We start from the raw sequence: 56150 nt of genomic DNA, 5'->3' as shown, positions 1-56150 counted from the left end.
TCGCAGGAAAGGATTGGTGGCCACTTCCTGAGCCAGCGTGGAAGGGAGGGTAGGGCGACCGGCGTTGAGCATGGCTTGGGCTTCCTCGGTACGGCGACGCCGGGCGTCGTTGGCGGGATCGGCGACGCGCGCGAAGGCCGCATTGGCCAGGGTGTATTCATGACCGCAGCACACTGCGGTCTGGCCGGGCAGGGCAGCCAAGCGGTCCAGCGACGCCAACATCTGTGAGGCGGTACCTTCGAACATCCGCCCACAGCCCAGGCTGAATAGCGTATCGCCGCAGAACAGGTGCGGCTGACCGTCTCCGCCACCACCAAGAAAGGCCACGTGGCTGCGGGTGTGGCCGGGCACGGCCAGTACCGAAAACCGCCAGTTCTTCAACGATATCTCTGCGCCGTCGCCAACCCGCTCGGTCGCCTGGGGAATGCGCGCATCTTCCGGCGCGAAGACCGGCAGCGTGGGCCAGCGCTGGCGCAGTGCCTCCACGCCCCCGCAATGATCGTGATGGTGATGGGTGAGCAGCACCGCCGCCGGCCAAAGGCCGTGTTCAGCAGCGGCCAATACGGGAGCAGCATCACCCGGGTCCACGATCAGCGCGTCGCCTTCGTCGTCCACCAGGGCCCAGATGTAGTTGTCTTCGAATGCAGGAAGGGCTAGCAGACGCATGCCGGGCGTGCTCGCAGGAGACGGGGAAGGACGCTCGGGGGCGGTGTCCTCTACAATCGCGAACATGCCTGCCTTTATGTTCAGCCGTCAACCCGATGCCCTGACGTGGTTCGGGAACGGCCCCGGTGGGCGGTTGCTCGCCGTGGAGCGGCCTTGGGTGGCGGCTGCGCTGAAGGCACGTGCGCCACAGCCTTGGCTGTGGCTTGGTCCTGCTGCCCAGGAACTGTCCCCCGGCCCTTCGCCAAGGGGCATCCAGCTACACCGGCAGGCACATGGCTTTACCGGCAGCGTGCGCTGCGATCTTCCTTTGCCGTTGCCGACCGAGGCCATCTGTGCGGTGGTACTACAGCACGCACTTGAGACCGGCCACGATGATCTGCTGGCGGAATGTGCACGTGTCCTGGAACCCGGAGGGCACCTGTGGCTGTTCACCCTGAATCCCTGGAGCCCATACCGTGCCCGCTGGCGGGGCCTGGATATGGTCATCCACGACGCCGTGGGCTGGCGCGAGCGACTCCGGGGCGCAGGCCTGCAGCCGGCGGGTCGCGAAATCCGCTATCTGGGCCCGGTCTGGCGAACCAAAAGCGACGGCATGGGGCCGGCCCCCAGCCGTCTGCGCGCCATTTGCCTGCTGGAAGCTGAAAAACGCGTCGCTGCCCTGATCCCCCCATCGCCGGCCCAACGTCCCTGGAGGACGGATGCCGCACCTGCATGAACAAGAAGAATCCCTGCATGAAGCATCCCTGCATGAAGCCGCACCGCATGAAGTACCCCGCATGAAGCAAGTGAGTATCCATACCGACGGCTCCTGCCTTGGCAATCCCGGGCCGGGTGGCTGGGCAGCGTTGCTGCGCTATCAGGAGCGCGAACGCGAGCTGGCCGGAGGCGAGGCACTGACCACCAACAATCGCATGGAGCTGATGGCGGCAATTGCCGCCCTGGAAGCTCTGACCGAGCCCTGCAGCATCGCGCTGTACATCGACTCGCAATACGTGCGCCAAGGCATTACCGAATGGATGCCCAACTGGGTCCGCCGGAACTGGAAAACCGCCGCCGGCGAGCCTGTGAAGAATCGTGACCTGTGGGAGCGCCTATATGCGGCTACGCTGCGCCACCAGATCGAGTGGCATTGGGTGCGGGGTCACTCCGGCGATCCGGACAACGAGCGGGTGGACGTGCTGGCCCGCAATGAAGCACTGAAGTTCCGTGCGGCCGCGGCCATAGGCTGAAGCATGCAGTCGCCTGTGCAATTGGAAACCGACCGCTTGCGGTTGCGGGAACTATCCGCATCTTCCGTCGAAGATGCCGCCTTCATATTGCGTTTGTTGAACGAGCCTTCGTTCATCCGCAACATCGGCGATCGCGGTGTCCGCAGTCTTGACGACGCGCATCACTACATGGCCAACGGCCCGGTCAGCAGCTATCGCGCCTATGGCTACGGCTTGTATCGGGTCGAAATAAAAACCAGCGGTGCGATTGCCGGTCTGTGCGGGCTGGTTCGACGCGAAGGCCTGAACGGACCGGACCTGGGTTACGCGTTTCTGCCGGAATTCTGGTCCCAGGGATACGCTTTGGAATCGGCGCGAGCCGTGTTGGCGCATGCCCGTCGTTCATTGGCGTTGGAGCGCATTATGGCCATCGTCAACCCGGACAACGAGGATTCCATTCGGTTGTTGCAGAAACTGGGATTCGGGTTTGAGAGAATGATGCAGCTGTCGGAAGACGACAGCCCTGTGAATTTGTTCGTTCTTGAGAAGTAGAGAGGTAACCCGCCCCACATGCGCCAGATCGTTCTCGATACCGAAACCACCGGATTGGAATGGAAGAAGGGCAACCGCGTCGTCGAGATCGGTTGCGTCGAATTGCTGGAACGTCGGCCGACCGGGCGTACGTACCACCAGTACCTCAATCCCAAGCGGGAGTTCGAACAGGGCGCCGCCGAAGTGACGGGCCTGAGCCTTGAGTTCCTGGCCGACAAGCCGCTGTTCGCCGAGGTGGCCGATGAATTCCTCGCGTTCATCGATGGCGCCGAACTCATCATTCACAACGCCGCGTTCGATATAGGTTTCTTGAATTACGAGCTATCGCTATTGGGCGATCACTACGGCCGCATGCAGGATCGGGTGCGCGTGGAGGATTCGCTGCTGCTGGCGCGGCAGCGCTTTCCAGGGCAAAGAAATTCATTGGATGCGCTGTGCAAGCGTTTGGGCGTGGACAACACCCACCGGCAGTTGCACGGCGCATTGCTCGATGCGCAACTGCTGTGCGATGTGTATCTGAACCTGACCGCGGGCCAGAGTGAGATAGGTTTTGGAGGATTGGACGAACCTGGACAGACGACCGTCGTGGTGACCCAAGCATTCGCCATTGCCGCGGCCGGCCCGCGCCCACGCGTGCAACCGTCTGCCGAAGAACTCGCCGCGCACGAAGCACGCCTGGCCAAGCTGCGCAAAAAAGCTGGCGGCACCTGCCTGTGGGATGAGCCGGAGTTTATCGCCGCCGCAGTAGGCATGTAGGACTGGCAACAGAATGCGGGCGCTGCAAGCCGCGGATCCGAATCCGTAGGGGCGCCGCCCCGGCGCGAGCTTTTTCAGTCAGATCACGGCAAGAGCGAAAAGCTCGCGCCGGGACGGCGCTCCTACAAAGGAAAGGACGAGAAATCAGTGGCAACGCACCAGGATCGCGGTGACGTTGTCGGAGCCGCCGCCGTCCAGGGCAGCGGCCACCAGCGTGTCCACGCATTCCTGTGCGCTGCAATCGTCGTGACGCAGCGTGTCGGCGATACCACTGTCATCGACTTCTTCCGTCAGTCCGTCGCTGCACAACAGCAATTGCATGCCGGGTTTCAACTCGCCCGTCATGGTTGCCACGTTCAGATGATTAGGGTCGGTGACACCCAGCGCCTGCGTAACCACATTGCGGTGAGGATGCGAACGCGCTTGTTCGCTGGTCAGCGCGCCTTGGGCGATCAGTTCCTGTACGTAGCTATGGTCCTGGCTGAGTTGGGCCAGCTGGCCGTCGCGCCATAAATAGGCGCGGCTGTCGCCCACCCAGGCCACTTCGAAGCGATTGCCCTGTACTCGCGCCGCCACCACGGTCGTACCCATTGGCAGGGTATCGTTGCGGCGACGGGAGGTGCGGATGATTTCTTCGTCCGCGATCCGAATGGCTTGTGTCAGGGGGGTGCCTTCGCGGATTTCACGCACGATGGTCTCGCGCGCCAGCGCGCTGGCGACCTCGCCGCAAGCATGCCCGCCCATTCCATCGGCCACCAGCCACAGCCCCAGTTCGCTGTCGCCGTAGTAGGTGTCCTCGTTTAATTCCCGTCTTAGGCCTACGTGGGTGATATGCCCGAACTCGATCATGGTGCCCTGTGGTGTTGGACGGGATTTTCCCTACCCATTCATACGGAATGATCCGGGGGAAGCGGACACCAGGCAAGGAAAAAGCGCGCCGCTGGGCAGGCGGTGTTCAGCAGATTCAGGTAGGAGCATGTCTGCTCCGCTTGTCCGGATGCGGGGCGCCCCGTATCATGCACGGCCCCGGTTCGCGCCGGGAAACCACCCGGAGAGGTGGCAGAGTGGTTGAATGTACCTGACTCGAAATCAGGCATGCGTTTATAGCGCATCGGGGGTTCGAATCCCCCCCTCTCCGCCAGATACGAAAAAAGCCCCGCGAGGGGCTTTTTTCATATCTGGCGGAGAGGGGGATTTTGGAAGAGAACCCGTGGGTTCGACAGAACGGCAGGATTGCCGTTCTGCACGGCGCAGCCGCCCGAAAGGCGAGGCACATGGATGTTGTAGGAGCGCCGTCCCGGCGCGAGCTTTTGCTTCTCGTATCTGACAGCAAGAGCTCGCGGCGAGGCGCCGCTCCCACAGGTTCGCCGGGGCCGTGGAACCAGAAAACGAGTACGCCACGTTCAGCCATCTCGACTAAACTGACCCGATTCACGCACCGGCGCAGTCCTATGTCAGAAATTCTGGTTCCTGTTTCCTTTGGCGAATTGCTCGACAAGATCGCCATTCTGCAAATCAAGTCCGAGCGAATGAGCGACCCAGCCAAGCTGGCGAATGTGCGCAACGAACTGTCGGCGTTGGAAAAGACCTGGATGGCGCACCCGGCCGCAGGCGGCAATATCGCGGAACTGCGTGCGCAACTGAAGGCGGTCAACGAACGCCTGTGGGTGATCGAGGACGACATTCGCATCAAGGAAAAGGCGCAGGTCTTCGACGACGAATTCATCCGCCTGGCCCGCAGCGTCTACTTCGAGAACGACGAACGTGCCCGCATCAAGAAAGATATCAACCTGGCGCTGGGTTCCAGCTATGTGGAAGAAAAGTCCTACCAGGACTATAAAACTGGCGCTGCGCCGTAACTCGGCCTAAACGATGCAAGGCGGCTCCTGTCGACCGAATCCCATCGCCAGTTCCCAGGTCAGTTGCGCGGCTGGGATGTCCTTGCATCCGGTGACGTTCTGGCCCGCCCATAGCGGCGAATAGTCGCCACGGCCTTTCGCTTCGGCAGCATGACGCAATGGCGCCACTGCGCTGGTCGCCAGCGGAAATGCCGGCACGTCGCTACTGATGGGACCCCATGAGCGGACCGCATGATTGACGATGCCACGCGCGGGACGGCCGGTGAAAACATTGGTCAGTGCCGTGTGGTGAGCGGTGAGGCTTTGCAGCGCATCCCGATGAACTTGACGGGTTTCGGTTTCCGGGCACAGCAGGTAGGCAGTACCGATCTGCACTCCTGCCGCGCCCAACGCCATGGCGGCGGCCACGCCCTGGGCGTCGGCAATGCCGCCCGCCGCAATCACGGGCAGATCAACGGCCGCGATGATCTGTGGCAGCAATGCGAACGTGCCCATCTGCAACGTCAGGTCATCCGACAGGAACATGCCGCGATGGCCGCCCGCTTCCAGGCCTTGTGCAATAACGGCATCCACGCCGTGCGCCTGAAGCCAGCGCGCTTCATCGACCGTTGTCGCGGAACCCAATATCCGGCAGCCCCAGTCGCGCAGTGGCGCCAACCAATCGGAAGGCGGCAGGCCGAAATGGAAACTGACCACGGGTGGCTGGAACTCACGCAGGAATTCCGCCATCGCCGCATCGAAAGGATTACGCCCAGGGCCTGCTGGCAGCGTGGTCGGATCGATGCCCCAGGCGCGATAGTCGTCCGCCAAACGCGAGCGCCATGCCGCGTCGCGTACCGGGTCGGCGGGCGGCGGTGCATGGCAGAAGAAATTGAGGTTGTAAGGATGTGCCGTCTGCGCGCGTATCGCGGCGATTTCCTCTCGCATGATCTCTTGCGACAGCATGGCGCAGGGCAATGCGCCCAGCCCCCCGGCAGTACTGACGGCAATCGCCAGCCGACTGCCTTGCACCCCGGCCATGGGTGCTTGCAGAAGAGGAAGTTCTGTTCCCAGCAGCGTTTGCAGCGACATCGAAATATCCTGCCGTGATGACGAAACGGATTATGCGCTTAGGGCCTGGGTACCTCGGTGACCCCGAACCGCTACCTTGACAATCCACCCTGCCGGGAGCGATTCCAGCGTCAGGTTTTGGCGGCGTCGGCGACGAACCGCTCGAAAGCATCCACGGCATCCTGCACGGAAATAAGCGCCATCACGTCCTCGAACTCGATCTTGGTGCCCCATTTGAGTTCGCTCGCAGGCCTACCCATGAACTTCCGCGCCGCGGCGTCGTACATGTCCACGCAGTAGCGCACATCCGAATAGGGCCCGCTGCGCAGCGGATTGCTGGCCGCATGCAGGCCCAGCACTTTGGTACCCATCGCGTTGGCGATATGCATGGGGCCCGAATCCGGCGTCACGACCAAGTCAGCGCGCTCAAGCAAGGCCGGCAGTTGCTTCAATGTGTCCTTTCCCACCAGATCCAGCGCCGGTGCGCGCATCGCGGCCAGGATGGCATCGGTGGTGCTGCGTTCCAGTTCGCTGCGCCCGCCGCACAGCACCACTCGCCAGCCGCGGTTGGCGGCATGGTCGGCGACCGCGGCGTAGCGATCGGGGTACCAGTTGCGGCGGACGTGGCTGGAGCAAGGCGAGATCATCAGCACCGGCACGCCATCGTTTTCCCACTGCGCCGCCGCCCACTCGCGCGCTTCCACGGGTATCGGCAGGTCCCAGACGACCTCGGTCTGTCGCAGGCCCAGGGGTTCGCAGAAGCTGCCCATCGCATCCAGCACATGGATGCCCGGCCGGTCGGGAATGCGCTCGTTGATGAAAAGCCCATGCAGGTCCTTGGAGCGGGAACGGTCGTAGCCAATACGGCGACGTGCGGGTACGAAACCCGACAGCACGTTGGCGCGGAATGCGACCTGCATCTGCAGCAGCGCGTCGAAACCCTCTGTCGGCAACTCGCGGCGTAACGCCCGCATGCCGGCCAGACCGGATTTCTTGTCGTAAACGTGGAATGTCACTCCCTCCAGCCCCTCGAGCAGCTTGTGACCAGCCTTGTCGATAATCCAATGCAATCGGTTTTCCGGCTGCGGCCAACGCTTTTGCAGCGTGCGGACCAACGGTACGACATGGGTAACGTCGCCCAGTGCGGACAGGCGAAGCAGGCAAAACGAGGAAGGAATCGTAGGCAAAGTAGGGATTGTCAGAGGGAAGGCGTCCACGCCGAAGCGCATGCGCGAGAGGAAAGGTGAGCAAGTGTATGTCGATAAACACTGGACCACGACAGCGTAACGGACTGTCTTGAATATGGCTTATCGCGTGCGATTCCCTCCAAGACCTGCCGCAGGGCGGGCATGCACCACCGCCCAAGCTATCCAAACGGCGCTGACACGCTCTAGACTCGCCGAATGGTCAGCTTCGACGCCTCGGAATCCTTGACGCCGTTCCGCGAAGGCGACGCGTACGGCGCGATTTTGTTCGATCGCAAGCATATGCGGCAGGCCGATCCGGATTGGTTCGTTCCGGAAAAATGGGGCGACCGCGCACAGCCTGTGGATAGCGGTGGACGCGGCGGCGCCTGGTTCATCGATGCGCCATCCAGCCGTTGCGTATTGCGGATATATCGGCGTGGCGGGCTGGCGGCGCGTCTGAGCCGTGATCGCTATGTTTGGCGAGGCCCCAACCGCACGCGCAGTTTCGCCGAATTCCGGCTGACCCGGGCGCTGCTGGAGCGCGGCCTGCCGGTGCCACGGCCGGTAGCGGCCAGTTACGTGCGAGAAGGCATGTTCTACCGCGCCGCGCTGCTGATGGAGCGTTTGTTGGATGTGCGCCCGTTGGCCGACCTGGCTCACTCGCAGGCGGGCGACGCGCCATGGGACGCCAGCGGCCGATTGATCGCGCGCTTCCATCGGGCGGGTCTGGACCATGCCGACCTCAACGCTCACAACATCCTGTTCGACGAAAAAGGCCATGGCTGGCTGATCGACTTCGACCGCGGCGCTCTCCGGATTCCCGCCACCGGCTGGCGGGAGGCGAATCTTTCCCGCCTCAAGCGTTCTCTCTTGAAGACGCGCGGCGAACGGTCGGTGGATGAAGTGAACTACGACTATGCGCGTTTGCGCAAAGCCTACGATATCGCCTGGTCTCGGGGGTTCTGATGCCCTGGCGGTTGCGCTTTCATGGTGTTGGCAATGCGTCGGCGGTCGACCTGGGTTCGGCCATGGCCACGGTGGAGCGCGATGGCGCTCCCTGGCTGACGATCGATTGCGGCGCGGAAGGACTGACGGCGTATTCAGCGCAATACGACCAGCTGCCGACGGCTTTGTTCGTCACGCACGTGCACTTGGATCATGTGGCGGGATTCGAGCGGCTGTTCGTCAGCAGCTATTTCGACCCCGCACGGCACGGCAAAACCAGGTTGTACGTACCGGCGCCGGTGGTGCCGCTGTTGCACCAGCGAGTGGGCGAATATCCGAACGTCCTGGCCGAAGGCGGCGCCAATTTCTGGGATGCCTTCCAGCTGATCCCCGTCGGCAGTGCGTTCTGGCACGACGGCATCCGGCTGGAAGTGTTTCCGGTGCGCCATCATTGGCCGGACACCGCTTTCGGCCTGCGTCTACCCGGCAGCATGGTATGGACCGGCGATACCCGGCCTATTCCGGAGATGCTGGCGCGCTATGCCGACGCGGACGAGCTGATCGCTCACGACTGCGCACTGCACGGCAATCCGTCGCATAGCGGCATCGACGACCTGGAACGGGAATACACCCCGGAACTGCTCCAGCGATGCGTGCTGTATCACTACGCCAGCGCGGCCGACGCTCGGCTACTGGAAGCGCGTGGCCATCGCGTCGCGGGGCCGGGAGAGACGCTGGCATTGAACGAACCCGTCATAATGCGGGTCCAAACCGCATGAACAGCACCGTGCCGACACCTGAATTGACTGCCACGCCGCGCGACGTCCGTGGGCGTCCGCTTCGCGACCTGCGGCTGTCGGTGATCGAAGCCTGCAACTATCGCTGCGGCTACTGCATGCCGGCCGATCAAGTGCCCGACGACTACGGCCTGGATGCCGCGTCGCGCCTGTCGTTTGATGAGATCGAAACGCTGGTCAGGGGCTTTGTGCGCGTTGGCGTACGCAAGTTGCGCCTGACCGGCGGAGAGCCGCTGCTGCGCAAGCGCTTGCCGGAGCTGGTCCGGCGACTGGCGGCCATCGACGGATTGGACGACCTGGCGCTGACCACCAACGGCTCACTGCTCGCCGCGCACGCACGTCCGCTCCACGATGCCGGTTTGCGCCGGATTACCGTCAGTCTCGATGCTTTGGAACCGCACGTATTCGGCGTCATGTCGGGTGGACGCGGGCGGGTGGAAGACGTGCTGGCCGGCATCGATGCAGCCGTGGACGCCGGTTTTCGCCGCCTGAAGATCAACAGCGTGGTCCAGCGCGGTGTCAATGAGGATCAGGTGCTGCCCTTGGTCGAACACTTCCGCGGCAGCGGACACGTCCTCCGATTCATCGAATACATGGACGTAGGCACCTGCAATGGCTGGAAGCGCGAACAAATGGTGCCTTCGGCCGAACTGCGCGACCGCATTGCCGCACGCTGGCCTCTGCGTCCGCTGGATGCCAATTATCGCGGCGAAGTAGCGACGCGCTACGGCTTCGAGGATGGCGGCGGCGAGATAGGTTTCGTCAGCTCGATCAGCGAACCGTTCTGCGGCGATTGCCATCGTTCGCGCGTATCTGCGGATGGCCATTTGTATACCTGCTTGTTCGCCGCTGCGGGCACGGACCTGCGCGCGGCGCTGGCGCAGGGCGAGGACGCGCTGGTCGCCCGTGTCTCTGCGCTGTGGGCGCGACGCGCCGACCGCTATAGCGAAATGCGCGGCTTGCCGTCGGCGCGCAATCGCAAGCACGTCGAAATGTTCCTCATCGGCGGGTAAGCTCTACCCGCTCCGCCATGATGGCGGCGAACCTCCTTTCGAACCGATCATGGCCACAGGCAAGAAATCACTGACGCACCTGGATGCCGCCGGAAGACCGGCCATGGTGGACGTATCCGCAAAGGCGGTCACCGCCCGTGAAGCCCGCGCGGAATGCCGCGTGCGTTTCCCCAAGGATGTGGCGCAGCAATTGCGGAAGAATGGTTTGCGCAGCGCCAAAGGCGGCATTGTCGATACCGCGGTCATCGCCGGAACGATGGCCGTCAAGCGTACGCACGAGCTGATCCCGTTCTGCCATCCATTGCCGATCGACAGTTGCCGGATCGCGATCGACTGGGACGGTGAACAATCGCTGCGGATCGAATGCCAGGTCAAGACCACACACCGCACCGGCGTGGAGATGGAGGCGCTGACTGGCGCCACCGTGGCGGCGTTGACGGTCTATGACATGTGCAAGGCGCTGTCGCACAGCATCGTGATTGGCCCTGCAAAACTAGCGGCCAAGCGCGGCGGCAAACGCGACTTCGGTGAGACCTCATGACGAAGGTGACGCTGCTCTATTTCGCCAGCTTGCGCGATGCCGCTGGCACGGGTTTGGAAACGGTGGAGACTTCGGCGCACGACTTGTCGATGCTTTATGCAGAAGTCAGTGCGCGACACGGGATCGGTTGGAAGACAGATGCACTGCGGGTCGCCGTGAATGGCGAGTTCGCGCGCTGGAGCGATCCGTTGCCCGACGGCGGCGAAGTGGCGTTCATCCCACCCGTGAGCGGAGGCTGAAATGAACCGCTTTCGATTGGCCGATATACCGTTCGAGATAGACGAGCTTCGTGCGCGATTGCTGGATGAGCGCGCGGGTGCCTACGCGTCCTTTGAAGGCTGGGTGCGCGACCATAACGATGGCCGCAAAGTCGATGGCTTGCGTTATGAGGCTTATGCCGCGCTGGCAGAAGCCGAGGGCGAACGCATCTTGAGTGAAGCCATGGAGCGTTTCGAAATCGTGGAAGCTTGCTGCGTGCACCGCATCGGTGACTTGGCCATCGGGGATCTGGCGGTATGGGTCGGTGTGAGTGCAGGGCACCGCGGCGCGGCCTTCGACGCCTGCCGCTTCATCATCGATGAGGTCAAAGCGAGAGTGCCGATCTGGAAACACGAACACTATCGGGATGGCGACGCGGGTTGGCTGCATCCGCAGAATGACGCGCGGCAAGACGGCTGAAAGGGGTTAGGGGATGAGGGGCGCTACATTAACGCTGGGCTGGCTGCTCTGGTTGTCGGCGGCGGTTTCGCACGCCTCCGAATTGCTGGTAGCCAATAAGTCGGCCGACACCGTGTGGCGGTTGTCGCTGAAGGACGGGCGCAGGATCGGTGAATTCCGCACCGGCGATGCGCCGCATGAAATATCGGTGTCGCCGGACGGGCGCACCGCCGTGGTCAGCAACTATGGCGGAGTCCGTTCCGGCAATACTTTGTCGGTGCTCGATCTAGCCACGGGCAAGCCGAGCCGCCAGATCGATCTCGGCCAGCATGGTGCCCCCCACGGACTGCGTTTCCTGGCGGACGGCCGGCGCGTGGTGGTCACTACCGAGGCCTCGGCGCGCCTGCTCGTGGTCGATATCGCAGCAGACCGGATCGACAAGGAGATCGATATTGGCGATGGCGTCGGTCACATGGTGGCGTTGTCGCCGGACGAGCGTTTCGCTTATGTCGCCAAGATTGGTAAGGGCGCGGTCAGTCGCGTCGACCTGAACGTGGGCGTGGAAACCCATGAGCGGCCAGCAGGCAAAGGCGCCGAAGGCATCGCGGTGCGCCCGGATGGCCGGGAAGTCTGGGTCACCAATCGCGAGGAAGGCACCATCACCGTGCACGACCCGAAAACGCTGGCAATTCGCCGACGCATGACCAGCCAGGGGTTTCCTATCCGCGTGACGTTTTCGCCCGATGGCCGGATGGCTTTCGTGACTAAGGCCCGGTCCGCCGCCTTGGAAGTCTTTGATGCGCGTACCAAGCTATCGTTGGCCACCGTGGCACTGTCCCGCGAGGACACCGAATACCAGGACACCATGCTAGGTAAAGCCGCCCTGCCGATCGGGGTAATCGTCGATCCAGACACCCCGCGCGCTTACGTGGCCATCAGCGGCGGCGATCGCATCGCGGTGATCGACACCGAACGCTGGCAGGTAATCGATTATTGGGTGACCGGGCGCGAGCCTGATGCCTTGGCTATCGTCGCGCGCCCGCGCGCCCCGCTCTTGCCGTAGTGAATAGCCGGCGTAGAGCGGAGCTTGCTCCGCTGCTTCTGCGGCTGGCACGCGGCACCACGGAGAGCAGCCGAGCAAGCTCGGCTCTACCAGGTAATCGACGCCCGAAAAGGTGGCGGCCCCGCCGGCTGACCTCGGCGCCCGCATCAGTCGATACCGTTGCTGCCTTCCGGCCCTGGCGGGATTTTCAACCTAGCGTCGCGAGGGGCCGACGGGGCCACCATAGGACTGAATGCGCGTTGCGACGCATCGAAACTACAAAACTGGCGGAGAGAGGGGGATTCGAACCCCCGAAGCGCGGTTTAGACGCTTACACACTTTCCAGGCGTGCTCCTTCAACCACTCGGACACCTCTCCGGACCTGCCCGCCGCCTTCCGGCTGCTTTCAGGGCCGCAAATTCTAGCTGTCGCGGGGATTTATTGCGAGTACCTGTTGAATCGCCTCGCTTTCACGACGGATCGCAGGGCCGGCGACCCGCCGTGGCACAATGTCGGCATGTCCTATCTCGTCCTTGCCCGTAAGTGGCGTCCGAAGCGTTTTGCCGAGCTGGTGGGCCAGGAACACGTGGTCCGGGCGCTGACCAATGCGCTGGATAGCGGCCGCGTTCACCATGCTTTCCTGTTCACCGGCACCCGTGGCGTGGGCAAGACCACCATCGCCCGCATCTTCGCCAAATCGCTGAATTGCGAACACGGCACCAGTGCAGATCCCTGCGGCCAGTGCGCGGCCTGCCTGGACATCGATGTTGGCCGTTATATCGATTTGCTGGAGATCGACGCCGCATCCAACACCGGCGTAGATGACGTTCGCGAAGTGATCGAGAACGCGCAGTACATGCCTTCGCGCGGCAAGTTCAAGGTCTATCTGATCGACGAAGTGCACATGCTGTCGAAGGCGGCGTTCAACGCGTTGCTGAAGACGCTGGAAGAACCGCCGGAACACGTCAAGTTCCTGCTGGCTACCACCGATCCGCAGAAACTCCCGGTCACCGTGCTGTCGCGTTGCCTGCAGTTCAACCTCAAGCGTCTGGATGAAGGCCAGATTTCCGGCCAGATCACCAAGATACTGAACGCTGAACAGATCGAAGCCGACGACAGCGCCATCCGCCAGATCGCCAAGGCCGCCGATGGCAGCCTGCGTGACGGTTTGTCGCTCCTGGACCAGGCCATCGCCTATGCCGGCGGCGCCCTGCGCGAGGAGGGCGTGCGGACCATGCTGGGTACGGTGGACCGCACCCAGGTGAACGCCATGCTGGAGGCGCTGGCAGATGGCGACGGCGAGACGCTGCTGAAAGTGGTTGCCGCTTTGGCGGAGTTCTCGCCCGATTGGGGTGGCGTGCTGGAAGCGTTGGCCGAAGCGCTGCACCGGATACAGGTACGCCAGTTGGTGCCCAACGCCGCAATTGACGCCGAAGGCGTCGATGCCGAGGGTCTTGCTGGCCGATTGCGCCCGGAAGTGGTGCAGCTCTGGTACCAGATGGCCCTGAACGGCCGCCGCGATCTCCATTTCGCTCCCAGCCAGCGTGCCGGTTTCGAAATGAGCGTGCTGCGCATGCTGGCATTCCGACCGGCGCAACCCGGCGAAATGAAAGCCGGAGAAACCAGCGCTGCGGCTTCGGCGGCCAGGACCGCCGCACCGACCGCGCCAATGGCGCGTCCGGCAGTCGAACCGATACCGCAACAGATGGCGCGGCATGAAACGCCACCGCCATTGGCGCCTGCTGCGTCCGCAGTGCGCGCGGTGCCTTCTGCGCCGGACCCGATCAAGCTTGAACCCGTCAAGTCTGAGCCCATCAAGTCTGAACCGACCCAGCAAGAGTCAACCAGACCTGAGCTTGCCGCGTCGTTTTCGCCGGGCGACATCGGCATCACCGATGTGGAGACCTGGCTGTATTTCGCTGACAACAGTGGGTTGAAAGGCGCCGCGCGCCAGTTGGTGGAGAACGCCGGGTTCGCCGGGTACGAAGCCGGCGTGCTGCGGCTTTCGCTGGATACCGGATTCGACTATCTGCGCTCCGAGCGCTCGGTGAAGGAACTGACCGATGCCATCGCTCAGCGGTATGGTGCCGCTCCGAAGCTCGTATTCGTCGCAGCGGCATCGGTAACCGAAACATTGAAGGAACGTGGCCATCGTCAGCGTAGCGAGCAACAGAACGCCGCCGAGGAAGCGTTCATGAGCCACCCGGACGTGCAGCGGCTGATTCAGCAGCATGGCGCCAAGGTGGTGCCGGATTCGATCCGTCCTTTCGAAGAATAAGTGCGGGCCGGGGCGCGGCTCGGTTGCGTAGTGGCATGCTCGCCCTCATCCTTTTCCGATCCGCGCGGCATCGCGACCGTCGCGGCCCTTCTGGACTCGACAACAGGCCTTGGAAATGCGTGGAAATATCGCCCAATTAATGCAGCAGGCGCAGAAAATGCAGGAAAACCTGCAGCGTGCGCAGGAAGAACTGGCCAAACTTGAAGTCACTGGCAATGCCGGTGGCGGCATGGTCAGCGTGACCCTGACCGGCACCAAGGAGTGCCGCAAGGTGCGGATCGACCCATCGGTGCTGTCCGACGCGGAAATGCTGGAAGATCTCATCGCCGCCGCCTTCAACGACGCCGCCAACAAGGTCGACGCGGAATCCAAGGCGAAGATGGGTTCGGCCACCGCCGGCATGCCGTTACCGCCAGGCATGAAGCTGCCGTTCTGACGGTCGCCCCTTTCTCCGGCATTGGAGAGATGCCTCGCGACGCCTAGTGCTCGAGTGCCAGATGCCGAGGCGGATGAGGTTGGAAGTGCTGCGCCTCAGAAATCCAGCGTGCCTGAAGGCCGTATGCCGCTTCATCAAAATACTTCCGCCAAGAATAATTCCGCGATGAGCGCTTCATTACTCGAACAACTGATCGAATCTCTGCGCGTTCTGCCTGGCGTCGGTCAGAAGACCGCGCAGCGGATGGCCTACCATTTGCTGGAGCGCGAGCGCGAAGGCGGCAAGCGGCTGGCCGCAGCGCTGGAGACGGCGATGGAGAAGATCGGCCATTGCGCGATGTGTCGTGACTTTGCGGAAACCGAGATCTGCGCCACCTGCGCCAGCGCCAGCCGAGACCGTCATCAGTTATGCGCCGTGGAATCGCCCGCGGACCGATTGGCCATCGAACAGGCTACCGGCTACCGCGGTCTGTATTTCGTATTGCAAGGGCGCCTTTCGCCGCTGGATGGCATCGGGCCGCGCGAGCTGGGGCTGGACCTGCTCGCCAATCGCCTGGCGGAAGGCGAGATCGCCGAGCTGATCATTGCGACCAATCCCACGGTGGAGGGCGAGGCTACCGCGCACTACCTGGCGCAGCTGGCTCGCCAGCATGGCGTGCGTCCCAGCCGGCTGACGCATGGCGTGCCGCTGGGTGGAGAACTGGAATACGTTGACCGCGGTACGCTGTCGCACGCATTCGGTTCGCGCAGCGAGATGCCCCAATAAACCATCGCAGGATCATCATCATGTCCGACAACGACACACTCTTCGGCAAGATCATCCGCCGAGAAATCCCGGCCACCATCGTCTATGAGGACGAACATGTGCTGGGGTTCAAGGACATTGCCCCACAGGCGCCGGTGCATGTTCTGTTCGTCCCGAAGAATGAAGCTATTCCCACCCTGGACGATCTGAAACCGAATCAAGCGGAGCTGGTGGGCCGGTTGGTATTGGTGGCGGCCGAGTACGCTCGCAGCGAAGGCCTGGCCGAAGATGGATACCGAGTCGTGATGAATTGCCGCGAGCACGGTGGCCAGACGGTCTACCACATCCATCTGCACTTGTTGGCCGGCGCGCATCTGGGGCGGTTTGGTACGTCGCGGTAGGGTGGTGAGCGGTGACGTAGAGCGGCGTCACCGCCGCGAGTTTTTTGATGTCTGTCGTAGCCTGCGCTATGCGAACGATCCGTTGCACTCAGGTCGCGCACAGTCGCAGCTTGCGTGTGTGGCATGCGTCCCGCCGCATGGGGCCGACCTACGCCATTTCCATGACTAGCTTCCTGGAAAGAAATAAAAACGCCGCTCGTTGAGCGGCGTTTTCGTAGCGGGGAAGCGGACTGCCTTCTTACCAGCCCCACCAACCCCAGCGCGGTCCCCAATAAGGGCCCCGGCCCCAATAAGGATCGTAGAGAGGATAGGGGCGTACTTCCACCTCACGCACTTCCGGCCATAGATAAACCACGTCGGCGGCGACACGTGGCAACCGATAGTCGTACTCGCCGATACGGGCGGTTTCGTAACCATCAATGCGTCCGACGAAAGTGATCTCGCGGCCCTCGGTGAACACGGCGGGATCATAGAAGCCAGCGCGGCAGGCGATGAAGCGGCCGTCGGTGGCGTCGGGCGCGGAACTCAACGGCCGACCGGTGCCGGACAGTGGACGCGACACCAATTGGAAGCAGGTGTTGTTCTGGCCTGGCTTGGTTTCGATGATGCGGCCGCCCCAGCGAACCGTGGCGCCGACCTGAGGGCTGGCCACCGAATCGCGCGGATTGACGGGAGTAAAAGCGCCCTGAAGCGGCTTGGGAGCAGTGGCACAGGCGGCCAGTAGTGCGGTGGCTGCGGCAAAGATGAGAATGCGAAGCTTCATGACCGATCTCCAGAGGTTCATGGGCGATGCCGGCGCAGTTCTTCGATCAGCGCGCCATGGTCCCCACTGGCATCAGCGTAGCGCGCGGCGACGAAACGGCGGCTGAGCGAAAACAGCATGTTGGCACCCTGTGGCCGGGTGGCGGCGACTCGGCGGGCCCAGACCAAGGCGGGCTCGTGTGGCTCGCGTGCAAGTCCCAGTCGCGCATAGCGCGCATCCAGTCGGTGCCAGGCGCGCAATAGCGGGTCGCGCTCGCGCTCGCCACGCGCCAGCAGCCAGGCCATCCAACCTAGTGCCGATAGAGCGAACAGTCCGAACAGGACACCCAAACCCGCCGTGCCCAAGCCGTTCGCGCCCAGCCGTTGCAGCATCTGCAACTGCCGGGCGGCGTCGAAGCCAAGTACGAAATCGTTCCAGCCCCGGCGCAGCCAGTCGCTGAAATCTCCCATGCGAACCAGCCCATTCAATCCGCCTGCCGATGCGACGCGATCCTCCAAGGTGTCGTAGATGCGTTCGGGCGCCACCGCCGCCGTGGGATCCACACGTACCCAACCACGCTGTGGTAGCCAGACTTCCGCCCAGGCATGTGCATCCATTCGCCTGACGACCCAGTAGTTGCCGAAGCCGTTGCGATAACCACCGGCGTAGCCAGTGACTACACGCGCCGGAATGCCGGCGCCACGCATCAGCACTACGAATGCAGAGCTGAAATGTTCGCAGTAGCCCTGTTTCTGATCGAACAGGAATTCATCAACGGCGTGCCGGCCTGGCAGTGGGGTATCCAGTGTGTAGGCGAATTCGGCGCGGATCCATCCCAGCGCGCGACGAACGACGGCATCGTCGTTGTCGCCGGCCTCCCGGCGCCATTGCGCAGCCAAGGCCAGCGTGCGCGGGTTATATCCCGTCGGCAGTGCCAGAGCGCGTTGGCGCATCACCCGTTTGAGTCGCGGCCCGAAGCTTGCGGGCGGTGCCGATTGCATCCTCCAGCGGGTGAGCGAACTCAAGGGGGCGGCGACATACAAACCATAGTCGAAAGAAACCTGGACGCCAGCGGGAGTTTCAATCGGCAGATCCAGCGCAACCAACTGCCGACGATCGGTGGGCTCGAGTTCAATCTGGTAATCCCACTGAAGATCGCCGGTGGTTACCGGTTCGGCGGGAAGATTGCGCATCCAAGCCGGCTGGGTCCAGGTGCGTCCGTCGAAATCCCACAACACCGGTCCGCGCCAGTACATCTCCTCGCTCTTCGGTGTGGCGCCGAAGAATTGCGCCCGCAGGGCAGGCGAATCGTCCGCCATCAAGTCCAGCCATCCCCCTGGGCTCATGCTGTCGCCCAGGCCGGGCCGGCTCAATGCGCGCTCGGGAACTCCCCAAAGCGGCGAGGAGAAGCGCGGGAACAACCAGAATGCGGCCAACATCAGCGGCAGACCAATCGCCACCAGTTTTCCGACCTGCGTCAACCGGTGCAGTGGAGAGGTGAATGTCGTCAACGCGAACGCTTCGACGTCGGCTAGTCGCTGCAGGGTTACCAGGCCAGCCAAAGCCCCCAGCAACGCCAGCACCATCATCATCGGTCCCTGGTCGAGCAGGAACGCGGCGAATGGCGCGAACATGGCGAAACCCAGCAGGCTGCGTGAGTCGCGCAAGCTGAAGGTTTCAGCCGGCTTGATCGCCAGCATCGCCGCCAGCATCGCGCAACCCGTGTCGCGACCGAAGCGCAGACCCATCACCGACAGCACCGCGGCCAGCATGGCCAATGCCATCAGCACGCGCAGCACTGCGGGTATCGGTCTGCGCCACGATGCGGCGGCTACGGCCAGCGCGGCTGCTCCGATTCCCGCAGCCAACGAAGCCGGCAACTGCAGTAACAATGCCAGCAGGCACAGCCCGGTGGTCGCCAGCGTCCACAATCGGCTGCCGGTGTCTATCGCCGGTAGAGAAAGATCAGCGGCTTTCGACATGGGGCAGCAACGCGAGTGCGCGCAGACAGAGGTGGCGATGGGCGACGCCTTGCGCCGGGCCCAATGCGGGCTGACCGGGTAGCACCAGCCGATAGCGACGACCTTCGCGCTCAGCCAGATCGACCCAGCGCGCCAGGCGGCGAATGCGCTGTTCATACGGCACGGCCGACAGGCTGTTCCATTCCAGCGCGACTTCTATCCCGAGGGGCTGTTCGTATTCGCGCACCAGCAAGGTATTGCGGCGTGCAGAGGGTTTCCAAGCGATAGCGCGTCGTGGGTCGCCGGCGCGATAGGCGCGTAGATGGTGCACGTCATCGCCGGCGGGATGCAGGCGGGTTTGCAAACCTTCACCCTTGCCACTGGGAAGCGGCGGTCCGTGCGTTTCCGGTGCCGGATAGACCAGCATCGGCGTGGCCGGCCATACCCATGACCAAGCGTGTGCCAATCCCAGCGGTTGCGTGGTGGAAATGCGGATGCGGTGCAGATCCAGCCAGCCGCGTTGCTGAGTCGGCAAGGTCACGGCAACGATGACGGGCTCATTGGCGAACGGCGGCGCGAAGGCCGTTGTCTTCAGTACATCCAGCCGCAGCCCGCGACGTGGCCGGCCATCCTTCGCCGACAAAGCGATGTGCAGCGACAGCGGGGTGCCTGCGGCAACTGGTTCGGCGGATACCGCCTCGAAGCGCAGCCCCGACAATTGCAGATGCGCGGCAATAAGGCTGGCCATGCCGGTGGCGCAGAGCAGCAACGCCAGCAGCAGCGCGGGATTGTTGTTGTAGTTCAGCGCACCCAGCACCATGGTGAACAGCAACGCGGCGAAGAACAAACCGAATTTTGTCGGTAGTACATAGACCCTCCGCCGGTTCAGTTGCACAGGCAGTGCTTCGGCATGACGCGGACGCGCCAACAAGACGAAGTGACTGGCCAATCGTTCGCGCAAGCTGGCGAGCATCGTCGAGGCTATTCCCTTTCCCGAATGGAGTTACCCGGATGAAGCAACGCGGCCTCAGTCCACCGGGACCGCATGCAGGATCGCTTTGGCCAGTGCCGGTGCCGAAGAGGCTTCCGCTTCGGCTACCAGCCGGTGCGCGGCCACGGCGGAGAACAGCGCCTGCACGTCTTCGGGCAACACGTGGTTGCGACCCAGCAGCAGCGCATACGCGCGCGCCGCCCGCAACAGCGCGATGCCGGCGCGCGGCGATAGCCCTACGCGTGTACCCGGATGCTGGCGGCTGCGTACCAGCAAGGCCTGTACGTAGCCGATCAGTGCATCGCTGGCGCGCACTTCACCGACGGCTTGCCGTAACGCCAGCACATCGTCGGACGACAGTATCGGCATGGTCTGCGCTATGAGCGTGCGCCGATCACTGCCGGCGAGCAGCGCGCGTTCGGATTCGGCATTCGGATAACCCAATGCCAACCGCAACAGGAAGCGATCCAGCTGCGAGTCGGGCAGCGGATAGGTGCCGGAAAGATCGACTGGGTTCTGCGTGGCGATGACGAAGAACGGATCCGGCAATGCGTGAGTGGTGCCGTCCAGCGTGACCTGATGTTCCGCCATGGCTTCCAGCAACGCACTTTGCGTGCGCGGCGGGGCACGATTGATTTCGTCGGCCAGTAGAACGTTGGTGAATACCGGGCCGGGATGGAACTGAAACTCACGCGATTGCGCGTCGTATATGGAGACGCCAAGCACATCGGCCGGTAGCAGGTCGGAGGTGAACTGCACGCGCTGGAATCCCAGTCCCAGTGTGGCCGCCATGGCATGGGCGAGGGTAGTCTTGCCCAAGCCAGGCAGATCTTCGATCAGCAGATGCCCATCGGACAGCAGCGCGACAAAGGCGAGCCTGACTTCGTGCGCCTTGCCCAGCACCAATGAATTGACCTGTTGTTGCGCGCGCTTCAGTGCGTCCGCCAAGGCTTCGGATAGCATAGGACGAGGGCTTGGAATAGCAGACATCGCGCGTTCGGTCCTTATGTGATTTTCCAGGGAAGTGTAGCGGGATGCGAGACGAACGACGCGCAAAACAAATCTTCCTGGGCCTGTGGGCCCTGGTGACTGTGATCAAGGTCGTGATTGCCGCGCGCCTGCCGTTGTTCGTGGATGAGGCGTTCTACTGGCAGGAAGGCCGGCACCTGGCCGCAGCTTATTCCGATCTGCCGGGGCTGACGGCATGGATGACCCGGGTGGGTACGGAGATGGGCGGCCAGCATGTGTTGGCCCTGCGGGCTCCCTTTCTTGTGCTTGCCGCGTTGACGCCGTGGCTGGTTGTGCATATCGCCACACGCTGGTTCGGCGTTACTGCGGGTTGGCGCGCCGGCAGCATCATGGTGCTGATGCCGTTGTCGGGCACCCTGGGGCTGCTGGCGTTGCCGGACGTACCGATGGCCTTCGCCACCGTTCTGTGCCTGGATGCGGGCGCGAGATTGCTGCGTGAGGTGGATGCGACCTCCGCGGCGGAGCTGGCGCTGGGTTTGGCGGTGGGTGCGTTGAGCCACTACCGTTTCCTCGGCGTGATCGGCGTGGGTCTCATCGCATTGTTGATGTTGCCGGAAGGGCGGCGCCTGTTGCGCGATGCGCGCGTGTGGGTGGCGCTGGCGGTGGGCGTCGCCGCGTGGGTTCCACTGATCGCATGGAATCTGGAATACGCCGACGCGGGCTTGCGGTTCCAGTTGCTCGACCGTCACCCCTGGTCGTTCCAACCGGTCGGTGGCTGGTTCGTGCTGATTCAAGCGGCCATGGTGACGCCGCTGCTGTTCTTCGCCCTGTTGCAGGTTAGCTTGCGCGCGTTCCGCAAAAATACCGGTATGCCGGCGCAGTGGCGCTACTTCGGCATGCTGGGCGGCGTATCCACGTTCGGCTTCTTCCTGCTGGGCTTTTTCGCCGACGTGGAACGGGTGAGCTTCCATTGGACGCTGCCGGGATACCTGGCGCTTATCGTGGCGGCGCCCATTGTGCTCGGCGAGTGGCCGCGAGTGCTGCGTTGGCTCGCCTGGGGATTGGCGGCGATCGGCACGATGCTGATGCTGGGCTATTACCTGGTGGTGTCGGTGCCCGCGTGGCGGGAAGATTTCGCCGCGGAGAAATTCTATCCCTCCAATTTTGCAGGTTGGGGCGCATTGGCGCAGGCGGTACGCGAGGAACGCGCCAAGCTTCCATCAGACACCGGGCTGCTGGCGGACAACTTCAAAGTTGGCGCGGAACTGGGTTTCGCGCTGGGCGACCCCGACATTCCGGTCCTGGACCATCCACTCAACCGCAAACACGGGCGCGCGCCGCAGTTGCGCTTGTGGGAGTTGGAAAGCGATGGCAACCGCAGTAGACCAGTACTACTGGTGGTGGCAGCCAGCGAGGTTCCGTACAAAAATTTGTTGAAGCACTATCACTCATTGTGTGAGCGGGTCGGTCCTCTGCCTGCACCTCGAGTGGTCAGCGTAGATCACGGTCGCCAGCGTTTTTTACTGTTCGCCTTGGGTAAGGAAAAGAACAAAGGTCCGTGCACGGCGCCAGCGATGGCGTGGTTCGACGTACCTGCAAGCGGCGCAAGGATAGGAAAAACTTTCACCGCATCCGGATGGGCATTCAAGGATGGAGTAGGCCTGAAGCGTGTTGAGGTGCTGCTCGACGGCAAGACCGTCGCCGAGGCCGCGTACGGGCTGTCCAGTCCAGGGACAGCGAGCTTTTGGCGCATTTCAACGGATCCCAGCCATCCCAACGTGGGATTCTCCGCGCGAATCAATGCTGCTACCACGAAGCCGGGCCGTCACTGGCTGGGTTTGCGTCTCCACGGCCGTGACGGCAGCGTGGAAACGTGGGAGGAGCAGCCCGTCGAGATAGGCGTCGACTGAAAGCCTGTCTCGGCGCTTTTCAATTCATCGGCAGCTCAGAAAAAAAGAGGTCATTGCTCTTTCGTAGAGCCGAGCTTGCTCGGCTGAGTGTTTCCGAGGCAGGAAAAGCAGCGGAGCAAGCTCCGCTCTACGAAAAGCGCTTTCAAGCGGCCATTCGCTATCGCCTACCGTTGCTACGGCCTTGTTGCTACGGTAATTCGAATCCCGCCTCGCGGAGCATGCCGGCGAGGGCGATCAGCGGCAGGCCGACCAAGGCCGTGGGATCACGAGACTCGATGGCCTCGAACAATACGATGCCCAGCCCTTCCGCCTTGAAGCTGCCCGCGCAGTCGAAGGGCTGTTCGGTATCCACGTAGCGTTCGATCTCCGCCGGCGTCAATGCACGGAACCGCACCGTGGTGGTGTCCAGCGCTTCGAACGCCTGGTCGTCACGGAGTAGGCAAACCGCGGTGCGGAACTGCACCTGGCGACCGGACATGGCGGTCAGCTGGGCGATGGCGCCGGCGCGGTGGCCGGGTTTGCCTAGCGGCTGACCATCGAGCTCGGCGACCTGATCCGCGCCGATCACCCAGGTCGCGGGATGCTGCGAGGCGATCGCCTCGGCCTTGGCGCGTGCCAGGCGTTGCGTCAGAATGGCGGTCGCTTCGCCAGGCAGTGCGGTTTCATTCACATCCGGGCGGGCGATATGGAAAGGCAGGCGCAGGCGCTCCAACAGTTCGCGGCGGTAGCGGGAGGTGGAGGCGAGCAGTAGGGGCATGGAGAGAGCCTGACAGGGCGGGGAAGTCTGCCGGTATTGGGGTCCGACAGGCAATCACATATTCCGAGAGCCTCCGGGTTTGACAGCTCGGCGCGCAGTCCTTAACATTCTGCGGCTTATGTCCGCGAATACGCCCGAGATGTTGGATGCTTGGCGCATGGTCGCGGCACGGCGCAGTTTTGAAGGTCGCCTGCCGTTGTCTACCATGACGCGCCTGCGAGATCTTCTGGTCGATACCGAGGGCGAAGCGCGTTTCCAGATCGAATTCGATCACGATTCGCTGCAGGTGCCTTACGTGGAGCTGCGGATCGATGCCGAGTTGCCGCTGACCTGTCAGCGCAGCCTGCAGCGTTTCCTGCTTCCCGTCAGTATCGTGCAGCGACTGGGCCTGGTGCGCGACGAAGCCGATGAGGCCGCGTTGCCGCCGGAATACGAGGCGTTGCTGGTGCCGGAAGACGGCATGCTGCGCCTGGCGGAGCTGGTGGAGGACGAATTGGTCCTTTCCGTACCCGTGGTACCGATGTCGCCCGGTTCTGAAGCGGTAGAACGCGAATGGCCGGCGCAGGAAGAAGAATTGGCCAAGGCCAGCCCGTTCGCGGCGCTGTCCTCGCTGAAGAAGAACTAGCCGCCCAGGCGGTCTGGCAAGACGAATCGCAAGGTTCATTACAAGTTTAGAGCTGGAGCAATCCCATGGCTGTGCAGAAATCCCGTGTCACCCCGTCCCGCCGTGGTCAGCGTCGTTCGCACGATGCACTGACCGCCAAGCAGCTGTCCACCGATCCCACCAGCGGTGAGATCCACCTGCGTCACCACGTCACTGCCGACGGTTACTACCGCGGCAAGAAGGTGATCGCCACCAAGACCTCGACGGTTGAAGAAGATTGATTCGCGCGGCGCGCCGTCAGGCGTGCCAGCAACGATCAACCATGATGTTCAGGGCCCCGTAGCGGGCCCACAACGGGGGCGTGCATGAGCGAGCCGGGTTCAAAGGGGCGCATTTTTGCGCGTATCGCTGGCACTGGCAGCTATCTGCCGGAAAAAGTGCTGACCAACGAGGATCTCGCCAAGCTGGTAGATACCAGCGACGAGTGGATCCAGTCCCGTACCGGCATCCGTGAACGCCACATAGCCGCTGCCGGCGAAACCGCCGGCGACCTGGGCTTCCACGCGGCTGTGCGCGCTTTGGAAGCCGCCGGCGTGGACGCTTCCGAAATCGACATGATCGTGGTCGGCACCACTACGCCCGACCTGATCTTTCCGTCCACCGCTTGCCTGATCCAGGCGCGCCTAGGCGCCAACGGCTGCGCGGCCATGGACGTCAACGCGGCGTGTTCCGGATTCCTCTACGCGCTCAGCGTGGCGGATAAATTCATTCGCTGCGGCGACGTCAAAACCGCACTGGTCATCGGCACCGAAACGCTCAGCCGTATCGTCGACTGGACCGAGCGCACCACTTGCGTGCTGTTCGGCGATGGCGCGGGCGCCGTCGTACTGAAAGCCGATACCGAGACGGGCGTCCTCAGCACTCATCTGCATGCCGATGGCAGCAAGAAGGAATTGCTGTGGAATCCGGTCGGTGTTTCGGCCGGCTTCAAGCCGGAAGAACCCAACAGCGGTGCGCGCATCAACATGAAGGGCAACGACGTGTTCAAGTACGCCGTGAAGGCGCTGGACTCGGTTGTTGACGAAACCCTGGAAGCCAACGGTCTGGACAAGCACGACCTGGATTGGCTGATTCCACACCAGGCAAATCTGCGCATCATCGAAGCCACGGCCAAGCGCCTGGACATGTCGATGGATAACGTCATCGTCACGGTGGATCGTCACGGCAATACGTCATCTGGCTCGGTGCCGCTGGCGCTGGACGAAGCTGTACGTTCCGGCCGTGTGCAACGTGGACAATTGTTGTTGCTGGAAGCCTTCGGCGGCGGCTTCACCTGGGGCTCCGCGCTCGTCCGCTACTGATCCAGGCCAGTGCCAGGATCGCTCCTACACCCTGTCGTTGCTGGGCATAGTCGCCATGATTCGATCAAGCTAAACGGAACGTGTTTTGTTCCAATGCAGTGAGCCGCCTTTAGTGCCGGAACTGGCTATCGAAACATTGCATATCTTACGTCGCATGCGAAGCTCCTCACGCGCTCTCCACATCCGATCTGCATACGCCGCAGTACAGACAATCTCACTCATTCGCCCGTATCATCCACGCTCGTTTTTTCGCCGGACAACCGAGTGACCGAACTGTCCTCAACTTCGTCGCAACTGGCCTTCGTCTTCCCGGGGCAGGGTTCCCAGTCGTTGGGAATGCTGGCCGAATTGGCCGAGCTTCACCCGGGCATTCGCGAGACGTTCGCCGAAGCTTCCGATGGCGCTGGTGCCGACTTGTGGGCACTGTCGCAAGGTGGCCCGGAGGAGATGCTCAATCGCACCGAATATACGCAGCCGGCGTTATTGGCCGCGGGCGTCGCGGTGTGGCGTTTGTGGACATCGCAGCACGGTCTGCGCCCCGCCATGCTGGCGGGACATAGCCTGGGCGAGTACACCGCTCTGGTAGCTGCCGGAGCGCTGTCGCTGCGTGAAGGCGCGCATCTGGTTCGCCTGCGCGGCCAGCTGATGCAGGAGGCCGCGCCGGAAGGCGTGGGTGCCATGGCCGCTGTACTGGGCGCAGAAGATGCGCTGGTGGCTGAGGTCTGCGTGGAAGCATCAGGCGATCGAGTAGTGGTGCCCGCGAACTACAACTCGCCCGGACAGATCGTGATCGGCGGTGATACAGAAGCCGTCGACCGTGCGATTGCGCTGTTGAATGCGCGCGGTGTGCGCAAAGTGGTGAAGCTGGCGGTGAGCGTGCCATCGCACACGCCGCTGATGCGCGAAGCCGCCAACCGCCTTACTGAAGTCATGGCGGGCCTGGACTGGCGTGCGCCGACGTTGCCCGTAGTGCAGAACGTCGATGCGCAGGTGCATGACGGCGTGGACGCCATCCGCGATGCGCTGGTGCGTCAGCTCTACCTGCCAGTGCGCTGGACCGAATGCGTACAGGCATTGGTGGCGAACGGGGCGACCCGTGTGGCCGAATGCGGCCCGGGCAAAGTGTTGACCGGCCTGATCAAGCGCATAGACAAATCCCTGGATGCGCGTTCGTTGGCCACCCCAAACGATTACGAAGTCGCCGCCGCTGATTGGATACACTGAGCGTCACATTCGACTGCGACAGCAACTGAAAAGGAAAACCGAATGACCCAGCCTTTGAAGGGTGAGATTGCGCTCGTCACCGGCGCCAGCCGCGGTATCGGCGCCGCCATCGCCGACGTACTCGCCGCGCAAGGCGCCACCGTGATCGGCACAGCGACGAGCGACAGCGGCGCACAGGCCATCGGCGAAAGAATGTCAGCCGCCGGTGGTCACGGCCGCATGTTGAACGTCACCGACGCTGCGGCAGTCGAAGCGCTGATCGATTCCATCGGCAAGGAATTCGGGCCGATCTCGATCCTGGTCAACAATGCCGGCATCACCCGCGACAATCTGCTGATGCGGATGAAGGACGAAGACTGGCAGGCCATCCTGGATACCAATCTGACCAGCGTCTACCGCACATCCAAGGCGGTAATGCGCGGCATGATGAAGGCTCGCAAGGGCCGCATCATCAACATTGCTTCGGTGGTCGGCGTCACCGGCAACGCCGGTCAGGCCAACTATGCCGCGGCGAAGGCGGGCATCATCGCCTTCTCCAAATCGCTGGCCAAGGAAATCGGTAGCCGCGGCGTGACGGTGAATGTCGTAGCGCCCGGCTTCATCGCCACCGACATGACCAAGGACCTGCCGGAAGACTCGAAGAAGGCGCTGGTCGAGCAAATCGCACTGGGCCGCCTGGGCGAACCGGCGGACATCGCACACGCCGTGGCGTTCCTTGCCAGTCCCGCTGCCAGCTACATCACTGGCGAGACCCTGCATGTGAACGGCGGCATGTACATGCCATGATCACGGATGATGGCGTAAGTAATTGATTCATCGGTGGTTGCGGGCATCTGCCCGTCGCCCCATCTTTCCACTAAACTATTCCCCGTTTACCCAATCTCCGTCTGGAGCGATATCCAATGAGCAGCATCGAAGAACGCGTCAAGAAAATCGTCGTCGAACAACTTGGCGTCAAAGAAGAAGAAGTCACCACCAGCGCATCGTTCGTCGATGACCTCGGCGCGGATTCGCTCGACACCGTCGAACTGGTGATGGCCCTGGAAGAAGAGTTCGAATGCGAAATTCCGGACGAAGAAGCCGAAAAGATCACTTCGGTGCAGCAGGCCATCGACTACGTCAAGGCTCACGTCAAGGCGTAAGTTTGTAGTTCTGCAGAATCGTGTCGGGGCCGCGTATGCGGCCCCGCGCGTATTTGACGCACATCCGCCCGCGTAGGGCGCAAGAGAGTCTGAGGAGTTTGTTATGAGCCAGCGTCGCGTCGTCGTTACCGGTATGGGTCTGGTGTCGCCCCTGGGCAACGACCTGGCCACCAGTTGGGATGGCATCGTCAATGGACGGTCGGGCATCGGCCCGGTCACCTCCTTCGATGCGTCCGCCTTTACCACGCAGATCGCCGGCGAGATCCGCGATTTCGATCCCGCCACTTTCGTATCGCCCAAAGATGCGAAAAAGATGGATCCGTTCATTCACTATGGCATCGCCGCGTCCTTCATGGCGCTGGACGATTCCGGGCTGGAAATTACCGAAGCCAATGCCGAGCGTATCGGCGCCATCATCGGCTCGGGTATCGGTGGCATCCACGGCATCGAAGAACAAACCATCAAGTTGCACGAAGGCGGCCCGCGCAAGGTATCGCCGTTCTACGTGCCCAGCACCATCATCAACATGCTCCCGGGGCAGCTGTCGATCCTGAAAGGCATCAAAGGGCCCAGCTTCTCGGTAGTGTCGGCCTGCGCCACGTCCAACCATTCCATCGGCGTGGCCATGCGCGCCATCCAGTACGGCGATGCCGATGTAATGATCGCCGGTGGCGCGGAACTGGGCTCTTCTCCGACTTCGATGGCCGGCTTCTGTTCGATGAAGGCCATGTCCACTCGCAACGATGCGCCGACCAAGGCCTCGCGTCCGTGGGACAAAGACCGCGACGGCTTCGTGCTGGGCGACGGTGCCGGCATCCTGGTGCTGGAAGAATACGAACATGCCAAAGCCCGCGGAGCCCGCATCTATGCGGAACTTGCCGGCTTCGGCTCCAGCTCGGACGCGCACCACATGACCGCGCCCAGCGAAAATGGCGAAGGTCCCGCGCGCTGCCTGACTTCCGCGTTGAAGGACGCCGGGCTGAATCCGGAGCAGGTGGAGTACCTCAACGCGCACGGCACTTCCACGCCGTTGGGCGATCTGGCGGAAACGTTGGCGATGAAGCGGGCGCTGGGCGACCACGCGTACAAGATCATGGTCAGTTCCACCAAGTCGATGACCGGACACCTGCTGGGTGCCGCAGGCGGCGCGGAAGCCATCTTTTCCGTGCTGGCGATCCATCACGGCATCATCCCGCCGACGATCAACCTGGACGAGCCGGGCGAAGGCTGCGATCTGGATTACGTGCCGAATGTGGCACGCCAGAAGAAGATCGATGTCGCCGTCTCGAATGGCTTCGGCTTCGGCGGCACCAACGGCACGCTGGTGTTCAAGCGGATTTGATTGGGCATTAGGAATACGCCCCGTCATCCCGGCGCAAGCCGGGACCCAGCGCCTTTCGCGCCTCAAGCATTCAAGTCACTGGGTCCCGGCCTGCGCCGGGATGACGAGCCTCGATGATCCAAACCCGCGCCCTGCCGTCCAACACCGATCTCCTGGCCCTGCATCGGCTGGCGCCAGAACGCTATCCCGTACTGCTGGAGTCGGTGGCCTCCGGCACCGCGCAAGGGCGCTGGGATCTGTTGCTGGCTACCGATGGCAGCGGGCTGCGGTTGCATGCCGATGGCATCACTCGTGATCTGCAGGGTCGGATACAGGACGGCGATTTCCTGACCGTGCTCGACAGGTATTGGCAGGCGCAGCGCATACCGCGCGAAGAGCCTCGCTGGCCCTTCCGCGGTGGCTGGGCGCTGTTGCTGGATTATGAGTTGGCGCAGCAAGTCGAACCGGTGCTGAAACTTCCGCTTACCGATCGACCGCAACCCGTCGCGCTGGCGCTCCGTTGCCCCGCAGCGATTCTGTGCGACCGCAGTACCGGCGATTGCGTGGCCATCGCCGAGACAGGCCACCACGAACTGCTGGAACGCATTGCCGCGGACTTGGTTGCGACCGCGCAGCTGCCACCGTTATCGGACTGGCGCGTGCCAGGATCGGTGGAAGAAGACGAGCCGCAACGCTTCACCGAAGGCGTCGCCCGAATCCTGGAATATCTAGCGGCCGGCGATATCTTCCAAGTCAATCTTTCACGTGCCTGGCGCGCGCACTTCGACGACATGCTGGACCCTGCAGCGCTGTACGCACGATTACGGAATGCCAATCCAGCGCCCTTCGCGGGCCTGTTCGCTGGAACGGGCTGGGCGGTGGTCAGTTCGTCGCCGGAGCGTTTGGTCTCCATCCGCGGCGATGTCGTCGAGACCCGTCCGATCGCCGGCACCCGGCCTCGCTTTCCCGGAGACGATGATGCCGCGCGCATTCGCGAACTGGTCGGCCATCCCAAGGAACGCGCCGAACACGTCATGCTGATCGACCTGGAGCGCAACGATCTAGGTCGTGTCTGTGTACCTGGCAGCGTGGAAGTGGACGAGTTGATGACGGTGGAAAGCTACGCTCACGTCCATCACATCGTCAGCAACGTGCGTGGCCACTTGAGGCCGGATGCGACACCGGGCGAGGTAATCCGCGCGACATTCCCCGGCGGCACCATCACCGGCTGCCCCAAGGTGCGCTGCATGCAGATCATCGCCGAGCTGGAGAACGAACCGCGTGGCGCCTATACCGGTGCATTTGGTTGGCTTAATCGCGATGGCGACCTGGACTTGAACATCCTGATACGCAGTGCCGAAGTTGCCGCCAGCCCAGCCGGGCAGGGTAGCCAGGTGATATTCCGCACCGGCGCCGGCATCGTGGCCGATTCGGTCCCCGAAAAAGAACTCGAAGAAACCCGCGCCAAGGCGCGCGGCCTGCTGCGGGCACTGGCCCCGTAGGAACACCCCACGGGCGCGAACTCCGCGCCTGCCGGCCAACGCGCAGCAGCCCCGCCTACAGCCTGAGACAGCGAGCAGGTATCCTGCACGGCCAGTACCGTCCCTGCGAGGAAATCGTGGCTTCAGGTTGCAAGAGCGGTTGCCGCATCATTGTCATCGCCGTCGCTTTGCTGCTGGCCGTTGCCATTGGCGCCGGCGTGTGGCTATGGCGCGACTACCACGGCTTCGCCGACCAACCGCTGGAAGGCTTGCAGAGCGGCGAGTCGGTCGAGATCGTCAGCGGCGATTCGTTTCCCGCGGTGCTGCGCAAGCTGCGCGAAAAAGGGATTGCCCAGGGCGGCAATCTGGAATGGCAGATACTCGCGCGCGAACTGGACGCCGCCGGCAAATTGAAGGTGGGCGAGTACGCGCTGGAACCGGGCACCACGCCACGTGATCTGCTGATCCGCATGCGCGATGGCAGGATCATCCAGTACCGCTTCACGATCGTGGAAGGCTGGAACATCCGCCAGCTACGCGCCGCGCTCAGGGCCGCCACACCCTTGCAGCACAAGACCACCGATCTGGACGACGCGGCCCTGATGAAAGCCCTGGGCCATGAGGGACAGCATCCGGAAGGCCGCTTCCTGCCGGAAACCTACGTGTATTCGCGCCGCGACAGCGACCTGGACCTGCTCCAGCGCGCCTATGCCGCCATGGACAAAGCGCTGGCGGCGGCCTGGGCCGCGCGCGATCCTGCCGTGCCGCTGGCGTCGGCGGAAGAAGCCCTGGTGCTGGCATCGGTCATCGAGAAGGAAACCGGCATCGCTTCGGAACGTCCGCAGATCGCCGGCGTGTTCGCGCGTCGCCTGAAGATCGGCATGCCATTGCAGACCGACCCGACCGTGATCTACGGCATCGGCAGCAGTTACGACGGCAATATCCGCCGGCACCATCTGACCACCGATACGCCCTACAACACATACACGCGCAAGGGCCTGCCGCCCACGCCGATCGCCATGCCGGGCGTGGCGGCGTTGAACGCGGCGGTGAATCCGGAGGACGGCAATGCGCTGTTCTTCGTGGCGGTGGGCGATGGCAGCGGGCGGCACATCTTTTCGGCCACCCTGGCCGAGCACAACGCCGCGGTCGCGCGCTACCTGGTGACACGCCGGCAGACGCTGGACAAGGCGGCTGCGCAATGACCGAAGCACTGTTGAGCCATCCCCGTTTCATCACTCTGGAAGGTGGCGAAGGCGCCGGCAAGACCAGCGCCATCGCCGCGATCCGCGAGTTGCTCTCCACGCGCGCGCAGGAGGTTGTGCTGACCCGCGAGCCGGGCGGCACGCCGCTGGCCGAACGCATCCGCGAATTGCTGCTGAATCCGCAGGACGAGACGTTGGTGCCGGAAGCCGAGCTGCTGCTGGTGTTTGCCGCCCGCGCGCAGCATGTCCGGCAAGTAGTGCGTCCGGCGCTGCAGCGGGGTGCCTTCGTGGTCAGCGATCGCTTCACCGATTCCAGTTACGCCTATCAGGGCGAGGGACGTGGGTTGGATGCCGACTGGATCGCTGCGCTGGAACGGCGCGCGGTTGGGCTGAAGCCCGGCCTGACGCTGCTGCTGGACCTGGACGTGCGCGAAGGCCGCGCCCGCACCGCCGGCCGAGATCTATGGCCGGATCGGATCGAGAGCGAGCAGGATGATTTCTTTGAGCGTGTGCGGGCCGGTTTCCGTAAGCGCGCCGCTGCCGAACCGCAGCGCTTCCGGGTCATAGATGCCGGCCGATCGCCGACGCAGGTCGCAGCGGCGGTCACCACCGCATTGTCGGACTGGTTGGAGGACAACCCGTGAGTGGTCCGCTCAGCCCTTGGCAGCAACGCCTCTACACGCATGCCGCCGCCTCATTGGACGGCGGCCGGATGGGCCATGGCCTGCTGATCTGCGGTCCCGCCGGTTTGGGTAAACGGGCGGTGGCGGAACGACTGGCACGGCGCATCCTCAGCCAGCAGCGAGGCGCTGACGGCGAGCCCATACCCAACGACCGCAGCGGCCAGTTGATTGATGCAGGTACACACCCCGATCTGCACGTGGTGTCGTTCGGCCCCACCAAGGACGGCAGCAAGCTGCGCACCGAGATCGTCATCGATCAGATCCGCGAGCTATCGCAGAAGCTGTCGCTGACGCCGCAGTACGGCACCGCGCAAGTCGCCATCATCGACCCCGCGGACGCCATCAATCGCTCGGCCTGCAACGCCTTGCTGAAGACCTTGGAAGAGCCTGCTCCGGGCCGTTACCTGTGGCTGATCAGCGCACAGCCGGCGCGGCTGCCGGCGACAATCCGCAGTCGCTGCCAAAGGCTGGAGTTCCGCCTGCCGCCGCGCGAGGAGTCGCTGGCCTGGCTACAAGGGCAGGGCTATTCAGAAAAATCAGCTATCGAGGCACTGGACGCAGCACGCGGCCATCCTGGGCTGGCCGACGAATGGCTGCGCGAAGACGGGCTGGCCTTGCGCAAGGCGGTGGCCGACGATCTGATCAAGCTGGAAAAAGGCCAGATCGCTGTGGTGGAAACCGCGCAGCGGTGGGCCAACGATGAATTGGCCGATGCCCGGCTGCGCCACGCCGCCGATCTGGTACTGGCGCAAGCCGCCACGGCAGGCTTGACCGATGCCGCGCGATTGAACAAGCTGGCCTCCTGGTTCGATGCCGCCAACCGTACCCGCGATCTGCTGCGGACCACGGTACGCGGCGATCTGGCCATGGTGGACTTGTTGTTGGCCTGGGCCGGTGGGGACCGCGCACGTGCCGCCAATACGGCGCGTAACTGACACGGCGCGACTAATTAGGAGAACGGGGCCATGAACGCAACAGCCGGAGCAAGCGGTCGCCAGGGCATCTTGTCGCTGGCAGTCAAAGACAAGACCGCGCTCTACAACGCCTATATGCCGTATATGAAGAACGGCGGCATCTTCGTGCCGACGCCCAAGCGTTATTTCCTGGGCGATGAAGTCTTCTTGCTATTGACGTTGCCGGATTCCAGTGAGCGCCTGCCCGTCGCAGGCAAGGTGGTATGGGTGACGCCGGTCGGCGCGCAGGGCAATCGCGTGGCGGGTATCGGTGTGCAATTTGCCGATACCAGCGAAGGCGAAGCCGTGAAGAACAAGATCGAGACGCTGCTGGCTGGCACGCTGAACGCCGACAAGCCCACGCACACGATGTAACGCTCGGCAGCTTAGCTCTTGCAGGTGTAGAAGCGACGCAAGTCGCGACCTGGACGTTTCCAAATCCCGATTCACCTGCGCCGGTTTGCCGACACGCATCACGCAGGAGTGCTCCTCACCTAGGGGGCCGGGTCTCGGCTTCTTTCCAGATATCCGCCAAAGCGGCGGAGCGAGCTCCGCTCTACCTGAGTTCGCAGCCAATAGCCATCGGCTTCTCAAGCCCGTTCGAGTGTAAAATATAGCGTTTTAACCCAGAAGAATGGCGAAAGCTCCTCCACGGACGCCCGTCTCGAGCCCGGTGTTCATTCGCCTACTTGCTCGCCTCACAGACGTTGACGTACCGCAATCTCATCATGTGCTGTCGGACCGACTGGGCCAGTGGATCGACTGGACTCGCGCCGTCGCCCTGTCCAGGGCGCTCGATGGCGCGATGCCTGCGGCTGCCGACGCGCCCAGTTTCGACAGCGCAGTAGAGGATGAAGTTGCCCGTGCTCGCGTCTTGTTGTCGGACGCCATCGCCAGCGATCTTGCGTTGCCTTCCGAAAGGCGCCGAGGCAGTGAACTTGGCAACGTCGCGGAAGATTGCGCGGATGTTGTCGTCGATTACGCGTTCTTCCATCAGCGATATCTCGCCATGCAACGAGCGATGCTGGCAGCCACCGGCCGATTGCGGGGCCGGCTCCGAGACATGCTCGCGCAGAAGTCAGCCGACATGGCGCGGCTCGCGGAAGTGGATGCCGCCATGGAACTGACGCTGAGCCCGCGCGAGCAGTCGCTGTTGGCCGCCGTGCCCAAGCTGCTCGGGGAACACTTCGACCGTTTGCAACAAGCCGGGCAAGCGCCGATGGCCGAAACACCACCCTCCGAACGCGCCCAGGCGGCGATAAGGCCTGGCGAATGGCTACGCGTGTTCCGCAAGGATATGCAGAGCGTGCTGCTCGCCGAACTGGATGTTCGTTTTCAACCGATCGAAGGCCTGCTTGCAGCGCTTCGCACCCGATAACCGGAAGTCATGTTCAAAAATATTCTTAGTTTCGTTGTATTTCTCGTGGGTCTGATCGCGGTGTGCTGGATCGGTGCGGGCTACATTGGTTCGAATCCACTGGCGACAATCGTCACGGTGATGATCGGCATCTGCTACTTGGCCGGCGTGCTTGAACTGCATCGTTATCGGCAGGCTACCTTTACATTGACGAATGCTGCTGCGGAGGCGGCCTCGGCACAGCCCAATTTGCGCGACTGGCTTGCCCGTTTGCATCCCAGCCTGCGCAATGCCGTGCGGCTGCGCATCGAAGGCGAACGCGTCGCTTTGCCCGCTCCGGGCTTGACGCCCTATCTGGTCGGCTTGTTGGTGTTGCTGGGTATGCTGGGCACGCTCCTGGGCATGATGGCAACCCTCAATGGCACTGGACTGGCACTGGAAAGCGCGACCGATCTGGAAGCCATTCGCGGGTCTCTTGCCTCACCGGTCAAAGGGCTGGCATTCGCGTTCGGCACATCGATCGCAGGCGTCGCCACCTCGGCGATGCTCGGCTTGCTTTCCGCGCTATGCAGGCGCGAAAGGCTTGAGGCCGTGCAGGTACTGGACCTGGAAATCGCCACCACGTTGCATGCCTACTCGCGAGCGTACCAGCGCGAAGAGGCATTCAAACTTCAACAGCGACAGTCGGAGTTAATGCCGGCATTGATCGATCGGCTGCAATCCATGATGGCAGCCATCGAACGACAGACCGACGCCACAAGCGAGCGGCTATTGACCAGTCAAGCGGATTTTCACGCCCAAACCGAGGCCACCTACGTGCGACTCGCCTCTTCGGTGGAGCAGTCGCTGAAGGCGGGAGTCGCGGAAAATGCGCAGGCTTTCGGTGCGGCGCTGCAGCCGGTTATCGAAGCTACGATGACCAGCGTTGCACGTGGCACGGTCTCGATGCATGACACCGTCACACAAGCTGTACAGCGGCAGCTGGATGGACTATCGGCTGGCTTCCAGAAGGCCACTACCACTGCGGCCGAGACCTGGGATGTGGCATTGGCAGAGCAACGGCGATTGAACGAAGCACTGACCCAGGATATGCGTCAATCATTGGAACACTTCGCCGATACCTTCGAACAACGTTCGACTGGCCTGCTGGAAGCCATTTCGGCACGTTTGGACGTTGCGGCGAGTAACGCAGCGGGTGCTTGGAACAATGCGCTGTCGCGACAGGAAGCTGCCAACGAGAATCTGACGACCCGCAACCAGCAAACGCTGACTGCGGCCGTGGCGACCTTCGAAGAACGCGCGACCTCTCTGGTCGGCATCATGCAGAAATCGCATGCGGACTTGCAGTCGCTGCTGGAATCTCGGGATCAGACCCGCCTGGCTGCGTGGACCGATACGTTCGGTTCGATGACCGCGGAACTGAACAGGAATTGGCAACGAGTTGGCGAACTCGTCGCGAACCGGCAGCAGGAAATCTGCGACACGCTCGCCCGGACCGCGCATGACATCTCGGCGCAGGCCCAGGCGCATGCCAGCGAAACAATCGGCGAGATATCCCGCCTCGCGCAAGTCGCTTCGGAAGCCCCCAAGGCGGCGGCCGAAGTCGTCGCTGAGATACGTCAGAAACTCTCCGACAGCATGTCGCGCGATACCACCATGCTGGAGGAACGCAGCCGCTTGCTGGAAACGCTGGAAACCCTCCTGGTTACCGTGAATCAAGCGTCCGCCGAACAGCGCGCCGCCATCGACGCGCTTGTCACTACATCAGCGGATCTGATGGATCGTGTCGGTTCCCGGTTCGCGAACCACATCGAAGGTGAAACCGGAAAGCTCGAGACCGTCGCCGCGCAAGTCACGGGCAGTGCGGTCGAAGTCGCAAGCCTGGGCGAAGCATTCGGCATGTCCGTACAGCTGTTCGGCCAATCGACCGATGCACTGACAGAACGCCTGCAGTACATCTCAACCGCACTCGACGCATCGCTCGCACGCAGTGACGAACAGCTTGCGTATTACGTGGCCCAGGCCAAGGAAGTTATCGACCTGAGCATGTTGTCGCAGAAGCAGATCATCGAGGAATTACAGCAGCTCGCCGGCCGGCGGGTGCCTGCCGAAGTCGAAACGGCATGAGCGACGAAATCGAGGTCGAAGCAGATTCGGCGGCGCCGGTCTGGACTGCCTTCGGCGACCTGATGTCGGTACTGCTGGGCGTGTTCGTGCTGATCCTGGTAGGTGTCATCGGTGTCCAACTGCAACTCTCGAACAGGCTGGACGAAGAGGTCAAGCAGCGTCAGATGGAAGCACAGCGCCGTAAGACACTGGAGCAGGCGCTGGCGGTGCCGCTGGCGGCAGGCCGGGTGACACTTGTCAATGGCCGTATCGGTATTCGTGGCAGCGTGCTGTTTGCTTTGAACTCGGATCAGCTGCAGCCTGAAGGACGGGACGTGTTGAAGAGCCTGGCCGGTCCGCTTTCCGAATACCTGAAGTCGCGCAACGAAGTCCTGATGGTGAGCGGCTTTACCGATGACCGGCCGGTACTGGATGGCAACCAGCAATTCGCCGACAACTGGGAGCTGTCGGCCGAGCGCGCGTTGACCGTAACCCGCACGTTGATAGCCGAAGGCGTTCCGTCCTCGTCTATATTCGCGGCGGCGTTCGGCTCCGAGCAGCCGGTGAGCTCGAACGCCAACGACGAAGGGCGGGCCAGGAATCGACGGGTCGAGATCGCGCCCATTCCAAAGCCGCAGAAGGCGCTGACGGGCCCATGAGCGGTGACGGTGATAGCCGCTGTAAAAGCGCCCGAGAGGTGCTCGACGCCTGGCGCGAGCAACGAGCCGATCGCATGGACCCAGTACGCTTTCGTTTCATCGAAGCATTGGAATCGCGCACGAGTCGCCATGGCGGTGAAGTGCGACGCATCCTGGACCAACGGTTGTCCAAGCTGGTCGAAATCTACGCCGACGACCTTGCGGGAGAGCCGTTCCGGGAGGAAAACCTGGACAGCGCGAAACCGGCACGCGAGACCATTCGTGGTGTGCTTGGCGGGCTCCTGCAACACATCGATGACCATAAAGTCGCGACGACGGGCGGTGTTATCGCGGCGAATGGCCCTGATGTCGGCGCGGATGACCCGCTGCGACCCTCGTCTGCAGAGTTGCCCGCGCTCCATGAGTTTCGAAAGATATGGTCCAAGGTCCGCAATGACGGTCAGTTGAGGCATTCGCTGGAGCAAGTTCCCGCGAATGCAGGCCCGCTCAATTCGGGCACTCTCGTGCATCGGTCAATTACCCTGATGCAGGAATTGTCGCCTGGGTATCTCCAGCACTTCTTGTCGTACGTCGATACCCTGGCAGGTATGGAGCAGATGCACGGGGATGGCGTGTTGGTGATGGAGACTTCTCGAGCGGTGGGTAGCAACAAGCATCCTCGTAGCAAACCGCGCAAGCGCCGTGATTGAATGCGCGCCCAGCGCTCGATACGATCCCTCAACGAAATAACCGATTCAAGGTGTTGATGAACCGATGGGCCCAAGGCGGGGTGCGGTTCCACAGATCGAACTTCACCACCGCTTCACCGGACGCCCACCTATAAATGCGGCGAACGAATCGCCCACTCGTTACCGCCTCGGGTTTCAGAGGTTGGCGCCATGATCATCCCGACACTCCAATTTGTTTCGATACTGATTACTGCTATTGGTATGGCGGGAAGCTGGGCACATCTATTAGCGCTCGCCAACAAGATGAAGCTGCCACGAGAGGAATACCTCATCGCGCAGAAGATCTATCGCGGATGGTCGTTGCTTGGCGTTGCCGCTGTGATCGCGCTCGTCTCCACGGCAGCGCTCGCCGTTCTTCAACGCGAAGAAGGTGCCGCCTTCTATTTTGCGGTTGCTGCTTCCGTCTGTATTGCCCTCGGCCTGGTGACCTTCTTCGCTGTGACCTTCCCAGCCAACAAGGCCACGAAGAACTGGACGGTCCTGCCCACTCATTGGGAATCGCTGCGGCAACGCTGGGAGTACTCACATGCGGCGGGTGCCATCTTGTACTTCCTTGCACTCGCGTCGCTCTGCGTTTCGGTGTTTTCTTCAGAGTGCGCCATGTGCTGATCAACATTCTGTGGGAGCGATGCAAGTCGCGACACGACGCATCACCGCCGCGACTTGCATCGCTCCCACAGCGACGTTTACCGAGGAGAGCCGCCAGAGGTTGTCAGCAACCAGGCGCTACCCACGGGGACATCCTCGTGGCTGGACTGTAATCTAGGTCCACGTCTCTCCCTGGAAGCACACCATGCCGAAAATCGGCCGAAGAAACCTCTTCAAGGCGCTCGCTGCTGGCGTCGTCGCGTCGCCGCTGCCGATGCTGTCTTCGGCGGCGAACCAGACTTGCGTTTCAGCCAGCCTACGATGGGGTAAGGGAATAGAGGGGCAGCGCACCGCGGATCTGGGCGATGGAACTTTCCTCAATCCGATCATTGCCGGGGATCATCCCGACCCGACGATCCTCAAGGATGGCGACGACTACTACATGACGTTCTCGTCTTTCTATTCCTACCCGGGTCTGGTGATCTGGCATTCCACCGATCTGGTCAACTGGGCGCCTGTCGGTGCCGCACTGCGTAAAGAGCTGGGCGTGATCTGGGCAGTTGACCTTTGCAAACATGGTGACCGCTACTTCATCTATCTTCCCGCCAATCCCGACGACAAAGGATGGTCTATCTACGCTATCTGGGCGGAGAACATCCGGGGACCGTGGAGCGATCCCATTGACCTCAAGATTTCAGGCTGCATAGATCCCGGCCATGTGGTCGGAGAAGATGGAAAGCGATATCTCTTCGTCAATGGCATCCGGAAGATCCGGCTCACCGATGATGGCCTCGCGAAAGATGGAGTGCTTGAGCAAGCCTACAGTCCCTGGCGCTATCCCGATGACTGGATCGTCGAGAACTTCGCGCCCGAAGGTCCGAAACTGCTACGGCGCGGTGACTGGTTTTATCTGATCACCGCGGTTGGTGGTACCGCGGGTCCGGTCACCGGTCATATGGTGATCGCCGCCCGCTCGAAGTCGGTGCATGGCCCTTGGGAACACTGCCCGCACAATCCGCTGGTGCGCACGGTGTCGGAGTCCGAGCCGTGGTGGTCGAGGGGGCATGCGTCCGTCGTGGAGGGGCCTGCCGGCGACTGGTGGATGGTCTATCACGCTTATGAGAATGGATTCAGGACATTGGGGCGCCAGGCCGTGATGGAACCCATCGAGTGGACGGCGGACGGCTGGTTCCGCGCCTTGGGAGGCGATCTGTCCAAGCCCATCCGCAAGCCAGCCGGCGGCAAGCCGAGTCCCGCTGGATTCGCGCTATCAGATGATTTTTCCACCGACAAATTCGGAATCCAATGGTGTTTCCACGATCCGAAACCAGACGAGATGACGCGTGTGGAGCGGAGCACCCGGGGATTGATGCTAAAAGCCGCCGGAACCTCCCCAGCGGATAGCGCGCCATTGGCCTGCATCGTGCCCGATCGCGCTTACCAGGCAGAGGTCACGCTGCAGCTTGCCGGCGAGTCCGAAGCTGGCCTGCTGCTGTTCTATAACCACAAGGCTTTCGTGGGGGTTGGTTTCACTTCAAGCACCATCAAGACATATCAATATGCGGAAGAACAGGTCTGGGCACGACTGCCACATGCCAGCCGGCGGGTACGTGTAAGACTGACCAATGATCGGAACGTCATCACCTACGAGTATTCGTACGACGATGGCCGCTCATGGAAACTGCATCCCACCCGCATGGAAGTGTCCGGCATGCATCACAACGTCTTCGGCGGATTTCTCAGCCTCAAGATAGGAATCTATAGCGCCGCGAAAGGAGAGGTCCTGCTTAGTGATTTCCGGTACCGCGGATTGGATCCATCTGCAAATTCGTAACGGCGCAATGATCGATTTTATTTGCGCCCTGAACTTGATCTGGGAGCGCCGTTCTGCGCCCCGACAGCCGCGCAGTGAGCACGTCAAGAACGCGCCGCGGCGCGTTCAGATGACGAACAACCGCTTCGGCTTCGATCACGATATGGCGGGAGAGCTCGCGGCGGGACGCCGCTCCTACAGCAGCAATGCTATGCAAGCGTCCCCGGCGAGCATTCAATGGATCGCATGTAGGCGCGCCGTCCCCGGCGCGGGCTTTTCGCTTTTATTCCCCTGCCGGCGCGTAACTGACATCAGTGCGTCGATTCGCGCAACAAGGGCAAGTCCCAGCCCGGCCGGGGCGCAAAGCGATCGCCATAGCGACCTTGCAGCGCTTTCAATTTACTTAGCAGCGTGTCGGCGCCGGCGCTCTTGATGTATTCGATGGGGCCGCCGCGAAATGGGGCGAAGCCGGTGCCGAAGATCACGCCTGCATCCAGCAGGTCGGCATCGCTGACCACACCATCGTGCAGGCAGGCGACCGCTTCGTTGAGCAGCGGCAGGATGAGGCGGTCTTCCAGATCGCTGGGCGCCTGATAGTCCTTCGGCACCTCGGGTTTCACCGGCTTGCCGTTGTCCCACTTGTACAAGCCGTGGCCGTCCTTCTTGCCGCGCTTGCCCGGCTCAACGTTGCCGAGGGCGGCGGGTACGGCGAGGCCCAGGAATGGCGCGAGTTCCTGACCAACGCCGGCGGCAACGTCCAGGCCCACGGTATCGATCAGTTCGATCGGTCCCATCGGCATGCCGAACTTCATCGCGGCTTTGTCGATGACCGCACCAGGCACGCCTTCGGCGTACACGGTTGCCGCTTCCAGCATGTACGGGAACAGCACGCGATTGACCAGGAAGCCGGGCGTTCCTGCCACCGGTACCGGCAGTTTGTCGATGGCTTTGCAGAACGCGGCCAGCCGCTTTTCGGTTCCCTCGGCCATGGCATCGTGGCGAATGATCTCCACCAACGGCATCAGCGCCACTGGATTGAAATAATGCAGGCCGGCGAACTGCGCCGGGCGCTGGATGTGTTCGCGCAATTCGCTCAACGAAATCGACGAGGTATTGGTGGTCAGCAAGGCGTCGGGTTTTAGACGCGGCTCGATGGTTTGGTAGAGCTCGCGCTTGGCGTCGGGATTCTCGATGATCGCTTCGATCACCAGATCGGCATCCGGCACGCCTTCGCCATTCAAATCGCTTTTCAGGCGCGCGGCGACGGCTGGGCGCTTGGCATCGTCCTTCACGCGTTTGGCGAACAACTCGCCCGCGCGCGACAACGCGCCATCGATGAAACGCTGTTCGCGGTCCTGCAGCGTGACGTTGAATCCCTTGTACGCGGACCACGCTGCGATGTCGCCACCCATCACGCCAGCGCCGACCACATGCACGTGCTGGATGCCATGCTCCTTGCCGCCCAAACCCTTCAGGCGCTCGGTCAGGAAGAAGATGCGAATCAGGTTGCGTGCGGTGGGCGAGCCGGCCAATTTGACCACCGCCTTGCGCTCGGCGTCCAAGCGCGCCTGGATGCCCTTGCCGCCGGTTCGCTGCCAAGTACCGATCAGTGCGTACGGCGCGGGGTAGTGTTCCTTGCGTGCTTTGCGCGCGACCTGCTTGGTCATCTGCGGCGCCAGGACCTGGCGAGCGATCCAGGTGTTGCTGATCCAGCCCAGGAAACGCTGGTTGAAGGCACGCGTGGTGCCGGATTGCGCCAGCGACACGGCGGTATCGATCAGAACGGCCGGTTCGGCCACTTTGTCCACCAGGCCCATCGCCTTGGCTGCGGAAGCGGATACCGTGCGTCCGGTCAGCATCAGATCCATCGCCGCGGGCGCGCCGATCAGCTTCGGCAGCCGGGCGCTCCCGCCCCAACCGGGAAAGATGCCCAGCTTCACTTCCGGCAGGCCGATACGGGTGGATGGATCATTGGAGGCCACGCGATAGCGGCAGGCCAGCGAGATTTCGGTGCCGCCGCCCATGCAGAAACCATGAATCGCCGCGACGGTAGGGCAAGGCAATTCGGCCAGTTTCTGGAACACCGTCTGGCCACGCCGTATCGCATCGTTGACGGTACCGCGGCGGTCGAACTCCTGGAACTCTTTCAGGTCGGCGCCCGCGATGAAGCCGCTCGACTTGGCCGAACAGATCACCAAACCCTTGGGCGGATCGATCGCCAGGCGTTCGACCACATCGCCCAGTTCGATCAGTACATCCTGCGAGAACGCGTTGACGCTGGCGCCTTGGCGGTCGAAGCTCAGAACGACGATGCCGTCGCTGCGCAGTTCGGTCTGCCAGTGACTGAATCGTAGCCCATCGAAGTTTGCGGCCATGTAGGCACCATCCGTTCACGTATGGATAAGGCCGCTATCATCCCGAGGTTGTTTAACCCGCGTCAAATCCACATATCGCTGACAGGGTATGACCGGCGGCAGGGGTGATGTTCCTGTTTGGCGGGTTAAATTCTTGATATCACGGCGGTTTCGGATTGCCGCTGAACTTTTTTCCGCATACGCGGTCACAGTGCCCGGCTAATGGCCGAGCTGACAGGAGTGCGGCCCGGCATGGCCGAAGTAGATTCAACCCAGGAGCTGGACCTCGAGCTGGTCAAGCGCGTGCAGCGCGGCGACAGCACCGCATTCGATCTATTGGTACGGAAGTACCAGCATCGGGTGGTGGCGCTGATCGGGCGTTACATCCATGACTGGAGCGAGTGCCAGGACGTAGCCCAGGAAACCTTCCTGCGTGCATATCGCGCGTTGGGAAATTTCCGCGGCGACGCCCAGTTCTATACGTGGCTACATCGGATAGCAGTGAATACCGCCAAGAACCATCTCGTTGCCAACAACCGCCGACCGCCGACCGATGACGTCGACGCTTCCGATGCCGAGCAATACGATTCCGGCAGCCGGCTGCGCGACACCGACACGCCGGAACGCGAACTGATGCGCCAGGAATTGGAGCGCACGGTGATGAAGGCGGTGGAAGCACTGCCCGAGGAATTGCGTACCGCCATCACCCTGCGCGAGGTGGACGGGATGAGCTATGAAGAGATCGCGCAGAAGATGGATTGCCCGATCGGGACGGTGCGTTCGCGCATCTTCCGAGCGCGCGAAGCCATCGATGCCGAACTGCGACCCCTGCTTGATACCGATAGCGCGACCCGTGAGCGTACCCGCCAATGACTGCCAGTTTTGATCTTTCGTCCCAGAATTCCGAGCCTGACAAGTTCGACACTCATTACCGCTTGCAGTTGTCGTCGATGATGGATAGCGAGTTGTCCCTGGATGAGGCGCGTTTCCTGCTGCGCCGCTTGCGACACGACGAAGAATTGAACGGCTGCTGGGAACGCTGGCAACTGTGCGGCGATATCTTGCGCGGGCAGGCGCAGGCACCGGCCCCCGCCGGTTTCGCCCAGCGCGTCGCCCTGGCCATTGCCGCCGAACCGCAGCAGTCCGCCGCCAACCGCGATCCGGCTTCGCGCCGTTCGCGGAGTTCCCTGGCTCGCTGGGGCGGCGGTGCACTGGCAGCTTCGGTGGCGCTGGTGGCCTTGTTCATGGCTCGCCAGCAAGCCCCGCAGGACAACACTCAAACTGGAGCGCCCGCGATCGCGACGCAGACACCAACGGATACCGACCGCGGCAGCGCTGTGGATAGTGCGAATCCCAGTATTGATTCCACTCCGGCCACCGACGCCATGGCGTCCGCGGCGACCGCGGCGGTGGCGGTTGCCAGTGTTCCGCGCCGGCAGGACAACGCGGCTCGCCGCAGCGCCACCCGCACCCAGCAGGCTGGTCGCAATGCAGCGCGTTCCACTCGTGAACCTCAACGTGCGGTTGCCTCGGCCATGCCGTCCAGCCTGCCCGTCATCGCCACTTCGCCAGCGCTGGCGGTGCCGCCCCTTGATCCATTCTCCAAGGCGCCTGTCGCCAGCCAGCCTGTTGCCGGTGTGTCGTCGCCACAAGCGCGGCCATGGCCGCGAGCGGCGTTGCAGCCGTATCCGTCCGCTTCCGGCGCACTGACGGTCGGCCTGCCCAGCGACTCGGCACGGCAAACTTTCTATCCGTTCGAGCCGCGCCTGCCGGCCGTTCCCCCGGTGACGCCGCCGGACACTGCGCCGCAGAACTGATCCGACTGCGTCGGATAGTGGCGGCCGTCCGTGGTCGCCGCTATCCGCATCTCTCCCACACCACGTCTTCGAGGTTCGTATTTCGATGATTTCCAGCGCCCGTTTTCCTCTATTGGCCTTGCTGATGTTGACCACGCCGTTGACGGCGTGCGCACAGCAAAACGAAACCGCCGCTACTGCGGCCAGTACCGCCCCGGCCGCGGTGCCCGCCGCTGCCCAGTCCAGTGCGCCGCAACTGGTTACCGGATTGCCGGATTTCACCGGCCTGGTGGAGCAGGTCGGCCCAGGTGTGGTGAACGTGGAAGCCTCGGCGGGCCGACGCCAGGCGGCATCGCAAGCCACTGACGAAGAAGAAGCCATTCCCGAAATTTTCCGGCGCATGCTGCCGCCAGGCTTCCAAATTCCGCGTGGGCCAGGACCTGGTCCGGACCGGCGCGGTATTTCGATGGGCTCGGGCTTCGTGATCTCGGCTGATGGCTATGTGCTGACCAATCACCACGTGATCGACGGCGCGGACGAAGTAAAGGTCAAGCTGCCGGACCGCCGCGAATACAGCGCCAAGGTGGTGGGCAGCGACCAGCAGTACGACGTCGCCTTGTTGAAGATCGAAGCCAAGAATCTGCCGGTGTTGCGTCTCGGCAATTCGGCGACATTGAAGCCCGGCCAATGGGTAGTAGCGATCGGTTCGCCACTGGGTCTGGATCACTCGGTGACCGCGGGCATCGTGAGCGCGACCGGCCGTAGCGCTTCGGCCGAACAGCGCTACGTTCCTTTCATCCAGACGGATGTCGCGATCAATCAGGGCAATTCCGGTGGCCCCTTGCTCAACACGCGCGGAGAAGTGGTGGGTATCAATTCGCAGATATTCTCGATGTCCGGTGGCTACATGGGCATCAGCTTCGCGATCCCCATCGATCTTGCAATGAACGCGGTGGAACAATTGAAGAAGACCGGCCGCGTCAGCCGCGGCCAATTGGGCGTGATCGTGCAACCGATCACCAGCACCGAAGCCAAAGGATTGGGCCTGCCCGATTCGCGCGGTGCGCTGATCACCCAGGTCCTGGAAGGCAGTCCTGCGGATAAAGCGGGTATCGAGGTGGGCGACGTGATTACCGCCTTCAACGGTTCGCCGATCAACCAATCCAGCGATTTGCCGCCATTGGTCGGTTCCCTGACGCCAGGTACCAAGGCCAAGGTCAAACTGATTCGCGAAGGCAAGCCACGCGAGGAAACCGTGGTGCTGACGGAGCTGGAAGAGGACCAGACCGCCGCGTCGCCGGTTCCAACGATTCCTGGCGCCGCTCCGTCGCCTTCGGGCACCAATCCACTGGGCGTCGTGGGCCAGGAGCTGGACGCCGCCACCCGCAAGCAGCTCGGTTTGAGGGCAGGCGAGGGTGTTCTGATCGCCCGCGTGAATGGCGTTGCTGCGCGCGAGGCGGGCCTGGAGCCTGGCACGGTCGTGCTGCAGGTTGGCCGTACGCCCGTCGGTAGTCCGGCGGAATTGAATCGCGAACTGGCGGGCCTCAAGCCCGGCGACACGGTGATGCTGCTGGTCCGCGACCGCCGCGAAGGCACACGCTTCCGTGCGGTCACCGTGGACGAAGGACAGAAATAGCGCCATTCGGCGGTTCGTCTCATCCTCCTGTCTCACATCGACGCCCCGCGCCTAAACCCCGCGGGGCGTTTGGTTTTTACCGGAACCATCAAGGAGGGCCCCGCGCCGTGCGATAATGCCGTGTTTTCCTGACGACGGCCGTGGCCGCCGCCCCACATGTCCTCTGATTCCATGCGGTTCATCCGCAACTTTTCCATCATCGCCCATGTCGATCACGGCAAGTCCACCTTGGCCGATCGCATCATCCAGCTTTGCGGCGGCCTTGAGGCCCGCGAGATGGAGGCGCAGGTGCTCGACTCGAATCCGATCGAGCGCGAGCGCGGCATCACCATCAAGGCTCAGTCCGTATCGCTGCCCTACAAGGCAAAAGACGGCCATACCTATCAGCTGAACTTCATCGATACTCCGGGCCACGTGGACTTCAGTTACGAAGTCTCGCGCTCGCTGGCCGCGTGCGAAGGCGCGCTGCTGGTGGTGGACGCGGCGCAAGGTGTGGAAGCGCAATCGGTGGCCAACTGCTACACCGCGGTGGAGCAGGGTCTGGAAGTGGTGCCGGTGCTGAACAAGATCGACCTGCCCACAGCCGACATCGCACGCGCCAAAGCCGAGATCGAAGCCGTCATCGGCATCGATGCCGAGGACGCGGTGGCGGTCAGCGCCAAGACCGGCCTCAACGTGCCAGACGTGCTGGAGGCCATCGTCCACCGCATTCCGCCGCCGGTGCCGCGCGATACCGACAAACTGCAGGCGCTGATCATCGACTCCTGGTTCGACAACTATCTGGGCGTGGTGTCGCTGGTGCGCGTGATGCAGGGCGAGATTGGTCCCGGCAGCAAGATCCTGGTGATGTCCACCGGCCGTACCCATCAGGTCGACAAGGTGGGTGTGTTCACCCCCAAGCGCAAAGAGCTGAAGAAGCTGGGCGCGGGCGAGGTGGGCTGGATCAACGCCAGCATCAAGGATGTGCACGGCGCCCCGGTCGGCGACACGCTGACCCTTGCGAACGACCCTGCGTCCAAGCCGCTGCCGGGCTTCCAGGAGATGCAGCCGCGCGTGTTCGCCGGTCTGTTCCCGGTCGATGCCGATGACTATCCGGACCTGCGCGAGGCGCTGGAGAAGCTGCGCCTGAACGATGCCGCATTGCGCTTCGAGCCGGAAAGCTCCGAGGCAATGGGCTTTGGCTTCCGTTGCGGCTTCCTGGGCATGCTGCACATGGAAATCGTGCAGGAGCGCCTGGAGCGCGAATACGACCTCAATCTGATCTCCACCGCGCCGACGGTGGTGTATGAAGTCCTGAAGACCGATGGCACTGTGATGCCCTTGGACAATCCGGCCAAATTGCCGCAAAGCAATCTGATCGAGGAAGTCCGTGAGCCGATCATCCGAGCCAATATCCTCACGCCGCCGGATTACGTGGGCAACGTGATCACCCTGTGCGAGGAAAAACGCGGCAGCCAGATCGGCATCAACTACATGGGCAGCCAGGTGCAAATCAGCTACGAGCTGCCGATGGCCGAGGTGGTGCTGGATTTCTTCGACAAGCTGAAGTCGGTGAGCCGCGGCTACGCGTCGCTGGACTATCACTTCCTGCGTTTCCAGGCGGGTCCATTCGTCCGTGTCGACACATTGATCAACGGCGACAAGGTCGATGCGCTGTCGCTCATCGTGCACCGCGCCCAGGCCGACCGCCGCGGCCGTGACCTATGCGAAAAGATGCGCGAACTGATCCCGCGGCAGATGTTCGACGTGGCCATCCAGGCCGCCGTCGGCTCGCAGGTCATCGCCCGCAGCACGGTCAAGGCCATGCGCAAGAACGTGCTGGCCAAATGCTATGGTGGCGACATCAGCCGCAAAAAGAAGCTCCTCGAGAAGCAGAAAGAGGGCAAGAAGCGGATGAAGCAGGTGGGGCGCGTAGAAATTCCGCAGGAAGCCTTCCTGGCGGTGTTGCAGATGGATAACAAGTGATTTTCTTTCCTTCTCCCATGGGGAGAAGGTGCCCAAAGGGCGGATGAGGGTTCGGCGAAATCCAGGCGGTTCCACCACCGCGATTTCGCCATACCCTCACCCCAACCCCTCTCCCGGTGGGAGAGGGGCTCTTGAGACGGAGTGAGTATGGTTTGGTTCGAAACAATCCTCGTCGTGTTGACCCTGCTGACCGGCATCATTTGGCTGTTGGACAAGCTGTTCTTCGCCAAGCGTCGCGCCGCGCGCAGCGATCTGCTGGACGAAGAGCCGGTGTTGGTCGATTACTCGCGCGCCTTTTTCCCGGTGCTAGCGGTGGTGCTGATACTGCGCAGCTTCATCGCAGAGCCGTACAAGATTCCCTCCAGCTCGATGATGCCCAACCTGCTGATCGGTGACTTCATCCTGGTCAACAAGTTCGCCTACGGCCTGCGCCTGCCGATCAACAACCAGAAGTTCCTTGCGATTGGTGAGCCCGCACGCGGCGATGTAGTGGTATTCAAGCCGCCCCACGATCCGGAGAACAATTGGATCAAGCGGGTGATTGGATTACCAGGCGACAAGGTGGGATTCCATGGCGACATGGTTTACCTGAACGGCCAGCCGCTGAAATATGAAAAAGTTGGGGATTACGTCGGTGCAGGCCGTGGCAGCGATATGACCGGCTCCACCTTGCTGCGCGAAGAACTGCCCGGCCGCACCCATACGGTGCTGGAATGGCTGGGTAACCCGCCTCCCGGCGGCGGCGAGGGCGATTGGGTGGTGCCACCGGGTCACTATTTTGTGATGGGCGACAATCGCGACAACAGCCTGGACGGCCGCTTCTGGGAATACCATTTCCTTCCGGAAGAGAACCTGCGGGGCAAGGCCTTCCTGATCTGGCTGAACTGCGAAGGCTGGGTCTGCAAGAATGGTTTCGATCCGGCGCGGATCGGCAACGGTATTCAATGATCACTGCACAGCACGGGGGAATGGCAATGAATCGCAAGCAAAGCGGCATTACGTTGATCGGCTTTCTGGTGGTGTTGGCAGTAGTGGGCTTCGCCGCCTTCATCGGTATGAAATTGTTCCCGATGTACCAAGAATATTATTCGGTCCGGACGGCGATGAAGGGCTTGGCTGGCGAGCCGGGTGTGGCCGACATGGACCCTTCGAAGATCCAGGACCTGTTCTTCCGTCGTCTGTATATCAACTACTCCGAAAGCGTGAAGCCCGCGAACGTCAAGTTCGAACGCACCGATGGCGGCTGGAAAATGCGCGTCAACTATGAAGTGCGCCGAGAACTGGTCGGTAATCTGGACGTGGTGGGCAGGTTCGACACCACCGAGAATCTGGTCCGTTCTGGTTCGGTGGACTAAGGTTGGTTGATCGCATCGGTCATGGTTTTGCCGATCAGGGTCTGTTGGCGCAGGCCCTGACTCACCGCAGTGCCGGCGCTCCGCACAACGAGCGCCTGGAGTTCCTGGGCGACAGCATCGTCAATCTATTGGTGGCCGAGGTGCTGTTCCAGCGCTGGCCGAAGGCCGACGAGGGCGCGTTGACCCGCGCTCGGGCCGAGCTGGTCCGTGAGGCGTCGCTGGCCACCATCGCCCGCCAACTCGATCTGGGTGCGCGGCTGACCATGGGCCCCGGAGAAATGAAGTCGGGCGGCCACCGCCGGGATTCCATCCTGGCAGATGCGTTGGAAGCGGTCGTGGCAGCCATTTATCTGGATGCGGGCTTTGAACGCTGCCGCGATGTGGTGCTGCCATGGTTCGAGGAAGCACTGGCGGCATTACCCGTTGGCAAACCCGAAAAAGATGCCAAGACACGTTTGCAGGAATGGTTGCAAGCGCGGCAAAAGCCGCTGCCCACGTACGAACTGGTAGGCGAATCGGGCGACGACCACGCCAAATCATTCCTGGTTCGATGCAGCACGCAGGAACCGCCCTTGATCGCAGAGGGCGAGGGCACGTCGCGGCGCAACGCCGAACAGGCCGCCGCCGCCGCATTGATCGAACAGCTGGACGTACTGAAAGCGAGTGAAACCAAGTGAGCGCAATCCCACATCGCAGCGGCAGCGTCGCGGTCATCGGCCGCCCCAACGTGGGCAAGTCCACGCTGACCAATGCACTGGTCGGCGCCAAGGTCAGTATTGTGTCCAGCCGGCCGCAGACCACGCGCCACCGTTTATTGGGCATCGCCACGTTCGCCGCCACGGATAAAACCCCGGCGGGGCAAATCGCGCTTGTGGATACGCCCGGCCTGCACAAGCAACAAGGCAAGTTTTCCGCTTCGGCCATGAGCCGGGTGATGAACCGCGCGGCGCGCGGCGCGCTGGAGGGTGTGGATGTCGGACTACTGGTGATCGAAGCCGGTCGCTGGGACGAAGAGGACACACTGGCGTTCAACGTGCTGAGCGATGCCGGCATTCCGGTGGTGCTGGTGGTCAACAAGATCGATCGGATGAAGGACAAGACGGCGCTGCTGCCGTTTTTGGCGCAGGTCGGCGAGGGGCGCAATTTCGCTGCCGTGCATCTGGTATCGGCACTGAAGCGCAATGGCCTGGATACGCTGGTCAAGGATCTGCTGGCGCTGCTGCCGGAAGCGCCGCCGATGTTCGGCGAAGATGAAATCACAGACCGTAGCGAGCGTTTCCTTGCCGGTGAACTGGTGCGCGAGCAACTGATGCGCCAGCTTGGTGCCGAACTTCCCTATGCGACGACGGTGGAGATCGAACGTTTCGCGGAAGACGGCGAAATGCTGCGCATCGGCGCGGTGATCTGGGTGGAACGCGAAAGCCAGAAGGCCATTGTCATCGGCAAAGGTGGCGCGCGTTTGAAGGAAATCGGCAGCAAGTCGCGGCTGCAGATGGAGCGGCTGTTCGGCCGCAAGGTCTTCCTGGAAACCTGGGTACGCGTGCGCGAGGGCTGGTCGGATGACGAGACCGCGTTGAAGGCGTTTGGGTACGAATAAAGCCGGGAATGGGGAGTGGAGAATGGGGAATGGGTTCCTCCTGGCCTGATGAGTCTTCGTTCTGCGGAGAGTGATCCTCTCAATTCCACTTCCCATTCCCGCTCTTGATTTCCCATAAAGGGCCGGTCTCGGCTCGTCGCTCACGAAGCGACAGGATATGCCGCTCCTGTTGCCTGGTTGCTCCCACCCTGCGGACAACGGTTAACCTCCATTCTTCGTTCCCGCTGTCGCTTTCCCCCATGCGCATCCTCAACGAACCCGCCTTTGTCCTGCATACCCGCCCTTGGCGGGAGACCAGCTTGCAGGTGGAAGTGCTGGCCGAGCAGCATGGGCGAATCGGATTGATTGCACGCGGCGTGCATGGTCCCAAGAGACATGTCTTGCGCGCGGCCTTGCAGCCGTTGCAATACATTCGTTTGGACGCCGAACCACGTGGCGAATTGGCGCGGCTGATTTCCGCCGAGGCGTTGGACTCCGCTCCCCGTTTGACCGGCGACGCGATGCTGGCCGCTTTCTATATCAATGAATTGGTGCTGCGGTTGGCGCCGCGCAACGATCCGCTTCCCGAGCTTTATCAGGCGTATGCCGATACGCGCGCTCACTTGGGTGGCGAGGTTTCACTAGCGTGGACATTGCGCCGTTTCGAGCGCGATTTACTGGACGCTTTGGGCTCTGGTTTTTCCTACGGTGTGGACGGCGATGGAGTCGAAATCGATCCGGCGGCGCGCTATCGGCTGGATCCGGAGCACGGGCCGCGCCGGCTTTTCAGTGATCGCGGCCATGACGAACGCAGCTCCGCCGCCACCGGCCGCGCCTTGTTGGCAATGGCCAGCGATCAGATGCCCAACGCTGAAGACCTGGCCAGCCTGCGTTTGGCGTTTCGCAGTGTGCTGTCCCACCACCTGGGTGCGCGCGGCCTAAAGTCCTGGGAAATGCTGGGCGACCTCAGCCGTCTGAAGCCGCGGTAGTTTTAGCTTTTTGCTGTAAACGGGCCCGGCGGCTGGAACGCCAAAGCGCATTCAGATACGGATTAACGCGGGTGCACACGGATGAAAAGCATCAGTGCTCTATCCCGTTTTTTCGAGCCCATTCGTTTCCAAAGCGTGGCGTCTGATCGCGAGTGACCCGTGCGGCATGCCGACACCATGGCTACAGAGTGGAATCACGGTTGCAACGCATCCACCGCTTGGGTAAATCGCTCTAACGCGGCAACCGAGGATGGGTCCTGCTGCAGACTTGCAACGGCCTTCGCCAGTTGTGCCGCACCAACGAAGCCGCAACTGGCACGAAGCTTGTGCAAGGTGGCCCGCAGGCGATCATCGTCGGCGGTGTGGAAACTCGACAACACCGCTTGTTTCGCTGCGGGCAGTTCATCCAGGAACAGCTTGCGCAACGTCACCACGTGTTCTTGTTTGCCGTTGAGTGCGATGAGTGCTGCGTCGTTATCCCAATCGGGAACGATCGTTTCGGTGGCGTAAGAGGCACGCGTTTCCGCAAGTGTGGATGGTTTTATCCAGCGCTGGACTGAAGCCTGTAGCTGCGCGGCGGTCACCGGTTTGATCAGCACTTCGGCAAAACCAGCGTGCAGCAGCCGGGAGCGCAGCTCCGCGGAGTGGTCGGCAGTATGGGCAATCGCGGGCACATCCGGGGCGATTGCCCGCAGCCGCCGTAGCAGTTCGGTGCCATCGCCATCGGGCAGATTGGCGTCGATCAGCCACAGGTCGAAGCGCGAGCCGTCGCGGAGTGCCTCTGCACAAGAAGCTGCTGTGGCGACGTCCGCAGGCAAGGTTTCCAGGGCCGCGCCCAGGAAGCTGCGACTGACGGCATCGTCCTCCACCAACAACAAGCGGGGTTTCATTCCATTGCGCTCTGACATCGTTATGCTGCCTTGCATGTCCCGCTGCATCTTACCGTTGCTGCTTCTGGTTTGCTCGGCGGTTGCCGGGCCGGCAGGCGCACGGACGCTGACCGCCAAGATCGCCGCGATCGATACCGCCGTGGCGGCGTTGGAAGGCGTGGAAGTGCGGCTGGAATGGCCTGCCGATGCCGATACCGGCCAGCTGAGTGTCCGCGCACGGCGCATGGCCGCCGTGGACTTGGGCTATCGATTCGAGCATGTGAGCTGGCGGTGTCCGCTGCGACGCAACGGAACTGACGGCTGGCGCTGCGATGGAGAAGTCCGGTCCGGGCGTAACGAGCCAATGCGTCTGTCGCTGGATCTGGCGGTCGCGACGACTGACGCAGTGCTATCCAACAGGGATGGATCCAAATTCGCCCTGCATCGCAACGCGGCGGCGCCGGATATCACTCGCTTGGATCTGACCCGCATTCCGGCGGCGTGGGCGCAGGCGTTGGTGAGCCAGATGTGGGATGCAGCGAACCTCACGTCCGGATCCTTGGATGGACGCTTGGCGATACACGCGCCGGAAACGGGGCCTCTGCGCGTCGAAGGACCGCTGATGGTCTCGCGCCTGGGTTTGGACACTCCCGACGGCAGCATCGCCGCGGAAGGCCTGACGGGCCGCTTTGCCATCGACTACCGGCGTTTTCCCCAAGCCTCGCTGATCGCGGTCGACGGCGAGCTGCAGGGTGGTGAAATCCTGGTAGGCAACGGTTATTTGGCATTGCCCGCTACGCCGATCGCACTTTCCGTGGCCGCGAGTCAGCAGGGCAGCGGGGGATGGCGGCTGCCACAGATACTTTGGGACGATGTCGATGCCCTGCGGATCGAGGGTAGCTTGGCGTTTTCGCCGGAACTATCTTTGACCGATGCCGACCTGCGGCTGCGTAGTCCGGATATCGCACCGTTGCGCTCGCGTTATCTCTCCGGCTGGCTAGGTTTGTTCGGATTGACCGAGCTGCAAATGAGCGGTGCATTGTCTGCGCAGGCGCGAATGGAAGGCGGGCGGTTACTGACGGCCGAAGCCGAACTTGCCGATGTGTCGCTGCGTGATGCGCAGGATCGTTTTCGTTTCGAAGGTCTGAACGGCGCCCCGAGATATTCGGCGGGTGCGCCGGTGGACAGCGAATTGAGCTGGCGCGGCGGCGATCTGCTTGGGCTGCCGTTCGGCGCCGCCAGGTTCCCGTTGCGCAGTAGCGATGGCGCAATCGGCTTCAGCCGCGATGTCGCCGTGCCCATGCTAGGTGGCGAGCTGCGCTTCGACGACCTCACCTTGCATCCATCCGCCGGCGAGCGCGGCATGGCGTTCGATTTTGGCCTGAGCTTGAACAAGCTCGACATCGGACGTTTGGCGCAGGCCTTGGATTGGCCGCCATTCAAAGGCGAATTGAGTGGGCGTATTCCGCGAGTGCGCTATGCCGATGATCGGCTGGATTTCGACGGTGTGCTGACTGCGCATATTTTTGACGGCACGGTGCAAGTGTCAGGATTGGCGATGGAACGTCCATTCGGCACCGCGCCTACGCTGTCCGCCGACATCGCGATCGACGACCTGAATCTGGAATCGCTGACCGGTGTATTCGGCTTCGGTGAAATCACGGGTGCGCTGGATGGCCATATCAAGGATCTGCGGCTGGTCGACTGGCATCCGGAGACGTTTGATGCGGATCTGCGCAGCGATCCGTCATGGAAGGGCAGGCAACGCATCAGCCAGCGCGCAGTGCAGGATCTGTCCAGTGTCGGCGGCGGGGAAGGCCTGGGCAGCAGCCTACAAGCCCAGGCGCTGAAGCTTTTCGACGACTTTGGCTACCGCCGTATCGGTATCCGCTGCCGACTGGCGCAGGAGGTATGCGAGATGGACGGTCTTCGTTCAGCCGGCGCGGGCTTTATTATCGTGGAGGGCGCAGGGATACCGCGCCTGAGCGTGGTAGGTTTCAATCACCGGGTCGACTGGCCAACGCTGGTGGAGCGGTTGATCGCAGTAACCCAGGGCGAAAGCAAACCCGTTTTCGAGTAACCATCAGGAGAATGTCATGCAACGTTGGCTGGGTACCACTGTGGCGACGGCGTTGCTGTTGACCGCCTGCGTCACCATTAATGTGTATTTTCCGGCGGCAGAGGCCAAGGAAGCGGCGAAGGAATTCGTAGAAAAGGTCATTGGCGATGAAGTACCCGCGCCCCGACCGGCACCCGAGCCTTCCCGGCCCGGTGGCGGGAGCGCGTCGCTCATGCCCCAGCGCGACGTCGGTTTCGATTGGCTGGCATTGGTAGGCATCGGTAGCGCATATGCCCAAGAGCGAGCCGATATCAACATCAAGACACCGGCCATACAGGCCATCCAGAACCGCATGGCCGAGCGCTTCCGCAGTCAGTTGCAGGCGGGGTTCGATGCGGGCGCACTGGGCCTGACCCGGGACGGCATGATCGAAGTTCGCGACGCCGCCAAGCTGGCGCTGAAAGACCGGGTCGCCATCACCCAGGCGGTCGCCGACGACAACCGCGACCGGCGCGCGGTCTACAAGGAAATCGCGGTAGCCAACGGACATCCAGAGTGGGAGGACCAGATCCGCTCCACCTTCGCCCAGCAATGGATCGCCAGCGCCCGTGGTGGTTGGTGGTATCAGGATGCGGGTGGGGGTTGGAAGCAGAAGTGATTGGTAAAAAAGGGAGGCTCTCGCCTCCCTTTTTTTGGTCGAAACAGCCGTAAGGGCGGGTGGCTACACAGCAGCCAGCGGAGTATTCGCTTTTTGCTTTGAAGAGCAACAGCAAATCCCCCTCAGTCCCTGAGGTATCCCCACGTTTTCACGAAGGCGCTCGCATTTGATTGAAGACATCCGGCGGCAGAGTTCGTAAACGCTGC

The 56150-nt window shown here is 62.5% G+C and carries 57 protein-coding genes, 2 tRNA genes and 1 other RNA gene (1 of these 60 running past the window's edge); 47 read left to right on the top strand and 13 right to left on the bottom strand.

The genetic code is table 11. The features are described from left to right. Positions 1–666, bottom strand: the 5' portion of a protein-coding gene (gloB, locus tag AADW18_RS07785; RefSeq protein WP_337342811.1) for a hydroxyacylglutathione hydrolase. 114 nt of this gene lie to the left of the window's left edge; the window shows 666 of its 780 coding nt (coding positions 1–666); its start codon is at positions 664–666; the stop codon falls past the left edge of the window. A gap of 64 nt (positions 667–730) precedes the next feature. Between gloB and AADW18_RS07780 the strand changes: the two genes are divergently transcribed. The 4 genes from AADW18_RS07780 to dnaQ all read left to right on the top strand — a co-directional run bounded on the left by AADW18_RS07780 (position 731) and on the right by dnaQ (position 3182). Then, positions 731–1381 (top strand): methyltransferase domain-containing protein, encoded by a 651-nt coding sequence (locus AADW18_RS07780; RefSeq protein WP_337342810.1) that lies wholly within the window; start codon positions 731–733, stop codon positions 1379–1381. A 61-nt stretch (positions 1382–1442) separates the two neighbouring features. After that, positions 1443–1895 (top strand): ribonuclease HI, encoded by a 453-nt coding sequence (gene rnhA / locus AADW18_RS07775; protein ID WP_337343292.1) that lies wholly within the window; start codon positions 1443–1445, stop codon positions 1893–1895. A gap of 3 nt (positions 1896–1898) precedes the next feature. Then, entirely contained in the window at positions 1899–2426 is a 528-nt protein-coding gene (locus AADW18_RS07770) for a GNAT family N-acetyltransferase (protein WP_337342809.1), read from the top strand. Positions 2427–2444: 18 nt separating this feature from the next. Next, a complete protein-coding gene (gene dnaQ / locus AADW18_RS07765; protein ID WP_337342808.1) occupies positions 2445–3182 on the top strand; it encodes a DNA polymerase III subunit epsilon in 738 nt (245 codons plus the stop codon). Between the two features lie 144 nt (positions 3183–3326). Here the strand turns inward: dnaQ and AADW18_RS07760 are convergent, their stop codons facing one another. Next, positions 3327–4031, bottom strand: a complete 705-nt coding sequence (locus tag AADW18_RS07760) for a PP2C family serine/threonine-protein phosphatase (protein ID WP_337342807.1) — start codon at positions 4029–4031, stop codon at positions 3327–3329. A 201-nt stretch (positions 4032–4232) separates the two neighbouring features. Between AADW18_RS07760 and AADW18_RS07755 the strand changes: the two genes are divergently transcribed. Both AADW18_RS07755 and AADW18_RS07750 read left to right on the top strand, forming a co-directional pair. Next, positions 4233–4323 (top strand) — tRNA-Ser (locus tag AADW18_RS07755). Between the two features lie 310 nt (positions 4324–4633). Next, entirely contained in the window at positions 4634–5041 is a 408-nt protein-coding gene (locus tag AADW18_RS07750; RefSeq protein ID WP_337342806.1) for a DUF6165 family protein, read from the top strand. 6 nt (positions 5042–5047) lie between these two features. Here AADW18_RS07750 and AADW18_RS07745 read toward each other — a convergent pair whose 3' ends face one another. Beyond that, positions 5048–6112, bottom strand: a complete 1065-nt coding sequence (locus AADW18_RS07745; protein ID WP_337342805.1) for a nitronate monooxygenase — start codon at positions 6110–6112, stop codon at positions 5048–5050. Between the two features lie 110 nt (positions 6113–6222). Continuing rightward, entirely contained in the window at positions 6223–7278 is a 1056-nt protein-coding gene (locus AADW18_RS07740) for a glycosyltransferase family 9 protein (protein ID WP_337342804.1), read from the bottom strand. 216 nt (positions 7279–7494) lie between these two features. Here AADW18_RS07740 and AADW18_RS07735 point away from each other — a divergent pair, with 216 nt between their 5' ends. From AADW18_RS07735 to AADW18_RS07705, 7 genes are read left to right on the top strand one after another with little or no spacing between them, the layout of a single operon-like run. After that, positions 7495–8244, top strand: a complete 750-nt coding sequence (locus tag AADW18_RS07735; RefSeq protein ID WP_337342803.1) for a 3-deoxy-D-manno-octulosonic acid kinase — start codon at positions 7495–7497, stop codon at positions 8242–8244. Next, on the top strand, positions 8244–9002 hold the full coding sequence (locus AADW18_RS07730; RefSeq protein WP_337342802.1) for an MBL fold metallo-hydrolase: 759 nt from the start codon (positions 8244–8246) through the stop codon (positions 9000–9002). The genes AADW18_RS07735 and AADW18_RS07730 overlap by 1 nt, the downstream gene beginning before the upstream one ends. Continuing rightward, positions 8999–10033, top strand: coding sequence for a GTP 3',8-cyclase MoaA (moaA, locus tag AADW18_RS07725; RefSeq protein WP_337342801.1), 1035 nt, complete (start codon positions 8999–9001; stop codon positions 10031–10033). The genes AADW18_RS07730 and moaA overlap by 4 nt, the downstream gene beginning before the upstream one ends. A gap of 49 nt (positions 10034–10082) precedes the next feature. Beyond that, entirely contained in the window at positions 10083–10574 is a 492-nt protein-coding gene (gene moaC, locus AADW18_RS07720) for a cyclic pyranopterin monophosphate synthase MoaC (protein WP_337342800.1), read from the top strand. Continuing rightward, positions 10571–10813, top strand: a complete 243-nt coding sequence (locus AADW18_RS07715) for a MoaD/ThiS family protein (RefSeq protein ID WP_337342799.1) — start codon at positions 10571–10573, stop codon at positions 10811–10813. The genes moaC and AADW18_RS07715 overlap by 4 nt, the downstream gene beginning before the upstream one ends. A gap of 1 nt (position 10814) precedes the next feature. Next, positions 10815–11252, top strand: coding sequence for a molybdenum cofactor biosynthesis protein MoaE (locus tag AADW18_RS07710; protein WP_337342798.1), 438 nt, complete (start codon positions 10815–10817; stop codon positions 11250–11252). Positions 11253–11265: 13 nt separating this feature from the next. Then, complete coding sequence (locus AADW18_RS07705) at positions 11266–12294, top strand: beta-propeller fold lactonase family protein (protein ID WP_337342797.1); 1029 nt, start codon at positions 11266–11268, stop codon at positions 12292–12294. A 118-nt stretch (positions 12295–12412) separates the two neighbouring features. Here AADW18_RS07705 and ffs read toward each other — a convergent pair. Both ffs and AADW18_RS07695 read right to left on the bottom strand, forming a co-directional pair. Continuing rightward, an RNA gene (gene ffs, locus AADW18_RS07700) (signal recognition particle sRNA small type) lies at positions 12413–12509 on the bottom strand. Positions 12510–12558: 49 nt separating this feature from the next. Next, positions 12559–12651, bottom strand: a tRNA-Ser gene (locus AADW18_RS07695). A gap of 139 nt (positions 12652–12790) precedes the next feature. Here AADW18_RS07695 and dnaX point away from each other — a divergent pair. The 4 genes from dnaX (at position 12791) to AADW18_RS07675 (ending at position 16132) form a co-directional block, all read left to right on the top strand. Then, the gene (gene dnaX / locus AADW18_RS07690; protein WP_337342796.1) at positions 12791–14551 is read left to right on the top strand and encodes a DNA polymerase III subunit gamma/tau; all 1761 of its coding nucleotides are present in this window, start codon (positions 12791–12793) and stop codon (positions 14549–14551) included. A gap of 115 nt (positions 14552–14666) precedes the next feature. Next, complete coding sequence (locus tag AADW18_RS07685; RefSeq protein ID WP_337342795.1) at positions 14667–14987, top strand: YbaB/EbfC family nucleoid-associated protein; 321 nt, start codon at positions 14667–14669, stop codon at positions 14985–14987. A 165-nt stretch (positions 14988–15152) separates the two neighbouring features. Then, positions 15153–15752 carry a recombination mediator RecR gene (gene recR / locus AADW18_RS07680; RefSeq protein ID WP_337342794.1) on the top strand — a complete coding sequence of 200 codons (600 nt, stop codon included), beginning with the start codon at positions 15153–15155 and terminating at the stop codon, positions 15750–15752. A 20-nt stretch (positions 15753–15772) separates the two neighbouring features. Then, positions 15773–16132: a histidine triad nucleotide-binding protein gene (locus tag AADW18_RS07675; protein ID WP_337342793.1), complete on the top strand. Its 360-nt coding sequence runs from the start codon at positions 15773–15775 to the stop codon at positions 16130–16132. A gap of 238 nt (positions 16133–16370) precedes the next feature. Here AADW18_RS07675 and AADW18_RS07670 read toward each other — a convergent pair whose 3' ends face one another. The 4 genes from AADW18_RS07670 to AADW18_RS07655 are packed head-to-tail and all read right to left on the bottom strand — an operon-like array spanning position 16371 to position 20789. Then, a complete protein-coding gene (locus tag AADW18_RS07670; RefSeq protein WP_337342792.1) occupies positions 16371–16895 on the bottom strand; it encodes a Slp family lipoprotein in 525 nt (174 codons plus the stop codon). Positions 16896–16912: 17 nt separating this feature from the next. Next, positions 16913–18856: a DUF3488 and transglutaminase-like domain-containing protein gene (locus AADW18_RS07665; RefSeq protein ID WP_337342791.1), complete on the bottom strand. Its 1944-nt coding sequence runs from the start codon at positions 18854–18856 to the stop codon at positions 16913–16915. Continuing rightward, complete coding sequence (locus AADW18_RS07660; RefSeq protein ID WP_337342790.1) at positions 18840–19808, bottom strand: DUF58 domain-containing protein; 969 nt, start codon at positions 19806–19808, stop codon at positions 18840–18842. The genes AADW18_RS07665 and AADW18_RS07660 overlap by 17 nt, the downstream gene beginning before the upstream one ends. A 54-nt stretch (positions 19809–19862) precedes the next feature. Then, positions 19863–20789: an AAA family ATPase gene (locus AADW18_RS07655; RefSeq protein ID WP_337342789.1), complete on the bottom strand. Its 927-nt coding sequence runs from the start codon at positions 20787–20789 to the stop codon at positions 19863–19865. Positions 20790–20860: 71 nt separating this feature from the next. Here AADW18_RS07655 and AADW18_RS07650 point away from each other — a divergent pair, with 71 nt between their 5' ends. Next, positions 20861–22705, top strand: coding sequence for a glycosyltransferase family 39 protein (locus AADW18_RS07650; protein ID WP_337342788.1), 1845 nt, complete (start codon positions 20861–20863; stop codon positions 22703–22705). 187 nt (positions 22706–22892) lie between these two features. Here AADW18_RS07650 and AADW18_RS07645 read toward each other — a convergent pair whose 3' ends face one another. After that, positions 22893–23462, bottom strand: coding sequence for a Maf family nucleotide pyrophosphatase (locus AADW18_RS07645; protein ID WP_337342787.1), 570 nt, complete (start codon positions 23460–23462; stop codon positions 22893–22895). A gap of 118 nt (positions 23463–23580) precedes the next feature. On the opposite strand from AADW18_RS07645, the gene AADW18_RS07640 reads away from it, so the two are divergent. The 18 genes from AADW18_RS07640 (at position 23581) to AADW18_RS07555 (ending at position 40708) form a co-directional block, all read left to right on the top strand. Next, positions 23581–24087: a YceD family protein gene (locus AADW18_RS07640; protein WP_337342786.1), complete on the top strand. Its 507-nt coding sequence runs from the start codon at positions 23581–23583 to the stop codon at positions 24085–24087. A gap of 65 nt (positions 24088–24152) precedes the next feature. Then, entirely contained in the window at positions 24153–24347 is a 195-nt protein-coding gene (rpmF, locus tag AADW18_RS07635; protein ID WP_337342785.1) for a 50S ribosomal protein L32, read from the top strand. Positions 24348–24431: 84 nt separating this feature from the next. Beyond that, entirely contained in the window at positions 24432–25427 is a 996-nt protein-coding gene (locus AADW18_RS07630) for a beta-ketoacyl-ACP synthase III (RefSeq protein ID WP_337342784.1), read from the top strand. A 273-nt stretch (positions 25428–25700) separates the two neighbouring features. Continuing rightward, positions 25701–26651: an ACP S-malonyltransferase gene (fabD, locus tag AADW18_RS07625; protein ID WP_337343291.1), complete on the top strand. Its 951-nt coding sequence runs from the start codon at positions 25701–25703 to the stop codon at positions 26649–26651. A gap of 42 nt (positions 26652–26693) precedes the next feature. Beyond that, the gene (gene fabG / locus AADW18_RS07620) at positions 26694–27437 is read left to right on the top strand and encodes a 3-oxoacyl-ACP reductase FabG (RefSeq protein ID WP_337342783.1); all 744 of its coding nucleotides are present in this window, start codon (positions 26694–26696) and stop codon (positions 27435–27437) included. 116 nt (positions 27438–27553) lie between these two features. Then, entirely contained in the window at positions 27554–27793 is a 240-nt protein-coding gene (gene acpP, locus AADW18_RS07615; protein ID WP_014161144.1) for an acyl carrier protein, read from the top strand. Positions 27794–27896: 103 nt separating this feature from the next. Further along, on the top strand, positions 27897–29135 hold the full coding sequence (fabF, locus tag AADW18_RS07610) for a beta-ketoacyl-ACP synthase II (RefSeq protein ID WP_337342782.1): 1239 nt from the start codon (positions 27897–27899) through the stop codon (positions 29133–29135). Between the two features lie 113 nt (positions 29136–29248). Next, positions 29249–30616: an aminodeoxychorismate synthase component I gene (locus tag AADW18_RS07605; protein WP_337342781.1), complete on the top strand. Its 1368-nt coding sequence runs from the start codon at positions 29249–29251 to the stop codon at positions 30614–30616. Between the two features lie 116 nt (positions 30617–30732). Next, entirely contained in the window at positions 30733–31800 is a 1068-nt protein-coding gene (gene mltG / locus AADW18_RS07600) for an endolytic transglycosylase MltG (RefSeq protein ID WP_337342780.1), read from the top strand. Continuing rightward, the gene (gene tmk / locus AADW18_RS07595; RefSeq protein WP_337342779.1) at positions 31797–32444 is read left to right on the top strand and encodes a dTMP kinase; all 648 of its coding nucleotides are present in this window, start codon (positions 31797–31799) and stop codon (positions 32442–32444) included. Before mltG ends, tmk begins: the two co-directional genes overlap by 4 nt. Further along, positions 32441–33418 carry a DNA polymerase III subunit delta' gene (locus AADW18_RS07590; RefSeq protein WP_337342778.1) on the top strand — a complete coding sequence of 326 codons (978 nt, stop codon included), beginning with the start codon at positions 32441–32443 and terminating at the stop codon, positions 33416–33418. Before tmk ends, AADW18_RS07590 begins: the two co-directional genes overlap by 4 nt. Before the next feature lie 30 nt (positions 33419–33448). After that, a complete protein-coding gene (locus AADW18_RS07585) occupies positions 33449–33811 on the top strand; it encodes a PilZ domain-containing protein (RefSeq protein WP_337342777.1) in 363 nt (120 codons plus the stop codon). 259 nt (positions 33812–34070) lie between these two features. Next, positions 34071–34814: a DUF3348 domain-containing protein gene (locus AADW18_RS07580; RefSeq protein WP_337342776.1), complete on the top strand. Its 744-nt coding sequence runs from the start codon at positions 34071–34073 to the stop codon at positions 34812–34814. A gap of 9 nt (positions 34815–34823) precedes the next feature. After that, the gene (locus AADW18_RS07575; protein WP_337342775.1) at positions 34824–36920 is read left to right on the top strand and encodes a DUF802 domain-containing protein; all 2097 of its coding nucleotides are present in this window, start codon (positions 34824–34826) and stop codon (positions 36918–36920) included. Then, on the top strand, positions 36917–37558 hold the full coding sequence (locus AADW18_RS07570) for an OmpA family protein (protein ID WP_337342774.1): 642 nt from the start codon (positions 36917–36919) through the stop codon (positions 37556–37558). Before AADW18_RS07575 ends, AADW18_RS07570 begins: the two co-directional genes overlap by 4 nt. A 38-nt stretch (positions 37559–37596) precedes the next feature. Further along, positions 37597–38247: a DUF2894 domain-containing protein gene (locus AADW18_RS07565; protein WP_337342773.1), complete on the top strand. Its 651-nt coding sequence runs from the start codon at positions 37597–37599 to the stop codon at positions 38245–38247. Between the two features lie 189 nt (positions 38248–38436). Continuing rightward, positions 38437–38895 carry a hypothetical protein gene (locus tag AADW18_RS07560; RefSeq protein WP_337342772.1) on the top strand — a complete coding sequence of 153 codons (459 nt, stop codon included), beginning with the start codon at positions 38437–38439 and terminating at the stop codon, positions 38893–38895. Positions 38896–39079: 184 nt separating this feature from the next. After that, positions 39080–40708, top strand: a complete 1629-nt coding sequence (locus AADW18_RS07555) for a family 43 glycosylhydrolase (protein ID WP_337342771.1) — start codon at positions 39080–39082, stop codon at positions 40706–40708. 290 nt (positions 40709–40998) lie between these two features. Here AADW18_RS07555 and AADW18_RS07550 read toward each other — a convergent pair whose 3' ends face one another. After that, positions 40999–43062 (bottom strand): 3-hydroxyacyl-CoA dehydrogenase NAD-binding domain-containing protein, encoded by a 2064-nt coding sequence (locus tag AADW18_RS07550; protein ID WP_337342770.1) that lies wholly within the window; start codon positions 43060–43062, stop codon positions 40999–41001. 231 nt (positions 43063–43293) lie between these two features. Between AADW18_RS07550 and rpoE the strand changes: the two genes are divergently transcribed. The 9 genes from rpoE (at position 43294) to recO (ending at position 52358) form a co-directional block, all read left to right on the top strand. After that, positions 43294–43914, top strand: coding sequence for an RNA polymerase sigma factor RpoE (gene rpoE / locus AADW18_RS07545; RefSeq protein ID WP_337342769.1), 621 nt, complete (start codon positions 43294–43296; stop codon positions 43912–43914). After that, on the top strand, positions 43911–44858 hold the full coding sequence (locus AADW18_RS07540; protein WP_337342768.1) for an RseA family anti-sigma factor: 948 nt from the start codon (positions 43911–43913) through the stop codon (positions 44856–44858). Before rpoE ends, AADW18_RS07540 begins: the two co-directional genes overlap by 4 nt. An 85-nt stretch (positions 44859–44943) precedes the next feature. Then, positions 44944–46473: a DegQ family serine endoprotease gene (locus tag AADW18_RS07535; RefSeq protein WP_337342767.1), complete on the top strand. Its 1530-nt coding sequence runs from the start codon at positions 44944–44946 to the stop codon at positions 46471–46473. Between the two features lie 171 nt (positions 46474–46644). Continuing rightward, positions 46645–48438 carry a translation elongation factor 4 gene (gene lepA / locus AADW18_RS07530; protein ID WP_337343290.1) on the top strand — a complete coding sequence of 598 codons (1794 nt, stop codon included), beginning with the start codon at positions 46645–46647 and terminating at the stop codon, positions 48436–48438. A gap of 147 nt (positions 48439–48585) precedes the next feature. Continuing rightward, entirely contained in the window at positions 48586–49386 is an 801-nt protein-coding gene (lepB, locus tag AADW18_RS07525; protein ID WP_337342766.1) for a signal peptidase I, read from the top strand. Positions 49387–49412: 26 nt separating this feature from the next. After that, complete coding sequence (locus tag AADW18_RS07520) at positions 49413–49793, top strand: DUF4845 domain-containing protein (protein ID WP_337342765.1); 381 nt, start codon at positions 49413–49415, stop codon at positions 49791–49793. Between the two features lie 2 nt (positions 49794–49795). Continuing rightward, entirely contained in the window at positions 49796–50470 is a 675-nt protein-coding gene (gene rnc / locus AADW18_RS07515; protein ID WP_337342764.1) for a ribonuclease III, read from the top strand. Continuing rightward, positions 50467–51390, top strand: a complete 924-nt coding sequence (gene era / locus AADW18_RS07510) for a GTPase Era (protein ID WP_337342763.1) — start codon at positions 50467–50469, stop codon at positions 51388–51390. The genes rnc and era overlap by 4 nt, the downstream gene beginning before the upstream one ends. 239 nt (positions 51391–51629) lie before the next feature. Then, complete coding sequence (gene recO / locus AADW18_RS07505) at positions 51630–52358, top strand: DNA repair protein RecO (RefSeq protein WP_337342762.1); 729 nt, start codon at positions 51630–51632, stop codon at positions 52356–52358. 194 nt (positions 52359–52552) lie between these two features. Here the strand turns inward: recO and AADW18_RS07500 are convergent, their stop codons facing one another. After that, the gene (locus AADW18_RS07500; protein ID WP_337342761.1) at positions 52553–53248 is read right to left on the bottom strand and encodes a response regulator; all 696 of its coding nucleotides are present in this window, start codon (positions 53246–53248) and stop codon (positions 52553–52555) included. Between the two features lie 34 nt (positions 53249–53282). On the opposite strand from AADW18_RS07500, the gene AADW18_RS07495 reads away from it, so the two are divergent. Then, positions 53283–55307 carry a hypothetical protein gene (locus tag AADW18_RS07495; RefSeq protein WP_337342760.1) on the top strand — a complete coding sequence of 675 codons (2025 nt, stop codon included), beginning with the start codon at positions 53283–53285 and terminating at the stop codon, positions 55305–55307. 16 nt (positions 55308–55323) lie between these two features. Then, positions 55324–55944, top strand: coding sequence for a YdbL family protein (locus AADW18_RS07490; RefSeq protein ID WP_337342759.1), 621 nt, complete (start codon positions 55324–55326; stop codon positions 55942–55944). The last annotated feature ends 206 nt before the right edge of the window (positions 55945–56150 follow it).

Source organism: Pseudoxanthomonas sp. CCNWLY206-1, from assembly GCF_039710385.1.
Lineage (GTDB): Bacteria > Pseudomonadota > Gammaproteobacteria > Xanthomonadales > Xanthomonadaceae > Pseudoxanthomonas_A.
The sequence above is the reverse complement of the archived record's forward strand: the minus strand, read 5'-3'. Positions and strand labels throughout refer to the sequence as shown.

Bases quoted from the DNA above. Each gene is read 5' to 3' on its own strand.
- AADW18_RS07760 (WP_337342807.1), bottom strand. From the start codon at position 4,031: ATGATCGAGTTCGGGCATATCACCCACGTAGGCCTAAGACGGGAATTA.
- AADW18_RS07495 (WP_337342760.1), top strand. From the start codon at position 53,283: ATGTCCCGCTGCATCTTACCGTTGCTGCTTCTGGTTTGCTCGGCGGTT.
- AADW18_RS07490 (WP_337342759.1), top strand. From the start codon at position 55,324: ATGCAACGTTGGCTGGGTACCACTGTGGCGACGGCGTTGCTGTTGACC.
- lepB (WP_337342766.1), top strand. From the start codon at position 48,586: ATGGTTTGGTTCGAAACAATCCTCGTCGTGTTGACCCTGCTGACCGGC.
- AADW18_RS07500 (WP_337342761.1), bottom strand. From the start codon at position 53,248: ATGAAACCCCGCTTGTTGTTGGTGGAGGACGATGCCGTCAGTCGCAGC.
- AADW18_RS07730 (WP_337342802.1), top strand. From the start codon at position 8,244: ATGCCCTGGCGGTTGCGCTTTCATGGTGTTGGCAATGCGTCGGCGGTC.
- AADW18_RS07575 (WP_337342775.1), top strand. From the start codon at position 34,824: ATGTTCAAAAATATTCTTAGTTTCGTTGTATTTCTCGTGGGTCTGATC.
- AADW18_RS07640 (WP_337342786.1), top strand. From the start codon at position 23,581: ATGTCCGCGAATACGCCCGAGATGTTGGATGCTTGGCGCATGGTCGCG.
- rpmF (WP_337342785.1), top strand. From the start codon at position 24,153: ATGGCTGTGCAGAAATCCCGTGTCACCCCGTCCCGCCGTGGTCAGCGT.
- AADW18_RS07535 (WP_337342767.1), top strand. From the start codon at position 44,944: ATGATTTCCAGCGCCCGTTTTCCTCTATTGGCCTTGCTGATGTTGACC.
- AADW18_RS07715 (WP_337342799.1), top strand. From the start codon at position 10,571: ATGACGAAGGTGACGCTGCTCTATTTCGCCAGCTTGCGCGATGCCGCT.
- AADW18_RS07570 (WP_337342774.1), top strand. From the start codon at position 36,917: ATGAGCGACGAAATCGAGGTCGAAGCAGATTCGGCGGCGCCGGTCTGG.
- AADW18_RS07580 (WP_337342776.1), top strand. From the start codon at position 34,071: ATGGCGAAAGCTCCTCCACGGACGCCCGTCTCGAGCCCGGTGTTCATT.
- AADW18_RS07675 (WP_337342793.1), top strand. From the start codon at position 15,773: ATGTCCGACAACGACACACTCTTCGGCAAGATCATCCGCCGAGAAATC.
- moaA (WP_337342801.1), top strand. From the start codon at position 8,999: ATGAACAGCACCGTGCCGACACCTGAATTGACTGCCACGCCGCGCGAC.
- dnaQ (WP_337342808.1), top strand. From the start codon at position 2,445: ATGCGCCAGATCGTTCTCGATACCGAAACCACCGGATTGGAATGGAAG.
- AADW18_RS07550 (WP_337342770.1), bottom strand. From the start codon at position 43,062: ATGGCCGCAAACTTCGATGGGCTACGATTCAGTCACTGGCAGACCGAA.
- AADW18_RS07650 (WP_337342788.1), top strand. From the start codon at position 20,861: ATGCGAGACGAACGACGCGCAAAACAAATCTTCCTGGGCCTGTGGGCC.
- rpoE (WP_337342769.1), top strand. From the start codon at position 43,294: ATGGCCGAAGTAGATTCAACCCAGGAGCTGGACCTCGAGCTGGTCAAG.
- AADW18_RS07670 (WP_337342792.1), bottom strand. From the start codon at position 16,895: ATGAAGCTTCGCATTCTCATCTTTGCCGCAGCCACCGCACTACTGGCC.
- AADW18_RS07585 (WP_337342777.1), top strand. From the start codon at position 33,449: ATGAACGCAACAGCCGGAGCAAGCGGTCGCCAGGGCATCTTGTCGCTG.
- AADW18_RS07705 (WP_337342797.1), top strand. From the start codon at position 11,266: ATGAGGGGCGCTACATTAACGCTGGGCTGGCTGCTCTGGTTGTCGGCG.
- tmk (WP_337342779.1), top strand. From the start codon at position 31,797: ATGACCGAAGCACTGTTGAGCCATCCCCGTTTCATCACTCTGGAAGGT.
- AADW18_RS07540 (WP_337342768.1), top strand. From the start codon at position 43,911: ATGACTGCCAGTTTTGATCTTTCGTCCCAGAATTCCGAGCCTGACAAG.
- AADW18_RS07560 (WP_337342772.1), top strand. From the start codon at position 38,437: ATGATCATCCCGACACTCCAATTTGTTTCGATACTGATTACTGCTATT.
- AADW18_RS07780 (WP_337342810.1), top strand. From the start codon at position 731: ATGCCTGCCTTTATGTTCAGCCGTCAACCCGATGCCCTGACGTGGTTC.
- lepA (WP_337343290.1), top strand. From the start codon at position 46,645: ATGCGGTTCATCCGCAACTTTTCCATCATCGCCCATGTCGATCACGGC.
- rnhA (WP_337343292.1), top strand. From the start codon at position 1,443: ATGAAGCAAGTGAGTATCCATACCGACGGCTCCTGCCTTGGCAATCCC.
- AADW18_RS07750 (WP_337342806.1), top strand. From the start codon at position 4,634: ATGTCAGAAATTCTGGTTCCTGTTTCCTTTGGCGAATTGCTCGACAAG.
- AADW18_RS07685 (WP_337342795.1), top strand. From the start codon at position 14,667: ATGCGTGGAAATATCGCCCAATTAATGCAGCAGGCGCAGAAAATGCAG.
- AADW18_RS07605 (WP_337342781.1), top strand. From the start codon at position 29,249: ATGATCCAAACCCGCGCCCTGCCGTCCAACACCGATCTCCTGGCCCTG.
- fabF (WP_337342782.1), top strand. From the start codon at position 27,897: ATGAGCCAGCGTCGCGTCGTCGTTACCGGTATGGGTCTGGTGTCGCCC.
- acpP (WP_014161144.1), top strand. From the start codon at position 27,554: ATGAGCAGCATCGAAGAACGCGTCAAGAAAATCGTCGTCGAACAACTT.
- recR (WP_337342794.1), top strand. From the start codon at position 15,153: ATGAGCGCTTCATTACTCGAACAACTGATCGAATCTCTGCGCGTTCTG.
- AADW18_RS07645 (WP_337342787.1), bottom strand. From the start codon at position 23,462: ATGCCCCTACTGCTCGCCTCCACCTCCCGCTACCGCCGCGAACTGTTG.
- AADW18_RS07745 (WP_337342805.1), bottom strand. From the start codon at position 6,112: ATGTCGCTGCAAACGCTGCTGGGAACAGAACTTCCTCTTCTGCAAGCA.
- recO (WP_337342762.1), top strand. From the start codon at position 51,630: ATGCGCATCCTCAACGAACCCGCCTTTGTCCTGCATACCCGCCCTTGG.
- AADW18_RS07555 (WP_337342771.1), top strand. From the start codon at position 39,080: ATGCCGAAAATCGGCCGAAGAAACCTCTTCAAGGCGCTCGCTGCTGGC.
- AADW18_RS07630 (WP_337342784.1), top strand. From the start codon at position 24,432: ATGAGCGAGCCGGGTTCAAAGGGGCGCATTTTTGCGCGTATCGCTGGC.
- AADW18_RS07665 (WP_337342791.1), bottom strand. From the start codon at position 18,856: ATGTCGAAAGCCGCTGATCTTTCTCTACCGGCGATAGACACCGGCAGC.
- AADW18_RS07520 (WP_337342765.1), top strand. From the start codon at position 49,413: ATGAATCGCAAGCAAAGCGGCATTACGTTGATCGGCTTTCTGGTGGTG.
- AADW18_RS07770 (WP_337342809.1), top strand. From the start codon at position 1,899: ATGCAGTCGCCTGTGCAATTGGAAACCGACCGCTTGCGGTTGCGGGAA.
- AADW18_RS07710 (WP_337342798.1), top strand. From the start codon at position 10,815: ATGAACCGCTTTCGATTGGCCGATATACCGTTCGAGATAGACGAGCTT.
- AADW18_RS07660 (WP_337342790.1), bottom strand. From the start codon at position 19,808: ATGCTCGCCAGCTTGCGCGAACGATTGGCCAGTCACTTCGTCTTGTTG.
- moaC (WP_337342800.1), top strand. From the start codon at position 10,083: ATGGCCACAGGCAAGAAATCACTGACGCACCTGGATGCCGCCGGAAGA.
- dnaX (WP_337342796.1), top strand. From the start codon at position 12,791: ATGTCCTATCTCGTCCTTGCCCGTAAGTGGCGTCCGAAGCGTTTTGCC.
- fabG (WP_337342783.1), top strand. From the start codon at position 26,694: ATGACCCAGCCTTTGAAGGGTGAGATTGCGCTCGTCACCGGCGCCAGC.
- AADW18_RS07735 (WP_337342803.1), top strand. From the start codon at position 7,495: ATGGTCAGCTTCGACGCCTCGGAATCCTTGACGCCGTTCCGCGAAGGC.
- AADW18_RS07655 (WP_337342789.1), bottom strand. From the start codon at position 20,789: ATGCTATCCGAAGCCTTGGCGGACGCACTGAAGCGCGCGCAACAACAG.